At 45.4% G+C, this 56,626-nt stretch carries 61 protein-coding genes, 2 tRNA genes and 1 pseudogene (2 of these 64 only partly in view); 57 read left to right on the plus strand and 7 right to left on the minus strand.

Annotation, left to right across the window (positions count from 1 at the left end):
• The 3 genes from BLV90_RS05610 to BLV90_RS05620 all read left to right on the plus strand — a co-directional run.
• Window positions 1–561, plus strand: the 3' portion of a protein-coding gene (locus tag BLV90_RS05610; protein ID WP_091737556.1) for a genetic competence negative regulator. It extends 33 nt beyond the left edge of the window; the window shows 561 of its 594 coding nt (coding positions 34–594); the start codon falls outside the window, past its left edge; it ends in the stop codon at window positions 559–561.
• A 241-nt stretch (window positions 562–802) separates the two neighbouring features.
• On the plus strand, window positions 803–2,083 hold the full coding sequence (locus BLV90_RS05615; protein ID WP_091737559.1) for a Glu/Leu/Phe/Val family dehydrogenase: 1,281 nt from the start codon (window positions 803–805) through the stop codon (window positions 2,081–2,083).
• A 169-nt stretch (window positions 2,084–2,252) separates the two neighbouring features.
• Window positions 2,253–3,245, plus strand: a complete 993-nt coding sequence (locus BLV90_RS05620; protein ID WP_245726258.1) for a YpdA family putative bacillithiol disulfide reductase — start codon at window positions 2,253–2,255, stop codon at window positions 3,243–3,245.
• On the opposite strand, the gene BLV90_RS05625 is transcribed toward BLV90_RS05620, so the two are convergent.
• Entirely contained in the window at window positions 3,242–4,225 is a 984-nt protein-coding gene (locus tag BLV90_RS05625) for an asparaginase (RefSeq protein WP_091737562.1), read from the minus strand. The two genes, BLV90_RS05620 and BLV90_RS05625, sit on opposite strands and share 4 nt — an antisense overlap.
• A 143-nt stretch (window positions 4,226–4,368) precedes the next feature.
• Between BLV90_RS05625 and BLV90_RS16155 the strand changes: the two genes are divergently transcribed.
• The 11 genes from BLV90_RS16155 (at window position 4,369) to BLV90_RS05675 (ending at window position 14,166) form a co-directional block, all read left to right on the plus strand.
• On the plus strand, window positions 4,369–4,536 hold the full coding sequence (locus BLV90_RS16155) for a hypothetical protein (RefSeq protein ID WP_177167916.1): 168 nt from the start codon (window positions 4,369–4,371) through the stop codon (window positions 4,534–4,536).
• Between the two features lie 143 nt (window positions 4,537–4,679).
• Window positions 4,680–6,035, plus strand: coding sequence for a germination protein YpeB (ypeB, locus tag BLV90_RS05630; RefSeq protein WP_091737564.1), 1,356 nt, complete (start codon window positions 4,680–4,682; stop codon window positions 6,033–6,035).
• Between the two features lie 295 nt (window positions 6,036–6,330).
• Window positions 6,331–7,011 (plus strand): (d)CMP kinase, encoded by a 681-nt coding sequence (gene cmk, locus BLV90_RS05635; protein ID WP_091737567.1) that lies wholly within the window; start codon window positions 6,331–6,333, stop codon window positions 7,009–7,011.
• A gap of 3 nt (window positions 7,012–7,014) precedes the next feature.
• Window positions 7,015–7,605 (plus strand): lysophospholipid acyltransferase family protein, encoded by a 591-nt coding sequence (locus tag BLV90_RS05640; protein ID WP_091737570.1) that lies wholly within the window; start codon window positions 7,015–7,017, stop codon window positions 7,603–7,605.
• A 182-nt stretch (window positions 7,606–7,787) separates the two neighbouring features.
• The gene (gene rpsA, locus BLV90_RS05645; protein ID WP_091737573.1) at window positions 7,788–8,933 is read left to right on the plus strand and encodes a 30S ribosomal protein S1; all 1,146 of its coding nucleotides are present in this window, start codon (window positions 7,788–7,790) and stop codon (window positions 8,931–8,933) included.
• A 264-nt stretch (window positions 8,934–9,197) separates the two neighbouring features.
• The gene (locus tag BLV90_RS05650; protein WP_091737576.1) at window positions 9,198–9,809 is read left to right on the plus strand and encodes a YphA family membrane protein; all 612 of its coding nucleotides are present in this window, start codon (window positions 9,198–9,200) and stop codon (window positions 9,807–9,809) included.
• 6 nt (window positions 9,810–9,815) lie between these two features.
• Entirely contained in the window at window positions 9,816–10,736 is a 921-nt protein-coding gene (locus BLV90_RS05655; protein WP_091737580.1) for a YIEGIA family protein, read from the plus strand.
• Complete coding sequence (locus BLV90_RS05660) at window positions 10,729–10,926, plus strand: capping complex subunit for YIEGIA (RefSeq protein WP_091737583.1); 198 nt, start codon at window positions 10,729–10,731, stop codon at window positions 10,924–10,926. Before BLV90_RS05655 ends, BLV90_RS05660 begins: the two co-directional genes overlap by 8 nt.
• A gap of 218 nt (window positions 10,927–11,144) precedes the next feature.
• The gene (der, locus tag BLV90_RS05665; protein WP_091737586.1) at window positions 11,145–12,461 is read left to right on the plus strand and encodes a ribosome biogenesis GTPase Der; all 1,317 of its coding nucleotides are present in this window, start codon (window positions 11,145–11,147) and stop codon (window positions 12,459–12,461) included.
• Between the two features lie 27 nt (window positions 12,462–12,488).
• Window positions 12,489–13,094 (plus strand): glycerol-3-phosphate 1-O-acyltransferase PlsY, encoded by a 606-nt coding sequence (plsY, locus tag BLV90_RS05670; RefSeq protein WP_091737588.1) that lies wholly within the window; start codon window positions 12,489–12,491, stop codon window positions 13,092–13,094.
• 40 nt (window positions 13,095–13,134) lie between these two features.
• The gene (locus BLV90_RS05675) at window positions 13,135–14,166 is read left to right on the plus strand and encodes an NAD(P)H-dependent glycerol-3-phosphate dehydrogenase (protein ID WP_091737591.1); all 1,032 of its coding nucleotides are present in this window, start codon (window positions 13,135–13,137) and stop codon (window positions 14,164–14,166) included.
• 153 nt (window positions 14,167–14,319) lie between these two features.
• Here BLV90_RS05675 and BLV90_RS05680 read toward each other — a convergent pair whose 3' ends face one another.
• Window positions 14,320–14,877 carry a hypothetical protein gene (locus tag BLV90_RS05680; RefSeq protein ID WP_091737594.1) on the minus strand — a complete coding sequence of 186 codons (558 nt, stop codon included), beginning with the start codon at window positions 14,875–14,877 and terminating at the stop codon, window positions 14,320–14,322.
• A gap of 145 nt (window positions 14,878–15,022) precedes the next feature.
• On the opposite strand from BLV90_RS05680, the gene BLV90_RS15950 reads away from it, so the two are divergent.
• The 36 genes from BLV90_RS15950 to BLV90_RS05855 all read left to right on the plus strand — a co-directional run bounded on the left by BLV90_RS15950 (window position 15,023) and on the right by BLV90_RS05855 (window position 46,363).
• Entirely contained in the window at window positions 15,023–15,184 is a 162-nt protein-coding gene (locus BLV90_RS15950; RefSeq protein ID WP_143035002.1) for a DUF2768 family protein, read from the plus strand.
• 36 nt (window positions 15,185–15,220) lie between these two features.
• Complete coding sequence (locus BLV90_RS05685) at window positions 15,221–15,928, plus strand: hypothetical protein (RefSeq protein ID WP_091737597.1); 708 nt, start codon at window positions 15,221–15,223, stop codon at window positions 15,926–15,928.
• A 470-nt stretch (window positions 15,929–16,398) separates the two neighbouring features.
• Window positions 16,399–17,877, plus strand: a complete 1,479-nt coding sequence (spoIVA, locus tag BLV90_RS05690; protein ID WP_091737601.1) for a stage IV sporulation protein A — start codon at window positions 16,399–16,401, stop codon at window positions 17,875–17,877.
• Between the two features lie 195 nt (window positions 17,878–18,072).
• Window positions 18,073–18,348: an HU family DNA-binding protein gene (locus BLV90_RS05695; protein WP_091737604.1), complete on the plus strand. Its 276-nt coding sequence runs from the start codon at window positions 18,073–18,075 to the stop codon at window positions 18,346–18,348.
• 143 nt (window positions 18,349–18,491) lie between these two features.
• A complete protein-coding gene (folE, locus tag BLV90_RS05700; RefSeq protein WP_091737608.1) occupies window positions 18,492–19,070 on the plus strand; it encodes a GTP cyclohydrolase I FolE in 579 nt (192 codons plus the stop codon).
• Window positions 19,071–19,156: 86 nt separating this feature from the next.
• A tRNA-Pro gene (locus BLV90_RS05705) sits at window positions 19,157–19,233 on the plus strand.
• Window positions 19,234–19,513: 280 nt separating this feature from the next.
• A tRNA-Pro gene (locus tag BLV90_RS05710) sits at window positions 19,514–19,590 on the plus strand.
• A 127-nt stretch (window positions 19,591–19,717) separates the two neighbouring features.
• Entirely contained in the window at window positions 19,718–19,945 is a 228-nt protein-coding gene (gene mtrB, locus BLV90_RS05715; protein WP_091737611.1) for a trp RNA-binding attenuation protein MtrB, read from the plus strand.
• A gap of 123 nt (window positions 19,946–20,068) precedes the next feature.
• Window positions 20,069–20,554 (plus strand): hypothetical protein, encoded by a 486-nt coding sequence (locus tag BLV90_RS05720; protein ID WP_091737614.1) that lies wholly within the window; start codon window positions 20,069–20,071, stop codon window positions 20,552–20,554.
• A gap of 83 nt (window positions 20,555–20,637) precedes the next feature.
• The gene (locus BLV90_RS05725; protein WP_091737617.1) at window positions 20,638–21,393 is read left to right on the plus strand and encodes a heptaprenyl diphosphate synthase component 1; all 756 of its coding nucleotides are present in this window, start codon (window positions 20,638–20,640) and stop codon (window positions 21,391–21,393) included.
• Window positions 21,394–21,401: 8 nt separating this feature from the next.
• Window positions 21,402–22,130 (plus strand): demethylmenaquinone methyltransferase, encoded by a 729-nt coding sequence (locus tag BLV90_RS05730; RefSeq protein ID WP_281242002.1) that lies wholly within the window; start codon window positions 21,402–21,404, stop codon window positions 22,128–22,130.
• Window positions 22,131–22,165: 35 nt separating this feature from the next.
• Window positions 22,166–23,137, plus strand: coding sequence for a polyprenyl synthetase family protein (locus tag BLV90_RS05735; protein ID WP_091737620.1), 972 nt, complete (start codon window positions 22,166–22,168; stop codon window positions 23,135–23,137).
• A 113-nt stretch (window positions 23,138–23,250) separates the two neighbouring features.
• Window positions 23,251–23,697, plus strand: coding sequence for a nucleoside-diphosphate kinase (gene ndk / locus BLV90_RS05740; RefSeq protein WP_091737623.1), 447 nt, complete (start codon window positions 23,251–23,253; stop codon window positions 23,695–23,697).
• A gap of 70 nt (window positions 23,698–23,767) precedes the next feature.
• Window positions 23,768–24,673: a phosphotransferase gene (locus BLV90_RS05745; protein WP_091737626.1), complete on the plus strand. Its 906-nt coding sequence runs from the start codon at window positions 23,768–23,770 to the stop codon at window positions 24,671–24,673.
• A 364-nt stretch (window positions 24,674–25,037) separates the two neighbouring features.
• The gene (aroC, locus tag BLV90_RS05750; protein WP_091737629.1) at window positions 25,038–26,207 is read left to right on the plus strand and encodes a chorismate synthase; all 1,170 of its coding nucleotides are present in this window, start codon (window positions 25,038–25,040) and stop codon (window positions 26,205–26,207) included.
• Between the two features lies 1 nt (window position 26,208).
• Window positions 26,209–27,303: a 3-dehydroquinate synthase gene (gene aroB / locus BLV90_RS05755; RefSeq protein ID WP_091737632.1), complete on the plus strand. Its 1,095-nt coding sequence runs from the start codon at window positions 26,209–26,211 to the stop codon at window positions 27,301–27,303.
• Window positions 27,300–27,689, plus strand: a complete 390-nt coding sequence (gene aroH, locus BLV90_RS05760) for a chorismate mutase (protein WP_091737635.1) — start codon at window positions 27,300–27,302, stop codon at window positions 27,687–27,689. The genes aroB and aroH overlap by 4 nt, the downstream gene beginning before the upstream one ends.
• 134 nt (window positions 27,690–27,823) lie before the next feature.
• Window positions 27,824–29,224 carry an isochorismate synthase gene (locus BLV90_RS05765; RefSeq protein WP_177167917.1) on the plus strand — a complete coding sequence of 467 codons (1,401 nt, stop codon included), beginning with the start codon at window positions 27,824–27,826 and terminating at the stop codon, window positions 29,222–29,224.
• Window positions 29,225–29,581: 357 nt separating this feature from the next.
• Window positions 29,582–31,111 (plus strand): anthranilate synthase component I, encoded by a 1,530-nt coding sequence (trpE, locus tag BLV90_RS05770; RefSeq protein WP_091737641.1) that lies wholly within the window; start codon window positions 29,582–29,584, stop codon window positions 31,109–31,111.
• 3 nt (window positions 31,112–31,114) lie between these two features.
• Window positions 31,115–32,152 carry an anthranilate phosphoribosyltransferase gene (gene trpD, locus BLV90_RS05775; protein WP_091737643.1) on the plus strand — a complete coding sequence of 346 codons (1,038 nt, stop codon included), beginning with the start codon at window positions 31,115–31,117 and terminating at the stop codon, window positions 32,150–32,152.
• Complete coding sequence (gene trpC / locus BLV90_RS05780) at window positions 32,142–32,927, plus strand: indole-3-glycerol phosphate synthase TrpC (RefSeq protein ID WP_091737646.1); 786 nt, start codon at window positions 32,142–32,144, stop codon at window positions 32,925–32,927. Before trpD ends, trpC begins: the two co-directional genes overlap by 11 nt.
• Window positions 32,924–33,586, plus strand: coding sequence for a phosphoribosylanthranilate isomerase (locus tag BLV90_RS05785; protein ID WP_091737649.1), 663 nt, complete (start codon window positions 32,924–32,926; stop codon window positions 33,584–33,586). Before trpC ends, BLV90_RS05785 begins: the two co-directional genes overlap by 4 nt.
• A complete protein-coding gene (gene trpB, locus BLV90_RS05790) occupies window positions 33,579–34,802 on the plus strand; it encodes a tryptophan synthase subunit beta (RefSeq protein ID WP_091737790.1) in 1,224 nt (407 codons plus the stop codon). Before BLV90_RS05785 ends, trpB begins: the two co-directional genes overlap by 8 nt.
• A complete protein-coding gene (trpA, locus tag BLV90_RS05795; protein WP_091737652.1) occupies window positions 34,789–35,616 on the plus strand; it encodes a tryptophan synthase subunit alpha in 828 nt (275 codons plus the stop codon). Before trpB ends, trpA begins: the two co-directional genes overlap by 14 nt.
• Window positions 35,617–35,761: 145 nt before the next feature.
• The gene (gene hisC, locus BLV90_RS05800; RefSeq protein WP_091737655.1) at window positions 35,762–36,847 is read left to right on the plus strand and encodes a histidinol-phosphate transaminase; all 1,086 of its coding nucleotides are present in this window, start codon (window positions 35,762–35,764) and stop codon (window positions 36,845–36,847) included.
• Window positions 36,844–37,962 carry a prephenate dehydrogenase gene (locus BLV90_RS05805; RefSeq protein ID WP_091737658.1) on the plus strand — a complete coding sequence of 373 codons (1,119 nt, stop codon included), beginning with the start codon at window positions 36,844–36,846 and terminating at the stop codon, window positions 37,960–37,962. Before hisC ends, BLV90_RS05805 begins: the two co-directional genes overlap by 4 nt.
• Before the next feature lie 10 nt (window positions 37,963–37,972).
• Complete coding sequence (aroA, locus tag BLV90_RS05810) at window positions 37,973–39,265, plus strand: 3-phosphoshikimate 1-carboxyvinyltransferase (protein WP_091737661.1); 1,293 nt, start codon at window positions 37,973–37,975, stop codon at window positions 39,263–39,265.
• 251 nt (window positions 39,266–39,516) lie between these two features.
• The gene (locus BLV90_RS05815) at window positions 39,517–40,038 is read left to right on the plus strand and encodes a hypothetical protein (RefSeq protein ID WP_091737664.1); all 522 of its coding nucleotides are present in this window, start codon (window positions 39,517–39,519) and stop codon (window positions 40,036–40,038) included.
• 114 nt (window positions 40,039–40,152) lie between these two features.
• A complete protein-coding gene (locus BLV90_RS05820; RefSeq protein WP_091737667.1) occupies window positions 40,153–41,313 on the plus strand; it encodes a hypothetical protein in 1,161 nt (386 codons plus the stop codon).
• Between the two features lie 108 nt (window positions 41,314–41,421).
• Complete coding sequence (locus BLV90_RS05825) at window positions 41,422–41,973, plus strand: ReoY family proteolytic degradation factor (protein WP_245726259.1); 552 nt, start codon at window positions 41,422–41,424, stop codon at window positions 41,971–41,973.
• Between the two features lie 76 nt (window positions 41,974–42,049).
• Window positions 42,050–42,475, plus strand: a complete 426-nt coding sequence (locus BLV90_RS05830; RefSeq protein ID WP_091737670.1) for a DUF2487 family protein — start codon at window positions 42,050–42,052, stop codon at window positions 42,473–42,475.
• 205 nt (window positions 42,476–42,680) lie between these two features.
• Complete coding sequence (locus tag BLV90_RS05835) at window positions 42,681–43,163, plus strand: Rieske (2Fe-2S) protein (RefSeq protein ID WP_143035004.1); 483 nt, start codon at window positions 42,681–42,683, stop codon at window positions 43,161–43,163.
• Window positions 43,164–43,176: 13 nt separating this feature from the next.
• Complete coding sequence (qcrB, locus tag BLV90_RS05840) at window positions 43,177–43,848, plus strand: menaquinol-cytochrome c reductase cytochrome b subunit (protein ID WP_091737676.1); 672 nt, start codon at window positions 43,177–43,179, stop codon at window positions 43,846–43,848.
• 26 nt (window positions 43,849–43,874) lie between these two features.
• A complete protein-coding gene (locus tag BLV90_RS05845) occupies window positions 43,875–44,678 on the plus strand; it encodes a menaquinol-cytochrome c reductase cytochrome b/c subunit (protein ID WP_091737679.1) in 804 nt (267 codons plus the stop codon).
• Between the two features lie 69 nt (window positions 44,679–44,747).
• On the plus strand, window positions 44,748–45,416 hold the full coding sequence (locus BLV90_RS05850; protein WP_091737682.1) for a DUF1405 domain-containing protein: 669 nt from the start codon (window positions 44,748–44,750) through the stop codon (window positions 45,414–45,416).
• Between the two features lie 119 nt (window positions 45,417–45,535).
• Window positions 45,536–46,363 (plus strand): sporulation protein YpjB, encoded by an 828-nt coding sequence (locus BLV90_RS05855; RefSeq protein ID WP_091737685.1) that lies wholly within the window; start codon window positions 45,536–45,538, stop codon window positions 46,361–46,363.
• A 2-nt stretch (window positions 46,364–46,365) separates the two neighbouring features.
• Here BLV90_RS05855 and BLV90_RS05860 read toward each other — a convergent pair whose 3' ends face one another.
• Both BLV90_RS05860 and BLV90_RS16160 read right to left on the minus strand, forming a co-directional pair.
• Complete coding sequence (locus tag BLV90_RS05860) at window positions 46,366–47,229, minus strand: YitT family protein (RefSeq protein WP_091737688.1); 864 nt, start codon at window positions 47,227–47,229, stop codon at window positions 46,366–46,368.
• A gap of 90 nt (window positions 47,230–47,319) precedes the next feature.
• On the minus strand, window positions 47,320–47,466 hold the full coding sequence (locus BLV90_RS16160; protein ID WP_177167918.1) for a hypothetical protein: 147 nt from the start codon (window positions 47,464–47,466) through the stop codon (window positions 47,320–47,322).
• A 122-nt stretch (window positions 47,467–47,588) separates the two neighbouring features.
• Here BLV90_RS16160 and BLV90_RS05865 point away from each other — a divergent pair, with 122 nt between their 5' ends.
• Together BLV90_RS05865 and dapB are read left to right on the plus strand one after the other, a co-directional pair.
• Complete coding sequence (locus BLV90_RS05865; RefSeq protein WP_091737691.1) at window positions 47,589–47,945, plus strand: nucleotide pyrophosphohydrolase; 357 nt, start codon at window positions 47,589–47,591, stop codon at window positions 47,943–47,945.
• Window positions 47,946–48,007: 62 nt separating this feature from the next.
• Window positions 48,008–48,808, plus strand: a complete 801-nt coding sequence (gene dapB, locus BLV90_RS05870) for a 4-hydroxy-tetrahydrodipicolinate reductase (protein ID WP_091737795.1) — start codon at window positions 48,008–48,010, stop codon at window positions 48,806–48,808.
• A 258-nt stretch (window positions 48,809–49,066) separates the two neighbouring features.
• Here the strand turns inward: dapB and BLV90_RS05875 are convergent, their stop codons facing one another.
• The gene (locus BLV90_RS05875; RefSeq protein ID WP_091737694.1) at window positions 49,067–49,942 is read right to left on the minus strand and encodes a CPBP family intramembrane glutamic endopeptidase; all 876 of its coding nucleotides are present in this window, start codon (window positions 49,940–49,942) and stop codon (window positions 49,067–49,069) included.
• A 123-nt stretch (window positions 49,943–50,065) separates the two neighbouring features.
• Complete coding sequence (locus tag BLV90_RS05880; protein WP_091737697.1) at window positions 50,066–50,461, minus strand: hypothetical protein; 396 nt, start codon at window positions 50,459–50,461, stop codon at window positions 50,066–50,068.
• A gap of 499 nt (window positions 50,462–50,960) precedes the next feature.
• Here BLV90_RS05880 and BLV90_RS05885 point away from each other — a divergent pair, with 499 nt between their 5' ends.
• From BLV90_RS05885 to BLV90_RS05895, 3 genes are all read left to right on the plus strand, one after another.
• Complete coding sequence (locus BLV90_RS05885) at window positions 50,961–51,452, plus strand: PCYCGC motif-containing (lipo)protein (protein ID WP_425433863.1); 492 nt, start codon at window positions 50,961–50,963, stop codon at window positions 51,450–51,452.
• Between the two features lie 146 nt (window positions 51,453–51,598).
• The gene (locus BLV90_RS05890) at window positions 51,599–52,810 is read left to right on the plus strand and encodes an MFS transporter (protein ID WP_091737703.1); all 1,212 of its coding nucleotides are present in this window, start codon (window positions 51,599–51,601) and stop codon (window positions 52,808–52,810) included.
• A gap of 332 nt (window positions 52,811–53,142) precedes the next feature.
• A complete protein-coding gene (locus BLV90_RS05895; RefSeq protein ID WP_091737707.1) occupies window positions 53,143–54,060 on the plus strand; it encodes an ETX/MTX2 family pore-forming toxin in 918 nt (305 codons plus the stop codon).
• A gap of 201 nt (window positions 54,061–54,261) precedes the next feature.
• Here BLV90_RS05895 and BLV90_RS05900 read toward each other — a convergent pair.
• A pseudogene (locus BLV90_RS05900) lies at window positions 54,262–54,864 on the minus strand (hypothetical protein); the annotation flags it as partial.
• Between BLV90_RS05900 and BLV90_RS05905 the strand changes: the two are divergent.
• Entirely contained in the window at window positions 54,856–56,406 is a 1,551-nt protein-coding gene (locus BLV90_RS05905; RefSeq protein ID WP_091737710.1) for an MDR family MFS transporter, read from the plus strand. The pseudogene BLV90_RS05900 and the gene BLV90_RS05905 overlap by 9 nt on opposite strands.
• Window positions 56,407–56,413: 7 nt before the next feature.
• Window positions 56,414–56,626, plus strand: partial view of a PadR family transcriptional regulator gene (locus BLV90_RS05910; RefSeq protein WP_091737713.1) — the start only. The gene runs 360 nt beyond the window's last position; only the first 213 of its 573 coding nucleotides appear in the window; its start codon is at window positions 56,414–56,416; its stop codon lies beyond the right edge, outside the window.

Genomic DNA, 56,626 nt, shown 5'->3' on the forward strand with positions numbered 1-56,626 from the left:
CGCTTCTTTCTGTCCCTGGATGATCTGATGGAACGGGGCATCGAGAAAGAAGATATGTGGCGGGACATTCCAAAGGTTCATGAACTTTTTAACGATATGATGGATCAAGCTTATGAAGAACTACGGTTTGAAATATCTGGTCCCGTCGCGGTGGAAGTTTTTGCCCTTCCTGCTCAGGGAATGGTGGTCGTTGTCACCCGAGGACGCACCCCAAGTGCCTCGGATCTAGAAGAACTGGATGGGGATGAAATGTATGAACTGGAAGTGACGTTAGAAGAGAGCGACCAGGTAACTTTCCAGTTCAACGACTTTGAAGATCTCGTCCAGGCAGCCAAAAGTATTTCAACCCTGATTCCGGAGGGCGGACGGGTTTATGCCTATCGCGACCGCTATTTCCTGGTTCTCGACACGGAGATGGAACTGAAGACGCTTCAACAGGGGATTGCTATATTAAGCGAATATGGTGAAGCGTCTACCGTGACTGAACATGTATTAGAGGAATACGGAAAAATAATTTGGGAGAAGGATGGGATCCAAGGAATTCTCCATTGGTTCTCCTAATGGTATAAGAGGGATCGCGTCAGACAGGCGCGATCTTTTTAATTATTATAATGAAAGCATCGAGGGTATGCTTTTTATACATGAACGTCCGATAAAATTTTTCTTTGGCTTCTGTGTCATCATAGGCAAGGATTATGTAATTGTTTGCAACAAGAGTCGAAAATGGGTGTTCTCTTATTGCCGGGTGGTGTATACTGATTGATGGATTTATTGGGAACTAACTTTTTTGAGGTGGTCAGGAATGGCACAACAGTCCGATGATTCCAGCCGAGAAAAGACTGGGGAAAACTTGGACGTTCTGGTTTCTACCCAAACAGTGATTAAAAAAGCGCTTGATAAATTGGGATACCCAGAACAGGTATTTGAGCTTTTGAAGGAACCTCTTCGTGTGATGCATGTGAGGATTCCCATTCGCATGGATGACGGAACGGTGAAGGTATTCACCGGATATCGGGCACAACATAATGACGCGGTAGGTCCGACGAAGGGTGGAGTTCGCTTTCATCCCGATGTGACGGAGAGTGAAGTAAAGGCGCTTTCAATTTGGATGAGCTTGAAAGCGGGTATCGTCGATCTCCCTTATGGAGGCGGAAAGGGTGGAATTATTTGTGATCCACGTCAGATGTCTTTCCGTGAATTGGAGAGGCTTTCAAGGGGCTATGTACGGGCGATTAGTCAAATTGTAGGGCCGACTAAGGATATCCCAGCTCCTGATGTATTTACGAACTCACAAATCATGGCTTGGATGATGGATGAATACAGCCGGATTCGTGAATTTGATTCTCCTGGATTCATTACCGGTAAACCACTGGTTCTCGGTGGCTCTCGTGGACGCGAGACAGCTACCGCCAAAGGGGTTACCCTGATGGTGCGTGAAGCTGCAAAAAAATGCGGAATCGCCTTAAAAGGGGCACGAGTGATTGTTCAGGGCTTTGGTAATGCGGGTAGCTTTTTAGCGAAGTTTATGAACGACTCTGGCGCCAAGGTGATTGGTATATCAGATGCCTACGGAGCACTCCATAATGATGAAGGGCTGGATATCGATTATTTGTTGGATCGTCGTGATTCCTTTGGAACAGTGACCAACCTCTTTAAAGAGACGATTTCCAATCAGGAATTACTGGAATTAGATTGCGATATTCTAGTTCCTGCTGCAGTAGAGAACCAGATCACAGCGGCTAATGCCCATAAGATTAAGGCAAAGATCGTGGTGGAGGCAGCTAATGGGCCCACGACACTCGATGCTACTCGGATTTTATCGGAGCGGGAGGTACTATTGGTACCCGATGTACTAGCTAGTGCGGGTGGTGTGACGGTTTCCTACTTTGAGTGGGTTCAGAATAACCAAGGATATTACTGGTCTGAAGAAGAAGTGGAAGCCAAACTTGAAGAGATTATGGTAAAATCTTTCGAAAATGTGTACCGTACATCCCAGACCCGTAGAGTGGATATGCGATTAGCAGCCTATATGGTTGGTGTACGTAAAATGGCGGAAGCTTCTCGTTTCCGTGGTTGGGTATAATATTAATAATAAACCAGCGAATCATTTGTATTTGGCCGGATGAAGTTTGTGTCTCTGCCCATGCTAAAGGGGACAGCGGGGATCAAGCTGGATAAATGGACACCCTGCAATTGTTAGGGTGTCTTTCTGTTCTTTTCCCATAAAAGATTAATCTGAGGAGGAGTAAAACGTGACTATTACGCATGACCTGATCATTATCGGAGCAGGCCCCTGTGGATTATCCACAGCGATTGAAGCGAAACAACAGGGGCTGAATCCCCTTGTTATCGACAAAGGCTGTGTCGTCAACTCAATTTACGGCTATCCGTCATTTATGCAGTTTTTTAGCACACCAGAACTATTGGAAGTGGGGGGGCTACCTTTTATTACCGCTGGGGAGAAGCCGATGCGTGGAGAAGCATTAAAATATTATCGAGCGGTTATAAAAGCGGCGGATTTGGATGTTCATACCTACGAAGAAGTAAAGCATGTGACTCGTGAAGGAGATTTGTTTACTGTTCATACGGTGCGAAATGGACAGGAACATTCCTATCAAACACCTAATCTTGTGATGGCAACAGGTTATTATGATAATCCCAATTACCTAGGCATCCCAGGTGAAGACCTGCCCAAGGTAAGTCATTACTATAAGGAATGTCATCCTTATGCAGGATTAGACGTCATCGTCGTGGGTGGGAAAAACTCTGCAGTAGATGCAGCGATGGACTTACACCAGGCAGGTGCCCGCGTATCGATGGTATATCGCCAAGGAGCTTTTACTGATAGTGTAAAGCCTTGGGTACGACCAGTGATTGAAAGCGCGCTTAAAAAGGGTTGGATATCCATGTACTGGAATACCAACCTGATTGAGATTCGTGAGGGTGAAGTGGTTCTGGATCAAGAAGGTAAGCTCTTTACTGTTAAAAATGATACAGTTTTTGCGATGACAGGCTACCATCCCAATACCGATATGCTGACAACGTTGGGTGTACAGGTAGATGATGAAACAGGGGCACCCATCCATGATCCTGAAACAATGCAGACAGAGGTACCAGGCCTTTTCATTGCAGGAGTGATCGCAGCAGGGTCCAATGCCAACTCGATTTTTATTGAAAATGGTCGCTTTCATGGACAAAAAATCGCCGCCCACCTAGGTCAGGGGGCGGCGACACATAGTAGTTAATCGTGAAGAGAACGTTGGAATAGAAGGTGTAACTCTTCAGGATCTCGGCTTTTTTGGAGGGCAGCCAAGAGATGAATTCGAGCTTTTTGTCCGTTTAATCCATTGGAGAAGATGAGACCCATCTTTTTTAACTGACTACCTCCTCCTTCATACCCATAGGTGTCCTCAACAAATCCGTTATAACACCGGGAGACGAGAACAACGGGAATTTTTCGCGCTAACGCTTCCTTCAAACCAGGTAACATTGCCGGTGGCAAATTACCTGCTCCAAAAGCTTCGATAATGAATCCATCTACTCCTGATGCAAGAGAAGCACGGATTAAGAGGTCATCAGAACCTGCAGTCGCTTTGATTAACTCAACGCGGCATGCGGGTTTTTTTTGTGGGAAAAGAGGATACCTGTCAGTGGATCGGTGGTATAGGATATCTCGTTTGGTCACGGTGCCGATGGGTCCTTGGGAAGGGGAACGAAAGGTGGCTAAATTACTAGTGTGAGTCTTGGTCACCTGGCTTGCTGCATGGATCTCATCATTGAATACAACCAGTACTCCGCGATTACGAGAGCGATTATGGGCGGCGGTTCGAACAGCATGGACGAGATTCGGAGGGCCATCTGCTCCCAGTTCATCTTGACTACGCATGGCTCCTGTTAGGACAATAGGCTTTTCGCTAGGAACGATAAGGTCCAGATAATAAGCGGTTTCTTCCAGGGTATCTGTACCATGCGTAATGACGATCCCATCAACCTCCGGGGAAGAGAGGAGTTCAGTTACTCGTAAACTGATTGTATGCATATCCAGAGGAGTCATATGAGGGCTCGGTAGATCAAGGAGATGCTCCATTGTAACCTGGGCATACCGTTCCATTAAAGGGAGCACCTCTTTTAGGGTGTCTGATCCCTTAGGGAGGACAGAGCCGCTTGATTCATCTGCGGCCATGGCGATAGTCCCCCCAGTGGTGATAATTACGATTTGCTTCATAGCGTGCCGTCTCGAGGACGTTTCTTCCTTTCGAAGAGGGTTATCTTTTTATATTACCCCAAAGTAAAGGTTAGGTGCACGGAAGCTAGACTAAATCAGGTCGAGTCAGACAATAATGAGGAGTGAGAGTTTATGAGGGAAGGATGAACAGTTTGGAGGAGAGTAGTTATCTGGTGCGAATTCGGTGCAATCAATGCGGAGAACGGTTTACCTTAAAGGGACGAGAGAAGAAAGGGCGAGTAGAGACAGGCTTTAATCAATGTCTCTGCGACAACCTGATGGATTTTGAGATTGTTAGTGAAAAGTTATGAAAAGAAGGTGGCCAACCCGGCACTTTCTTTTTTTGCATAAAGGACGTGAAGCAGGTCAGACTATCGGTAAGAATTCTAAAGGGAAGATGAGAGGATCATTCTCGATCAGCCGTCTTCTTGCAACTTAAAGGAGTGGTTCTGTCGTGACGTACAGACGAATAGCTGCCGTCCTCCTTCCCATCGCGTTAGTAGTGGCGATTGGGCTCGGTGTGTGGGGTTATCAGGTGAACCAAGATAAAAGGAAACTACTTGTTCAGTCAGAGAACCAGTATCAACGGGCTTTTCATGATCTAAACTTCCATGTTGATAAGCTACAAGACGAATTGGGAAAAACGCGTGCACTTAATTCTCAAAAGCAGCTTTCCACTTCGTTGAGCAATGTTTGGAGGCTCTGCTATGCGGCACAGCGAGATTTAAGTCAACTTCCCCTATCCCAGATGCCTACGGATAAAACAGAGAAGTTTCTCGGAAGACTAGGTACCTTTGCTTATAGAACAGGGGTGCGTGATCTTAATAAAAAACCCTTAACGCAAAAAGAATACGCAACGTTAAATAGTTTGTATCAAAACACGAATACCGTTCAAGGAGATCTCAAAACTGTACAAAATAAAGCGCTCAACAATAACCTTCAATGGATGGATGTAGAACGTGCTTTTTCTGAAAAAAACCAGGATGGCAAAGGAAACGATTTAATTTCTGGATTCAAGAAGGTGGATAAATTATCCGAGGGCTTCTCCGAAGTGGATCTAGGCCCAGCAGTAAAAAATCCAGAGCAAGACCAGCGTAAATTGTATGCGCGCATTAAAGGAGAAACAGTGACTCCTACCGAGGTAAAAGAAAAGATCGCAGATATCCTGGAGCGGCCAAATATTCAAGGAATCAAAGTAAGTAAATCAAACAATGGTAATTACCCTGTCTATAGTATTCGCCTACAAGAAAAGAATGGGAAGCAGGTCACTGGAGACCTTACGCAAAAGGGGGGATATGTACTTTGGATGGACTATGATCGCCAGGTGAACCAACGAAAACTTTCCCCCCAGAATGCACAAGGTGAAGCGGTTTCATTTCTAGATCGTTTAGGTTATCCCCAAATGGAGCTTATCTCCTACGGTCAATCAGGGAACTTCGCCGTTTTCACCTTTGTACGCAATGCAAATGGAACGTTGTTTTATCCTGAATCGGTATCGGTAAAGGTTGCCATGGATAATGGAGAAATCACCGGATTCCGTGCAGATCAATATGTGTTTAATCACCTAGCTACCTTTAAAACAAAACCAACTCTAACCCAAGCGCAGGCACGCAAAAGCGTTAATACCCACTTAAAGGTGCAAAAGGTCCGTACAGCGGTGATTTACGGGGATCAAGGTGGCGAAGTGCTCTGCTATGAATTTATGGGGCAGCTGGACAAAATTAGATACCGTGTCTTCATTAATGCAAAGAGCGGCGATGAAGAGTATGTCGAGAAAATAAAAGAGAATGGTACAATGAAAGAGCTTTGATGGAAAAAGTTTGGGCCTAAAAAAGGCCCAAACTTTTTTTTGAGTGAAGGTCGATTGAAGCCAGTTAATTGAGTTGTAATGATTGCAAGAAGGGGTTCGTTATGGTATTCTAAGGACGAATTGATACAATGGAATACATAGCGAATCCAGTCATATTCGCGGTTGTTGCTGGCCGGAGTTTTCCATCAGGGAGCTCAACCTTGATACGCGCGATGAAACCAATATTCTTCATCCACCATCGAGCAGGCAACGCCTGCTCGATGTATTTTATCCGGCTGTAGGAGGACCTTTGTAGATGAAGCAATTATCTGTAGCAATCGATGGTCCGGCGGGCGCCGGCAAAAGTACAGTAGCTCGTCAGGTGGCGAAGCAATTGGGTCTTACTTATGTAGACACAGGTGCCATGTACCGTGCAATCACCTGGAAAGCTCTTACCAATGGAGTGGATCTCACTCATGAGGATGCCATCACCCAAATGGCGAAAAATACAGACCTTCGTCTCTCTATGGATGTGAAGGGAAGCGATGTCTGGGTGGATGGTACAACCGTATCTGAGGAGATTCGTTCTCCAGAGGTGACATCAAATGTTTCAACAATTGCAGGTCAGAGTAAAGTTCGTGAGGTTCTCGTAGATAAACAACGGGAGATGGGGCGTAGAGGTGGAGTGGTCATGGATGGCCGAGACATCGGTACCCATGTGTTACCAGACGCCGAGGTGAAAATATTTCTTACCGCTTCCATTGAGGAGAGAGCTCGTAGACGGTATCAAGAGATGGTCCGCCGTGGCTTTAAAGTGGATTTGGAGCAATTGAAAAAAGAGATTGGTTTACGGGATGAGAAAGATAAAAACCGTGAACACTCTCCCTTGAGACCGGCTGAGGACGCGATCCACCTAGATACCACTGGCCTTTCGATTAATGACGTAATTGGGCGGATTTTACAGTATTGCCGAACCAATGTGGGCAGTGGGGAGTAGACTATGTATCATATAGGCCGATCGATTTGTCGAACATTTTTTCGTCTTTTTTTTCGGTGGGAAATTGAAGGAGCTGGGAACATTCCAGTTGAAGGGCCCGTTGTTATTTGTTGCAATCATATTAACAACTTGGACCCCCCTTTATTGGGGAGCTCGGTATCCCGGAAGGTTCATTTTATGGCAAAGAAGGAATTATTTTCGATTCCTTTGTTAGGGCGACTACTTCCAAGTCTCGGTGCTTATCCTATCAGTCGTGGATCAGGTGATAGAGGGGCGCTAAAAAAATCCCTGGAGCTACTTAAGGAAGGGCGAGTACTGGGTATCTTTCCTGAAGGGACCCGTTCTAAAACGGGACAATTAGGGAAAGGGCATACTGGAGCAGCGTTTATCACTTTACGTTCTGACGCAGTCATTGTTCCCGGTGCGATTACGGGTCCTTACCGAATATTTCGACGAGTGAAGATAGTCTTCGGCGAACCAATTGATCTAACCCCTTATCGAGAGAAAGGAATAAACACAGAGTCAGTAGAGGCAGCGATGGAGCATACCATGAATGAAATCGCTACTTTGCTATCGAAGAGTCATTCTAAGTAACTCATCAAACAGGGGTATTTCAACAAGTTTACCATGGTTTTTCACCATCCTGAGGGTCTTGACGCCTAGCAGGAGGATACTTAGATAGGATTAATGAAATTAAGACTTGATTTTCTTAATTTCATTTGTTCTAGTTATAGATAGTGTTGATTAGTACGCAGGTAAACGAGGAGGTTGTCGTCATGGTGGAAGAAATGAAATCGGAAATGGCAGAAGTAACTTCGCTGAACCGCGGTGATATCGTCAAAGGTAAAGTGACGAAAGTAGAAGACAATCAGGTCTTGGTTGATGTCAACTACAAATTCGACGGTGTCATCCCGATCTCGGAACTGTCCAGCCTGCACGTGGACAAAGCGTCCGACGCCCTTTCTGAAGGGGATGAAGTGGAAGTGAAAGTCCTACGCCTCAACGATGAAGAAGATAAGCTCGTTCTTTCCAAAAAAGCAGTAGATGCTGACCGCGCATGGGATCAACTTCAAGAGAAATTTGAAAACGGCAACACGCTAGAAGCAGAAGTAGCGGATGTCGTTAAAGGTGGTCTAGTTGTTGATTTAGGTGTGCGTGGCTTTATTCCTGCCTCTTTGGTAGAGCGTCATTTTGTAGAAGATTTCTCAGATTATAAAGGGCGTACTCTTACCTTGAAGGTGGTTGAGATTGATCCTGCTAAAAACAAACTGATCCTCTCCCGTAAAGCAGTACTCGATGAAGAGTTGGATCGCAAAAAGGATGAAACCCTTGACAGCCTTGAAACAGGTCAAGTGATAGAGGGTACTGTACAACGCATCACTGATTTTGGTGCTTTTGTAGATATCGGTGGCGTGGACGGTTTAGTTCATGTTTCTGAACTAGCTTGGACCCGTGTGGAACATCCTTCCGAAGCATTGACTGAGGGAGATAAAGTAAAAGTTAAAGTATTGAAAGTGGATAAAGAGAAAGAGCGTATTAGCCTTTCTATTAAAGAAACTTTGGCAGGTCCATGGGATCAAGTATCTGAAGTTCTTAAAACAGGTGCTATTGTCAAAGGAAAGGTTAAACGTCTTGTCTCCTTCGGTGCATTTGTTGAAGTGCACAGTGGAGTAGAGGGTCTGGTTCATATCTCCCAGATTTCTCGTCGCCATATTGCTTCTCCTAATGAGGTGCTTGAAGAAGGTCAAGAAGTACAAGTGAAAATTCTGGATATGCAACCTGAACAAAAGCGGATCAGCCTCTCAATCAAGGAAGCTGAACAAGAAGCAGATCGACAGGAGCTCGAAAATCTAGATAATAACAACGGCATGAACGTTACTTTGGGAGACGTATTCGGCGATAAATTGCGCCGTTTGAAATAATCCCTGATTGGTCTGGGAAGATCCATGAATAAAAGAAGCCACATATGATGGTTAAACGATTGAAGCCCGGTGATCACCGGGCTTCAATCGTTTAAATAGGTTTGGAACGTATGTGGTATTGGCGGGATGTGTACTGGAATCCTCGATTACTGTGGGAGGATTCCAGTACACATCCCTTTTTTTATGGTGGCCATCGTTAGGTCTTTTTTTGTAAAGCGGGTGTGTAAAAGACATACTACAGAATGAATGGAAGGAGGGGGAGAAATGACACACGGAAGCTTGGCATTAATCTGTATGAGTTCTTTAGCTGTATTGTTTAGAACGGGATGGTTTGCTGGCTTGGAACAAGAGCTTCAGTTGAGTAGACGGGGGGTCTTTTATGGCTTGTTATTGCAAATCGCCTTTACAGGTACGATATGGGCCATCACCCCTTCATTGGAGGTACATGTAGGTGTGTTATTATTAGTCCCCTTCGTAATTCATTTGTTGATGAAAAAAAAGGGGATGCAGCGATTAGCTACAAGTTCGGTACTAATCTTTATAGGGTCGCTCTTTTTTTTGATAGAGGAGTGTCTCTGGTCCTTTCCTGCAAACGAACAACTTGTATGGTCAGTTGTTGCGGGGATTTTGTTGGCAAGTGTCATGATGACAGGGGCTTCAAGCTTAAATGAACGAGTCGCGGGCTGGACTGGTGGTATCTTGCTCGGAGATGCGATGGGCCTACTATATCACTGGGGGAAGATGAGCCCACTCCAGTTTGGGAGTGGTGTGATAAGAGACTTTCTTTGGTGTGGCTTAACGGGATGGGTTATTTTTCACTGCGTGAAGCAATGGGTGGCAAATCGTCTACACAGAAGCACCGAGGAAGGAGAGTGATTAGAGATGGAGCATTGGTTTTCTTTGCTTAATTCGTATACAGGAGCTATCATCGTCGGGGTAGTGGTTGGTGTTATTGTCCGCTTACGTATGCTCCGTACGGATTATAGACAGTATCCTACGTATCTCCACGGGCAACTCATTCATATCTCTTTGGGGTTTATCGCGGCGGGGATGGGGGCAGTCGCGGTGCCTGCATTGATTGAGAAACAGTATACTGCGGTTACTTTCCTCGCGTTGGCAGCGCAACAATTTCGTGAAGTACGCAATATGGAACGAGAGACACTGGCCCATTTGGAGGAAGATGAATTGGTTCCCCGTGGCTCTTCTTATATTGAAGGGATTGCATTAGCCTTTGAAGGCAGAAATTATGCAGTGATTATGGCCGCATTTCTTTGCTCGTTAGCGGTGATCGAGATCCATCTATGGGCAGGGGTATTATTGGGTTTGGCATTGATTGGGGTGGCAGGGATCCTGCGTTCTGGGAAATACTTAGGCCAGATTACTTCTGTGGAATTGGGGAAGCTTCGGATGGAAGGTCCTAGTCTCTATGTGGATGATATTTACCTGATGAACATTGGTTTAGAGGATAATCGGAAACGCATCATGAATAGAGGGATCGGGGTTGTGGTTAGTCCTGCAAGTAAAGATAGCCGAATTACCCTGGCTAACTTAGGGCAGCGGCAGGCAATTTTGCATGATTTAAGCGTGGTATTAGGGGTTTTTCGAGATACAGGAGAGCCGTCTCTTATTCCTCTTTCCAAACGGGATATGGAGGATGGTCGACTCGGGATATTGTGTCTCCCCGAAGAGAAGGAACCAGAGCAGGTTTTACAAGTGATTCGTAATGTTCCTGTATTGGAGAGTGCTGTTCGAACCCCGACTGAAGGTCTAAAGATGTTTCGTGGAGGGAAAAAGAGTGGCTGAGTCCAATGGTAATAATAAGATATTAGCTGTGATTACAGAGAAGGAAGGGCAAGTAGCAGGTGGAGTCCCTGTTTTTATCGTTCCAGGAGCAAAGGAACGTCAAGATACAGCATTTACCTTGGAAAAAATTCTAGATGGGATGGTTCATCAATTGAATGAGCACACATTGCTCATTGTTTATCACGTGTAAACCTGATAGGAAACGGGGTGATGAATCCAGTGATAGGAACAAAGCGTGTGATGTGGTAGAATCATATTTGCGATTGAATCTTTGTGATTACCAACCTAATCTTTAATAATGAAAGCAGTGGAATGTCCAATAGGCTATAAATTGGTAGGACCAATGGAAAATCTCGTTATTATCTAGACGAGAAGCCTTTTTATGAGTGATGAGGAGTGGACGAAGGAATGAGTTTGCCTGTCGTAGCGATTGTTGGTCGACCAAACGTTGGTAAGTCAACGTTGTTCAACCGGATCGCAGGAGAACGAATTGCGATTGTTGAGGATAAGCCGGGGATTACCCGGGACCGTATTTACAGTAAAGGGGATTGGTCAGGTCAATCTTTTCATCTAATTGATACGGGTGGCTTGGAATTTGATGATCAAGATGAAGTAATTGAACATATTCGCCATCAGGCGGAGCTTGCTATCGAAGAAGCCGATGTGATTATTTTTGTGGTGGATGGTCGTAACGGTCTGACTGCTACGGATCGTGAAGTGGGATTGATGTTGCATCGTGCGGATAAAAAGGTAGTCCTTGCGGTTAACAAGATGGATCATGTTAAGCACCATGAAGACATCTATGAATTTTATGAGCTTGGCTTTGAAGCGGTTATTGCTGTTTCTTCCCTTCATGGAACTGGAAGTGGGGATCTTCTGGATGAAGTTGTGGCCCATTTACCAGAGAGTGAAGAGGTTGAGTATGATGAGGACACCATTCGTGTATCCGTTATTGGACGGCCCAATGTGGGTAAATCTTCCCTCGTTAATCGATTACTCGGAGCTGAGCGAGTAATCGTCAGTCCTGTCGCAGGAACAACACGGGACGCAGTAGATACCCCCTTACGTGCCCATGGGCAGGATTATGTTATTGTCGATACTGCTGGAATGCGGAAGCGTGGGAAAGTGTACGAATCGACGGAAAAATACAGTGTGCTACGGGCTTTACGAGCGATTGAGCGCTCGGATGTCGTCATTATAGTCCTTGATGGAGCAGGTGGCATCGCAGAACAGGACAAAAAGGTGGCAGGGATTGCCCATGAAGCAGGACGGGCCGTTGTATTTGTGGTCAATAAGTGGGATGCCGTAGATAAAGATGAGAAGACAATGAAGCGTTTCCGTATGGAAGTAGAGGATCACTTCGCGTTTATGTCTTATGCTCCGGTATTGTTTATTTCTGCGAAAACCGGTCAGCGCATCCACCAAGTACTTCCTAAAGTAAAGGAAGTAGCTGAAACTCATGCCCACCGAGTATCCACATCGGTCTTGAATCAGGTGATTCAGGATGCAACGGTGTCAACGCCACCCCCATCAGTGAAGGGGAAGCGCGTAAAAATTCTTTATGCAACACAAGTGGCTGTGAAACCGCCTGCTATTGTCATCTTTGCAAATGATCCAGAATTGGTCCACTTCAGTTATGTGCGCTATTTAGAAAACCAACTTCGAGAGGCCCTGGGCTTTGAAGGAACACCTATTCGTCTCATGTTACGTAGTCGAAAAGACTAAAGTCATAGAGAGAAGAGAGGAGACTCCATGACTGGAATGTCGATTATTGCAATTGTAGTTGCTTATCTGTTGGGTTCCATCAGTTTTAGCTATTGTATTACTCGTTTAACTAAAGGTTATGATATACGGGAGCGGGGGAGCGGGAACGCAGGTAGCACAAACATGCTACGTGTAGTGGGCAAAGGTCCTGCAATCCTTGTTTTTATTCTTGATGTATCAAAAGGGATGGTCGCTGTAGGGATAGCGTACTGGTTGGGTACCGGCTCTACGATCATGATGGTATGTGGTTTAGCTGCTATCTTTGGCCATAATTGGCCGATTTTTCATGGCTTCCGTGGTGGAAAAGGAATTGCGACAACGATTGGGGTTACTGCTCTGCTAACATTTACTGCTACCTTAATTTCAGGAGTCATTGGGATCATTGCTGTTATCTTGACTCGTTATGTATCCCTGGGCTCCTTGATTTTTGCTGCGAGTTTACCTGTGATGATTGCCGTATTGGATTATCCTACATCCTATATTTACTTAAGTCTGCTGATCACAGTGATGGCCTTTGTCCGCCATTGGACCAACATCCAACGTCTAGCCAAGGGTACGGAGAGTAAAGTTAGCTCTTCTAAACCCCAGAACTAAGAGGGGAAGAATCATCTTGTAGGGAGATGGAGGAAGGGGAATGACCTTGCAGAAAACGGCTGTGTTGGGAGCGGGGAGTTGGGGAACTGTCTTAGCATCGGTACTTGCAGAGAATGGACATGACGTGATGCTTTGGGCTCGGCGAGAAGATGCTGCTGTGGAGATTAACCTACACCGTACCAACTCGAAGTATCTACCTGGTGCCAAATTGCCAAGCGCGCTTTGTGCGACCCATTCTCTTGTAGAGGCTGTAACCGGGAGGGAGTTTATCCTTATGGTGGTTCCTTCCCAATCTGTGCGAGAGGTTGCTCGAGAAGTAGCTCCCCACCTTTCATCAGAGGCACTAGTGACCCATGCGGCCAAAGGATTTGAACTCTCATCATTAAAAAGAATCACCGAAGTACTCCAGGAAGAGCTTCCATCGGGTGTGGCTAATCGAGTTGCGGTGTTGTCTGGGCCAAGTCACGCCGAGGAGGTAATCTGTCATTCACCTACGACTGTCGTCGTGGCTTCAGAAAATTCTGAGGCAGCAGAACGGACGCAAGCCTTGTTGAACAACTCTACGCTACGCGTCTATACTCACCCTGATGTGATTGGGGTAGAGATCGGTGGTTCATTAAAAAATATTATCGCTCTTGGAGCTGGTCTCTCGGATGGACTTGGATTTGGAGATAATGCAAAAGCGGCATTGATCACCCGAGGGTTAGCGGAGATGGCCCGTTTAGGGATGGCGATGGATGCTAAGCCGATAACATTTGCTGGTCTATCTGGGGTAGGAGATCTCGTTGCGACTTGCACAAGCAAACATAGCCGTAATTGGCGCGCTGGAAACCTGCTCAGTCAGGGTTATAGCCTTGATGAGATGCTACAGCAGATGGGGATGGTTGTGGAAGGGGTAAAAACTACACAGGCAGCCTACCGCCTTGCACAGAAGCATGGGGTTGAAATGCCGATTACTGAGGAACTGAGCAAGGTTCTTTTTGAGGGTAAAGATCCTCGCCGTGCAGTGGAGGATTTGATGGCGCGAGACATGACGGATGAGATGGAAGAGATGATTAAGCTCAGCTATTGAAAGAACGGAATTGTCGCAAGGAAAAGAGCGTTATCATACGCTGTAAGAGGCTCTGATTCATCAGTCGGAAATAAGTTTGACCGGGGGAAGTAGGGACCAGTTACCTCTCGGGACGGCTGGGGATCAGAGAGCAGGGGTAACGCGGATTTCGCGTTACCCCTGCTTTTGTTTGGATTCTTGTTCCGATGTTTTTGCCATACCAGAAAGAAGTTGTTGCACAATGGGAGATTGGATCAATTTGAATATTTGACTGATGCCAAAGGAACCGCCGCCGCCTCTAGGAAGTTCATCTGGCAAATTGAGTCGTGGGATCTCTCCATCCTCTTCGGGTGGTTTGATCAGGCGCAGACGAGGGCGACGTCTTGGGCCTCCAAATAGTCCGGGTGCATTACGGCGGCCCATAAAGGTGTTTGCAATCTCAAACATTTGATAAGCGTTGCTCATGATTTTTTCCATCCGCTGTAGAGAATCACTTAATTGTTGAACAGTAGAGCGAATGGTGTAGAAACTGCTTATCACATTGGCTAAGTTGGGTGTAGTAAACGTTGGAGTTTCTTTCTTTCCAGCTGGTGAGCTTCGCTCAGGTTCTAACTTCTTTGGTGGACGATTAGATGACTGAGAAGATCTTACGGACTTAGGGACTTTCTTTGGCCGGTTTGCCCGGGTGCGTTTTGTAGGCGACTGGCGGTTTTGCCTAACGGGGCTACTCATTACTTATCCTCCCCTTCGGGCTGTTGTCTCCCTATCCTATGCTAATATCCCATCATCGATCTAGGACAATCGCCCTTATGATTGGTAGGCAGATGTGGATTTGCTATACTGAGGATACATGGAAAGGAAAAGAAGGTGAATCTTTATGATGGAGTCGTTTATTGCTATTGTCTTGTTGTTATTGGCCAATTTCACTATTGTGTGGACGCGTCAGTTGAGCAAAGGTTGGATTCGGGTTGTTTTATCGATTACGGCTTTTCTTTTACTCATCCCAGCTTTTTTGTTTGGGATTAGAGCATTGTTGTAGCCAGAGATGAGTGCATCAAGACTGGGGGACAGAGAGATGAAGCAACGAATATGGGTGGCAGGATTGCTATTGATTCTCCTATTGGTGACAGGCTGTGTACGTACCGATGAATTTAATGAACGAACAGCAAAAAATTTGCCACAGGAAGTACAACAGGTCCAAACTGCGATTGATGAATATGTGAAGGGTACCCCTGTTTTGCCCCTTAAATCTGCTCAGGGTCCTTCATTGTATCAAAAATACCTCATCGATTTTGATAAGTTAAAGGGTTATCTAGCGGATTCTCCTAGCAACTCCTTTGAGAAGGGTGGTCGCTACGTCTTTGTGATAGCGGATCCAGGTAAGCGTCCAAAGGTTCGAGTGATGGATCTGAGGGTCACGGATAAGATACGGGATTTGCAGGTGAAAGTAAACGCTTACAAGGATCGAGAAAAAAAGCTTCCTTTTGGTAAAAAAGAAGGAGGAGGTTTTTATTCATTGGATTTCAAATCCCTTGATGCGGATCCATTGCTGATTCCAAGTCCTTACCATAGCCAGATCAAACTTCCTATTATCCTTGATAAAAAAGGTCAGCTCTTTATTGACTACCGTTCAGAAGTGATGCAAGCCTTGGAAAATGAAAAAAAGAAACCTTCTATTCATAAGGATTTGCGTGAGCTCCTTTGGAAGGACTCTCTCTTTGTACCTGCCTATTCTCCAAAAATGATTAACAAGGGCAAAGATCCTGTATTCCAGCCTGAATAAGTAGGAATTACATATCTTTACATTCCGCAACTAAAGCAAATGTAATGCGAAAATATAGGTTTAAATCTCATATAAGAAAAAGAAGCAGAATCCATTTTGGAATCTGCTTCTTTTTATACCTAATCACGAATATACTCCTGACAACGGTGTCCTGTACGGGCTTCCGCTAGAATCAGAAATCTGCAGTAAGTCTATCCGAAACTTGAGACCTTCACAGGAGGATGACGTCAAGTCCTATTTCTTCAATTGCTGTCTGGGTTAGGTTTTACGGAGTGTTGATGCGACATTTCCACTGGGAGGGATTCCGTAGAGTCGGAGCTTGGGAGACGAAAGTTTCAAGTGGAATCATAATAAGCCTCCGCCCTCATATATTTATAGTGTCTAGTATATACGGAAGCGTATGATGAAGGCGGTTCGCTTTCGCACCGACGAGAAAAGGCGGAGTCGGACTATTTGAAGGAGGGGTTTTCGTGAAGAAGGTTGATATCTTCAAAGATATTGCAGAGCGAACGGGAGGAGACATCTACCTGGGCGTCGTCGGTGCCGTACGCACAGGAAAATCCACATTTATTAAACGATTTATGGAGCAAGTGGTGATCCCCAATATTAGTGAGGAAGCCGACCGCATGAGGGCGACTGATGAGCTTCCCCAAAGCGGTGCTGGTAAAACAATTACAACGATAGAGCCAAAGTTTGTTCCCAATCAAGCCGTTCAGCTCCATGTGAATGAAGGGATTGATATTAATGTCCGACTCGTTGATTGTGTCGGATATGCTATTAATGGCGCACGTGGGTACGAGGATGAAGCAGGTCCACGGATGATCAATACTCCCTGGTATGATGAGCCCATTCCTTTCCAAGAGGCTGCCGAAATAGGTACACGGAAAGTGATCCAGGAGCATTCTACATTAGGTGTCGTTGTAACAACCGATGGATCCATTACCGACATTCCTCGTAAAGAATACGAGGAAGTGGAGGAGCGGATTATCGAGGAGATGAAGGAAGTAGGTAAGCCCTTCATCCTCGTATTAAATTCCACTCGTCCCTACAGTGAAGATACACAATACCTAAGGGATTCTCTTATTGAGAAGTACGATATCCCTGTTCTTGCGATGAGTGTAGCCACTATCGGGGAAGAGGATGTCTATGCAGTATTGAAAGAGGTACTCTATGAATTTCCCGTTCATGAAGTGAATGTGAACCTGCCTAGTTGGGTAATGATTCTGGACGAGGAGCATTGGCTCAGAAGAGAGTTTGAAAATTCCGTCCGAGAAACAGTCAAGGATATCCGGCGTTTGCGTGATGTGGACGCAGTGGTTGGCTTATTTACCGAATATGATTTTATCGATCGAGCAGGTCTTTCTGGTATGGACATGGGGCAGGGCGTTGCAGAGATTGATCTCTATGCTCCGGATGAGCTTTATGATCAGATTCTAACCGACGTCGTTGGGGTATCTATTCGAGGGAAGGATCACCTCTTAGAATTGATGCAGGAGTTCTCCAATGCCAAACGAGAGTACGATAAGGTAGCTGAGGCGCTCCAGATGGTGCGTACGACAGGTTATGGTATCGCAGCCCCAACCATAGAGGAGATGGCACTGGATGAGCCCGAGCTGATTAAACAGGGACCTCGCTTTGGTGTTCGCCTTAAGGCAACGGCACCTTCGATTCATATGATCCGGGTAGGTGTTAATTCTGAATTTGCGCCGATCATTGGTTCAGAGCGGCAATCCGAGGAACTAGTCAACTATCTCATGCGGGAATTTGAACAAGATCCGCTCTCCATTTGGGAGTCTGATATCTTTGGCCGTTCCCTTCATTCCATCGTACGGGAGGGGATTCAAGCCAAACTATCCATGATGCCAGAAAACGCTCGATATAAATTGCAAGAGACCTTAGAGAGAATCATCAATGAGGGATCCGGAGGGCTTATTGCGATCATTTTATAAGCCACCTTTTGCCCTGAAAAAGCGCTCATTGGAGTGCTTTTTTGTTTTTTTGGCTGATAAACCGCGTAAACACTTGAATTTCCCCGCTTTTGTGTATTACTATAGGTTTGTCCCTTAACACGGACAAAGCATGTATAGAATGCGGACGAACCGTGCATCATTGTTGTAGGAATGAACGTGAGAGGAGGGTCACTTGTGAACAAAACAGAACTAATTGCACAGGTCGCTGAAAAGACCAACTTGACCAAGAAAGATGCCACCCAGGCGGTGGATGCTGTATTTAACACAATTACAGACGCACTGCGTAGCGGTGACAAAGTTCAACTCATTGGTTTTGGTAACTTTGAAGTTCGGGAGCGTGCTGCTCGTAAGGGCCGCAACCCGCAGACCGGTGAAGAAATTCAAATCGCCGCCAGCAAAGTTCCTGCTTTCAAACCAGGAAAAGCGCTGAAGGACGATGTGAACACTTAACCTCTACATGAGGGTTGGGTACATAGTTCTCACCCTAGAACACTTACGTTTCAAATGCTGGTCGGCTGAGCATCAAGGTTCGATCACAGGCCCTACGGGGCCTTTGTTTATTATATAGGGCATGAATGGGAGGCTTCTTCGATATGAATGTCGATCACGAAAAAATTCAGCAAGCTGTACGAATGATCCTTGAAGCTGTAGGTGAAGATCCAGATCGTGAAGGGTTATTGGACACGCCCGCACGCGTAGCCCGTATGTATGCCGAAGTGTTTTCTGGTTTAGGGGAGGATCCAAAGAAGCATTTTGGAACGATTTTTAGTGAAGATCATGAAGAATTAGTTCTTGTGAAGGATATCTCTTTTTTCTCCATGTGTGAACATCACTTAGTTCCCTTCTATGGTCGTGCACATGTAGGCTATATTCCGAAGAGTGGTCGTGTAACGGGATTATCTAAACTTGCGCGAGCAGTGGATGATATCGCCCGTCGCCCACAATTGCAAGAGAGAATCAGCTACACATTGGCCAACTCCATTATGGAAACCCTAGAGCCCCATGGAGTGATTGTCGTTGTGGAGGCGGAGCATATGTGTATGACGATGCGTGGCGTGAAAAAACCAGGAGCGATGACCGTTACCTCTGCAGTGCGGGGTGTTTTTGAAAAAGATCCAGCTGTTCGAGCAGAAGCCTTTAGCTTAATCGGAATCGGTGGAAAAAGAGGGTAACAACCCGGCTAATCTCTTGACACTTTGTACAATCCGAGATAAAGTAATATTTGTCGCTTCGATAAGTGAAGTGTTCGGGGGATCGCCGGGCTATGGCGCAGCTTGGTAGCGCGCTTGCATGGGGCGCAAGAGGTCGTCGGTTCAAATCCGGCTAGCCCGACCAACTGAATGAATACCCTTGTCTTATGAGGGCTTTTATTGTTAACGGTGAACGAAATTGACCCCTAAAAGTAGACACACTTTGTTAGTGAATCTACTTTTAGGGGTCATTGCATTTTTAATTTCGTCATAGGATGGATTGCTTGATTTGTTTAAATATAAAAGAGTTAGTTATCATCTGCTCACTTTAAAAATAGCAATGGAAACTAACGATATTATTCTTGACAGGGGAGAGGTTCAGGGATATAATAAAAAGGGTTGCACTAATACATAAGTTTGTTTTTCGGGCTATGGCGCAGCTTGGTAGCGTGCTTGCATGGGGCGCAAGAGGTCGTCGGTTCAAATCCGGCTAGCCCGACCAACCGGTAAAAGGTCCTCATTCAATGAGGGCTTTTTTCGTTTGCTTCTTCGGTGGTTTGTTTGACAAGCCCTTATATTTGGGACATCATGAGGTGAAAATTAGATTGTATATATAAGGAGGGTTCTTCGTGGCAAATTCAACAAATGAAGATTATTTTATCGTTAAGGCCCAGGAGAATGGTGTGAATGTGATCGGTTTAACGCGAGGAAAAGATACGCGATTTCACCATTCTGAAAAGCTAGACAAAGGAGAAGTGATGGTTGTCCAGTTTACTGAACATACCTCGGCAGTAAAGGTGCGGGGCAATGCAGAGATCATCACTCCCTTCGGTACTGTAGAAACGAATAAGGATTAAGTGAGCTTTCAGTCGGCGGTAGATCTGTAATAGGCTGAGGCTTATTGAAAATCTTCTGCTAGAGCGGAATGAATGAACGAGATCACCGATACAATGAAATGAGGAGAGACAAGGAGGGTGCCTATGTTGAATCTGGGCCGTCGTCTATTTGCCTCTATCTTTCTATCGGTGATGGTGATTTCTCTACTCTCACTGATTCCAGCGATACAGGAACAGGGAGAAAATCGAGGGGATGTCCCTGCTTTTCGATCAGGTAACACGCTTAGATTGACGGAGACCAACTTAGTGGATCTGCTATCCGAGCGGTCTACTACATTGAGGCTACAACGTGTGGAATGGGAGAATGGAAACCTTTCACTGTCTTTATCATCTTCTGAAGCAAGAAAGAAGCTGGATCGCGATCTGTTAACGCTTATCCGCTTCTTATTAGTGGATACGTCCAATGTGGACAGGCTTACCATGGAGGTAGAAGGACGATCAGAAAACTTTTCACTAAAGGCGAGTCGTGGAGATCTTGCACGTGATCCTGGGATGAAGAGAGCATCCTCCGCGATGGCTTCGCAATATCTGACAGAGATGTTTCGGGTGACTAACCATGGTGGGAGCTGACTCCCGCTGTGCTGGAAGTTAGAAGATGTGTTATACTGAGAAAGATTGCACATATTTTGATTGCTTTTTATGGGAGGCGCAACATGACGTCGACACAGGACGATCTGAACCGCATAGTGGAAGAGATTCAGGGTCAATCTCGATATTCATATTTAGAGAAACACCTAGGAAAACAAGATGTTCCCCTCTTCTTCGTGCAGGTGCTTCATCTTATGCTGCGTACCCGCACACTCCCAACAGAGCGTATCCATCGGTATTGTGTAACAGCAACGCTCCTTCAGATGGGCTTGGACGTCCATGAATCAGTAACTGAAGGAGCGTTGTCTGCTGACGGTATGCGAGCTCGTCAATTGGCAGTTTTGACAGGTGATTACTTTAGTAGCCTCTATTATCGTGAGTTGGCTGAACATGGTGAGGTCCAAGGCATTGTTGCGTTGTCAAAGGCGATCTGCGACGTTAACGAAGCCAAAATGGAACGGTATGCGATGAACGAGAACTCTGAATTTTCCTGGCCCTGTTGGTTAGAACTATCTAAACAGATCCACGGTGGTTTAATTACCGCACTAGCTTCTTTTTTTTATGGGAACGATCAGGGCTCAGACCCATGGGTTCGATTGGGTAGTCATTTAGTATTACTTTCTCTCCTTGAAGAAACGTCTCCGATGCTGGGACGGGTCCGATCCTTACCTGAGGGCCTTGTGGAAGTATTGGCAGCGGAGACCTTCTCCTTGATTAAAGAGGTACGTCCACTGGAAGTGCGGCATGATCTGTACCAAGTGCTACAGTATAGTAATATCTTCCCCAATCGCCTAGAGGAATATATGGTGAGGGAGGGGTGAAGAATTTCGTGATAGAGCAAAAAAGAAAGAAAGAATCGAAGGAACAGTTTGTGCACGGCGTTTTTGAAAGTATCGCCAAGGATTATGATCGCATGAATACCTTGTTGAGCTTTCGTCGCCATAAAGCATGGCGTAATGTAGCGATGAGGGAGATGAAAGTACAACCTGGGGAAACGGCATTGGATGTCTGTTGTGGAACCTGTGACTGGACGATCTCTCTTGCAAAAGCTTCGCAGACAGGTCAGATAGTAGGGCTTGATTTCTCCCAAAACATGTTGAGTGTGGGGGAGAAAAAAGTAACAGAGGTGGAACTTGAGAGTCAAGTCAGTCTGATTCATGGGAATGCCATGGAGCTTCCCTTTCCGGATAACCACTTTGACCATGCGACCATTGGATTTGCCTTGCGTAATGTCCCAGATTATCGTCATGTGCTCAAAGAAATGGCCCGAGTGGTGAAGCCTGGGGGACAAGTTGTTTCGTTAGAGTTATCGAAGCCTATATGGCCTCCTTTTCGATTTGTCTATTACTTGTATTTTCAACGCATTCTACCATGGTTGGGTAAGTTTTTTGCGGATCGTTATGAGCAATATCGATGGCTTCCCGAATCCTTACTCCAATTCCCAGATTATCGAGAGTTGGCTAAGATCATGGAACAGGATCATTGTTTCAAAGAAGTAAAAGTACGTCCGTTTACAGGTGGAATTGCCGCTCTTCATATCGGCATTGTTAAAGAATAAGCGGTAGCTCAATTGTATAAACCAGGGTGAAGTGTATGAAGCTTTCTGATATCTATAAAAATCTGCGCAAAGATCTTCGACTGGTTGAACGGGAATTAGGGGAGTCCGTTCAATCGGAGTATGATCCTCTAAAGCACTCATCCGTTCATCTCTTAGAAGCTGGGGGCAAACGGATGCGGCCTGTTTTTGTCTTGCTTGCAGGAAAGTTTGGCGAGTATGATATACAGCGCCTAAAATATGCTGCAGTGCCCCTAGAACTTATTCATATGGCAACGCTTGTTCACGATGATGTGATCGATGATGCTGCCACCAGACGAGGACAAGAAACGGTTAAGGCCAAGTGGGATAACCGTGTGGCGATGTATACGGGAGATTATATTTTTGCGCGGGCGCTTACCATTGCCGCAACGATAGAAAATCCAAAGGTCCATCAGGTTCTATCAAAGGGAATCATGCAAATGTGCCTAGGTGAGATTGAACAGATTAAAGATTTTAATAATCATCAACAAACCGTGTTGACATATCTTCATCGCATCAAGCGGAAGACAGCTCTTCTTATGGCAATAAGTTGTCAACTAGGGGGCCTAGTTAGTGGTGCGGATACTGAAACGGTACGCCGTTTGCGTCTTTATGGTTATTTTGTGGGGATGGCTTTTCAAATTACAGATGATGTTCTTGATCTCGTAGGAGATGAAAAGGAACTGGGTAAGCCTGCTGGAAGCGATCTTCGCCAAGGGAATGTGACCTTGCCCGTTATTTATATGCTCAAAAACGGTTCGAATGAGGATCGAGAAGAGATCATCCGTTATTTAAAAGATGGGGATGAAAGGGGTCCTTTGGATGAGATCCTTACCCGTGTCCGTCAATCCGAGGGTATTGCCTGGTCGCAGACTTTGGCAGAACGCTATTTAAACAAAGCCCTTGCTATTTTAGAAGGACTTCCTAAAGGAGAGGCGCGATCTTCCCTACGTCTGATTGCTGAATTTGTAGGAGGTCGCTCTTTTTAAGGAGCTGGAAGCGGAATATTTTGCACTTATGCGTGGAATTTGTTAATATCTTAAATGGGTTTTCCGTAAACGATTTCAATATGATCATACATAGGAATTTGGAGGCTTGATTCGTGGAAAAGACATTTGTCATGGTAAAACCAGACGGCGTACAGCGCGGATTGATTGGTGAGATTGTGGCTCGTTTTGAGAAAAAAGGATATAAAATGGTGGGCGGTAAGTTGCTTACTGTTCCTCGTAGCCTAGCAGAGGAGCACTATGCAGAGCACAAAGAGCGTCCTTTTTTCGGTGAGCTGGTCGATTTCATCACCTCATCCCCTGTGTTTGCAATGGTTTGGGAAGGTGAAAACATCATTAAGACTGCGCGTCAAATGATGGGTACTACCAAACCTGCTGAAGCAGCTTCTGGTACCATTCGGGGTGACTTTGGTGTGACTGTGGGTAAAAATATTATCCATGGTTCAGATTCTGCTACTAGTGCAGAACGTGAAATTTCCCTCTGGTTCAAAGAAGAAGAGCAGAGCTCCTATACTAAAAAAGTGGATGAGTGGATCTATTAATTCGATCAGCGTTCTAAATCCCTGCTTATGTGGGGGTTTTTTTGTGTTAAGGGAACTAGGAGGTTGAAGGATGACGCAACCTTGGAAAGCAGAAAGAGAAGTGCATGAAAAAGAGGCGAGGGAGCTAATAATCGATCAGTTTCCGCACCTATCTCCACTTACGTTATCGAGACTTGGAGAGGGGTATGATAACACGGTTTACTTAGTAAATCATCAGTATGTTTTTCGTTTTCCACGACGAAAGATAGCGGTGCCACTGTTAGAAGCAGAGGGAAGGATTTTGCCTGAGCTGGTGGATCTACTTCCTATTGCAATGCCGTGCCCATTATTTTACGGTCAACCAACAAGGGATTACCCGTGGCCCTTCATTGGTTATTCTCTAGTGTCTGGTCAAACACCAGGGCCCGTTTTAAAAAAGGGGAGGAGGGAATCTACCCTCCGACTTGCTGAGTTTTTACGCAAGTTGCATTCCTTCCCAATTGAAAGGGCGCGTGAAAAAGGGGTTCCCAATGACATGATGGCTCGGATGGATATCAACAAGTACGCACCAACTCTACAGCAGTATCTTGAAAAATTTAAGAACAATGACCTCTTACGCGACCCCGCTCCATTGACCAAATATGTTTTCTCCTTACAACCGATCCAAGTGAATCATCATCTAGCGTTAGTTCATGGAGATCTACATATCCGTAATATCCTTGTAGACGAAGATGAGTATCTCTCAGGTGTGATCGATTGGGGAGATATACATATCGGACATCCTGCTCTTGATCTATCTATCGTCTATAGCTTTTTACCGATAGAGGAGCGAGAATGTTTCTTTGCTCATTATGGGGAGGTGGAGGAGGAGTCAAAGAAGATCGCTCAATTTAAAGCGATATTTGCCTCAGCGGCACTCTTGCGGTATGGATATGAGCAAGGTGATGAGCAGTTAGTGAAGACAACGCAAACATGCTTGGAGTTAGCTTTGGGTTAAGCCTAAAGATATCAGATCTATTAGATTGAAGTGATACTGGAAAATGTTATTTAGCATAAAGAAAGGTTAAAACCCCTCGCTACGGGGTTTTTATATTGGATATATTTGAACCTTTTCGTGCTAGTTAAGCATGCAATAATAAAACTAAACTAAAGAAGCGTAAAAAATAAAAAAGAAGTGTTCATATTATATTATAAACTAGTTTGTTATACAAACTGAAATCCACCCATCAATAAAAATCCCATCTTTTCAAATCAGAAAGGAGAGAAAAACAAAAGGATTTCTTCCTCCAGCATGGGTCATATGGTATGATATGCGGAAAAGATCAGCCCGAGTAAGGGAAAAGACGGAGGACGATACGAGGATGCGTTACTTAACAGCAGGGGAATCCCATGGACCCCAACTAACCATGATTATCGAAGGCTTACCCAGCCGGGTGCCTTTTTCAAAGGAAAAAGTAGATGAAGAACTGTTACGTCGACAAAAGGGGCATGGCCGTGGTCGTCGGATGCAAATCGAATCCGATGAAGTACAGATCCTCTCGGGGATTCGTTTTGGTATGACGACAGGGGCTCCTGTTGCTCTAGCTATTGAAAATAAGGATTGGGCAAAATGGACAGAAATTATGAGTCCAAAGCCGGAACAAGATGAGGCAGATAAGCGTCGGGTTTCCCGACCTCGTCCAGGTCATGCCGATTTGAATGGAGCGATTAAGTACGGCCACCGGGATATGAGGGACGTTCTTGAACGCTCCAGTGCAAGGGAAACCGCAGCGCGTGTGGCGGTAGGGGCAGTAGCTAAGCAACTGCTGGAGTATTGTGGAATTAAGGTAGCTGGTCATGTAGTGCGGATCGGTTCAGTAGGGACGGAGCGATTGGATCTTTCTCGCTTGACACTGGATGAGATTCGTGAGAAATCCGAAGCTTCTTTGGTACGTTGCCTTGATCCCGAAGCAGAACAAGCGATGATTCGCGAAATTGATGCAGCGAAGGCAGAGGGAGATAGCTTAGGCGGTGTTGTGGAAGTCATTGTAGAAAATGTCCCGGTTGGTTTAGGGAGCTATGTGCATTATGATCGGAAGCTGGATGCACGGATCACCCAAGCCATAGTAAGTATCAATGCCTTTAAGGGAGCAGAGGTAGGGATTGGCTTTGAAGCAGGGGAGCGAAAGGGATCTGCGGTTCATGATGAGATCCTTTGGTCAGAGGAGCAAGGCTATTACCGGAAAACAAATCGTTTAGGTGGCTTTGAAGGGGGCATGACTAATGGAGAACCTATCGTGGTTCGAGGGGTGATGAAACCGATCCCTACTCTATACAAACCTCTCCAAAGTGTAGATATCGACTCCAAAGAACCCTTTGCAGCAAGTATTGAGCGTTCTGATAACTGTGCGGTGCCAGCTGCCAGTGTTGTAGCGGAAAGCGTAGTTGCTTGGGAGGTAGCTAAGGCGCTTCTTGAGACATTTACGTCGGATAAGGCAGAGGATTTGTTGCGTGAGGTGGAACGTCGGCACCAGGAAGTGAAGGGATTCTAAGATGAGAACGATCTACGTAGAATTGCCCCAAGGTGGTTATCCGATTCATATTGGGAGTGGGTTGTTTAACCAGCTTCCTAGCTTCATTGATGACCTTGGCTGGAAGGGGAGGGGGCGACTGATGGTCGTCTCCGATTCCATTGTATCCCCCCTCTACCAGGAAAGGGTGGTTCGCTTCCTAGAAGAGGCGGGATACACGGTTAGTAGTGTGACGTTTTCCGCAGGTGAGCATTCTAAGTCAGCGGCTACCTTAGAAAAGTTGACAGGGGAGTGTATTCAGGCAGGGTTGGATCGCAAGGGAGCGATCCTTGCATTGGGTGGTGGCGTTACAGGAGACCTTGCTGGTTTTCTGGCTGCTTCCTATATGCGCGGGCTTCCTTATATCCAACTACCAACAACGCTTCTTGCCCATGATAGTAGTGTAGGTGGGAAGGTAGGGATCAATCATCCCCTAGGAAAAAATATGATAGGTGCTTTTCACCAACCCTCGCTGGTGGTCTTTGACACAGATACACTTACCTCTTTGCCACGTAGAGAAGTGATATCTGGATTTGCTGAAGTCATAAAACATGCTCTCATCTACGATGAATCCTTTGCAAGGTGGTTGCTTGATCATCACGCTCCTTTAAACGATCTTCACCCAGAGTATATTGCTGAAGCGATTGCAAAGGGATGCCAAGTCAAAGCCGATGTGGTAGCAAAGGATGAGCGTGAGCAGGGGCTTCGTGCTATCTTAAACTATGGTCATACGATCGGTCATGCCCTAGAGGCGCTTTCTAATTACACCTACACCCATGGGGAAGCAATAGCGATTGGGATGGTCGGGGAATCCTTATTGGGTGAAAAACTAGGAACAGCAAGGAACGTCCTTGGATATACAAAAGAGCTTCTACAAGCCTTTTCATTGCCAACGACGTTTACTGGACCATGGACCGATGAATCGTTGCTAGAGACCATGCGTCGTGATAAGAAAGCGAGAGGCGGCTCCCTTACTTTTGTCTTACCTAAGGGGATTGGTAAGGTGTTAATCCAGCACGATGTTGAGGAAGAAGCAGTGCTTGATGTGTTACAAGAGTTGAGAGGGGGAGTCGTATGATTGTGCGTGGAATTCGAGGAGCGACAACGGTAGAGGCCAATGAAGAGGATGTCATTTTGGAGGCCACCCGCCAACTTTTAGAAGAGATTGTAGAAAAAAACGAAGTTTATCCAGGGGATATCGCCAGTGTTTTTATCACGGCGACATCGGATCTCACAGCGACGTTTCCTGCCCGGGCGATACGGATGATGAAAGGTTGGGAAGCTGTACCGTTAATGTGCGCGACGGAAATTGATGTGCCAGGTGGGTTACCACGATGTATTCGCTTGTTGTTACATGCGAATACCGATCAGGGTCAACACGAAATTTACCATGTCTATTTACGAGAGGCTCGTAGTCTGCGACCGGATATAGAGGATAGGGATGGGGTGGATTCTTCCTCCTGAAGGATCAAAAGTGCCCTTCCTTGAGTAGAAATTAAGAGAGTTTTCCTGTATACTAGAGGAAATCTGGTTAATTATGTACATTTGCGGGGCGAAGGGATTCGGCCCGCTTTAGTATGGAAGCGGGGTATCTAAGTATGACTATTCTAAAACAACAGGCAAATTGGGAACAGTTAACTAAAGGAGCTCATCAAGCGAAAGAAATGGGACAACCTATCTTAGTTAGCTATACCCAGCGGATCGATGCATGGGACCCGCTTTCTTTTTTTGCAAAGGCAGGTAACCTCCTTCACGGCGAGCGTTCCTTTTGGTCAGACTCTACCAGGGAGATCGTTCTTGTAGGTGTGGGGCATACCCTTATCTTTGATGAAAGGGATACCGTTGGTGAGAATCGTTTCTCCGCAGTGGAGCGAAAGTGGAAAGAATGGGTTGCCAATGCTCTTATTTCAGAAAATGGTGGCCCTGGAACCGGCCCGGTGATTATTGGTGGATTTTCCTTTGATCCGGAAAAGAAAAAGACGGATCTGTGGAAAGGCTATCACGATGCTTCTCTCATCTTGCCCCGGTGGATGTTAACTCTCAATGAACATGGCCGTTGGTTGACTACCAATGTGGTTTTGACACCTGAAGAAAATATTGCCCAGCTAAAAGAACAATTAAATAAAGAGAAAAGCATATTAGACGAAGCGGCTCAAACAGTCTCTTTTGCAAAGGGAACGCCCTTTGTTACGAAAGAGGTTGCTCCCGATTCATGGAAACAAAGCATCGGTTTAGCGACTCGAGAAATTCAAAAGGAGAAATTAAAGAAAGTCGTTTTAGCCAGAGAGCTTCGTTTAACAGGGGAAAGCTCCTTCTCACCTGAAGGAACCTTAGCAAGCCTACATGCGAATCAACCGGATAGCTACATATTTGCTATCGAAAGAGGGGATGGTTGCTTTATTGGGGCATCCCCAGAGAGATTGGTCAAACGTGAGGGGCGACGCCTTCTTTCCAATTGTGTTGCTGGCTCTACGGTACGGGGAGCCGATATAAAAGAGGATCTTGCTTTGGGGGAAGAGTTACTCCACGACCAAAAAAACAAAGATGAGCATGATTTTGTCGTGCAGATGATTTGCGAAGCCTTTTGTCAGGAGAGTGAGAATGTAGAGGTTCCCGACGAGCCGACCCTTCATAAATTGCGCTATATCCAGCACTTGTTTACACCCGTAACAGGGTGGGCGCGAGAAGGAACGAGTCTTCTTTCCATGGTACATCGATTGCATCCTACACCTGCACTAGGAGGCTGGCCGTGGTCAGAGTCCCTTTCCTGGATTCGCGAGCAGGAAATCTTAGATCGTGGATGGTATGCAGCTCCCATCGGCTGGCTAGATGCTAGAGGGGATGGGGAGTTTTGTGTGGCGATTCGCTCGGGTCTCTTGAGAGGCGCTCAAGCGTCCTTGTTTGCAGGGAATGGCATTGTAGAAGAATCAGACCCAGAAAAGGAATATGAAGAGACACGGTGGAAATTCCGGCCGATGCTTTCTGCGCTTGAGCATTGACATTTCACTCTATTTTCGTTAGAGTAGAAATAATAATTATTGAGATTTTAAAAGCTTAGATGAGTGAATGAGTACTTGGTTACGATAAACCAAGTGTTTCTGGGGAGAGAGCTCCCTTTTATGAAACCCTTAGGTAGCTAGGGGTACAATTACAGCTGAGAGCATCATAAAAAATGAGTTGAGACGAGTTAGGTAGAGCAGAGGAGAGCCCAGGAAGCTGTTATTGTTGGACGGACTTCCAAACCAAGGCACCTGTGTCTTGGTTTTTTATATTCCCCATTTACAACCTTCCTTTTTCTTCTGTGAACCGATTCTTCGTCTCCTACGGGTGAACTCAACCCAGAGGAGGTTAGTGTCGTGTTCGTTCCCCAATTAGAGGATGTGCGGGTGCTTGCCCGTGACTATTCCACCATACCCATTTGTAAAAAGATATTTGCAGATACCGAAACACCGATCCGCCTTTATCAACGTTTGAGCGATCGAAAGTACTCTTTTTTGCTAGAGAGTGCCGAAGGTGGTGAACGTCGAGGACGTTGGTCGTTTATCGGAACAGATCCATTCCTTACTGTTCGTGCCCGTGATGGTGTGGCGACTGTGACCGAAGGCGATAACAAACGCCAGGTAGAAACGGAGCATCCCATGGATCTACTCCAGGAGTTGTTGTCTCGGTACCACTCCCCCCGGATAGAGGGTCTGCCTCCCTTTCTAGGTGGAGCTGTCGGCTATATCGGCTTTGAGGCAGTTACTACCTTTGAAGCCGTTCCGCGACCGATAGGCCATGATTCGACGGAGGCGGACGATATTCATGTGATGTTTTGTGATCGCATGCTTATCGTCGATCATTTAAAACAAGACCTGACTTTGGTCGTGAATCTTCATGTGCCCAGGGATGCGAGTGATGAAATGATCACCAAAGCTTATGTGGATACCCAAGTGGCAATCGATGAATGGGTAGAAGAATTACGTAGAGTGGAGCCTGCCTCTTCGACACTTCCACCAATCGCTGTCGAGCAGACGGATGTGGACTTCTCACGAGTACAATCCAATATGACCAAGGAAGAGTACTGTGCAGTAGTAGAGAGAGCCCAGGAACATATTCGGCGTGGGGACACCTTTCAACTCGTGCCCTCCCAACGCTGGACCTGGAAGGATGCGCCACCATCTATCGATGTATATCGCGTATTGCGCACGCTTAATCCATCCCCTTATATGTATCACCTTTCTTTTGATGGGGAGGAGATCGTTGGCACATCGCCAGAGATGCTTGTGAGGGTGACGGATGGCATGATCGAAACGCGACCCATTGCAGGTACACGTCCTCGAGGAGCGGATGAGCGTATCGACCAGGCACTCGCAGAAGAACTTCTCGCAGACGAGAAGGAGCGAGCGGAACATGTGATGTTAGTTGATCTCGGACGGAATGACCTGGGGCGTGTTTCCCGCTATGGTTCTGTACAGGTAACAGAAGAGATGAACATCGAACGATACTCTCATGTAATGCACATGGTTTCCCATGTAACAGGGCAATTAGCAGAAAAAGTCTCTCCACTCGATGCTTTTAAGGCTTGTTTCCCAGCAGGGACTGTCTCAGGTGCACCAAAGGTGAAGGCGATGGAGTTGATTAGTCAGCTCGAACCAGGGCCGCGAGGAATTTACGCGGGGGCCATCGGATATTTTGGCTTCTCAGGCAACCTCGATAGTTGTATTACGATCCGGACGCTTCACTTTAAGAATAGAGCCGCTTATATTCAGGCGGGAGGCGGCGTTGTTGCGGATTCGATCCCGGAGAAGGAGTATGAGGAGTCGCAAAATAAAGCGCGTGGGATGATCCGGGCTCTACAAGTTGCAGAAAGCCTGTTTCAGACGATGGGCGGAGAGGGGAGATAAGAAATGATCCAACAATATTTAGCCACCTTGGTGGATGGAAATAACTTAACTCAGGATGAATCCAGCCAGTTGATGCGGGCAATGATGGATGGAGAAATTTCCCCTGCTCAAGCTGGAGCCGTGCTAACAACGCTGCGAATGAAGGGGGAGACGGTGAATGAATTGGCTGGCCTCGCCAAGGTGATGAGAGAAAAGGCTCTACGTCTCCCTTCGATGGATCCCGCTGCCGTAGACATTTGTGGGACGGGTGGAGATGGGGGGCGTACCTTTAATATCTCCACCGCTGCCGCTATCGTTGCTGCCGCCACTGGGGTAAAGGTTGCAAAGCATGGAAACCGGGCGGTTTCGAGTAAGAGCGGGAGTGCAGATGTTCTAGAGGCGCTTGGCGTCGATATTCAGCAGGATGAAAACACGGCTACCCGTGCTCTTAAGGAACAGGGAATATGCTTTTTGTTTGCGCCTCTTTTCCACCAGGCGATGAAAAATGTCATGCCTATTCGGAGAGAGCTTGGCTTTCGCACGTGTTTTAATCTTTTGGGTCCCTTGGCGAACCCAGCAAGGGTGACAAGGCAGTTAGTAGGTGTGTACGATTCTTCCCTGACAGAACCTGTTGCGAAGGTACTCCAATTGCTAGGTATCGAAAGAGCGATGGTAGTTGCTGGTTTGGATGGGATTGATGAAATTTCCGTAACGGGTGAAACCCAAATAAGTGAATTGAAAGATGGGCAGGTGAAAACCTATTCCATCACTCCTGAGGAAATGGAATTAAATACAACGACACTGGCTCAGCTTTCCGGTGGCGACGCACAGCAAAATGCCCAGATTATCCACCAGGTTTTCCTAGGAGAACAGGGACCGAAGCGCGATGTGATCCTGGCTAATGCAGGTGCTGTGATTACCATCGCAGGGCACACAGCTACTATCCAGGAAGGGATACGGCTCGCGGCAGAGGCGATTGACTCAGGGATGGCTCTAGCTAAACTAGAGCAGATGAAAATGCCCACTTTACAACAACGGGAGGAGATCCACCATGTTTCTTGATAAAATCGTCGATGTCAAAAGAGAGGAACTAGCAGAATTGCGTCAACGGCTCTCTCTTTCTGAGAAGAAGCGGGTAAAGGATCTCCCTGCCTGTCTCTCCTTAGCTAATGCAATGAGGAGACACACTTATGGGCCTGCATTGATTGCTGAGGTGAAGCCAGCCTCCCCTTCCAAAGGGGTGATCCGCGGAGATGTAAACCCCATTGCTACTGCAAAGGCCTATGAAAAGGGGGGAGCTGACGCAATATCCGTTCTCACTGATCGTTCCTTTTTCAAGGCGGATGGAAAGAACCTACAAAAAGTGAAACCTGAGGTGTCCATCCCTGTGCTTCGCAAGGACTTTATCATTGATCCACTTCAGGTATTAGAGAGTAGGCTTCTTGGCGCCGATGCTATCTTGCTCATCGCTGCGATTCTGACCGAGGAGGAGCTGGGCGCATTAACAGAGGAAGCTCACTCTCTGGGGATGGAGGTGCTGCTGGAAGTGCATGGGGAAGAAGAGCTTCCTCGCGCACTGTCGGCAAAACCGGATGTTCTCGGTATCAATAACCGGAATCTATCAACATTTGCTACGGATTTGGCTGTAACTGAACGGATTCGACCCTTAGTCCCTGGCACGACCCCTGTAATTGGCGAAAGTGGGATCCATTCACAAGCGGATTATCAGCGCTTAGCTAGTGCGGGAGTTGATGGGGTCTTGGTCGGAGAATATCTGATGAGGCAGTCCTCCCCTGAAGCGGCTGTTAAGGGATTGCTAACGGGGGAAGTCCGTTGAAGAAGCGAACGGCGATTAAATTGTGCGGCATGCGTCGTCCGGAGGATGTAGAGGCGTGTGGGGAGTTAGATATTGATGCCATTGGCTTGATCCTCGTGCCTAATCGGAAACGAACAGTAACGCCAAAAGTCGCCTTGGATTTAGTGCAACGGCTACCTAGAAGGATTGCTTCCGTCGGAGTGATGGCGAATCCCACTATCGATGAGGTTAAAGGATGGTTAGATAAAGTCCCTTTCAACCGGATACAGCTGCATGGCAATGAATCCCCAGAGTTATGTCGGCAAATTCAAACGGAGATAGGCGTTCCGATTATCAAGGTGATCCATGTAGGAGAAGATAAGAGCGAAGCAAGTCTGGATGCGAAGGCATATGCTCCCGTTGTTGATGCGGTGCTATTGGATTCAGGGGCAGGTAAGGTAAAGGGAGGGACAGGACAATCTTTTGCTTGGGAAAGAATCCCCCCCTTTGCCGAACCATGGCAAAAAGCAGGGGTGCCCATTTGGGTGGCAGGTGGTCTTCACCCTGAAAATGTAGCAGAGTTAGTTAGCCGATATTCGATTGCAGGGGTAGATACTTCCAGTGGGGTTGAGACTGAAGGAAATAAGGATCCTGTGAAGATGGCTCAGTTTGTGGAGAGGGTGAGAAACCATGATGAATAAAAATGAGGAGACGACGTACAAGTCGAGTGCCGCCAAGCAGTTTGGTGACTTTGGGGGACGCTTTGTTCCAGAAACCTTGATGAATGCTTTGGATGAGCTGGAACAGGGGTTTAGGGAAGCGATGGTCGATGATGATTTTCAAGAGGAGCTACGTGATCTTCTAGTGGAGTATTCAGGTCGACCAACGCCTCTTACCTTTGCCGCCAACCTCACTCGACAGGTAGGTGGTGCCAAGATCTATTTAAAGCGAGAAGATCTCAACCATACGGGTGCCCACAAGATCAACAATACCTTGGGTCAAGGGCTATTGGCAAAACGTATGGGAAAACAAAAATTGATTGCAGAGACAGGTGCGGGTCAGCACGGGGTTGCTTCGGCAACGGTAGCGGCTTTGCTCGGGATGGAATGTATTGTTTTCATGGGCGAAGAGGATGTGCGCAGGCAAAAACTGAATGTGTTTCGGATGGAGCTACTTGGAGCGAAGGTGATCCCAGTCACCTCTGGAACGCGAACATTAAAAGATGCGACCAATGAAGCGATCCGTCACTGGGTGACTCATGTGGAGGATACCTTTTATTTGATCGGTTCTGTCGTTGGGCCTCACCCCTACCCGGAAATTGTGCGTGACTTCCAGCGGGTGATCGGGGATGAGACACGGGCGCAACTGCTGAAAAAAGAGGGGCGTCTTCCTGATGATGTAGTCGCTTGTATTGGTGGTGGAAGTAACTCCATCGGGATGTTTACTGCTTTTCTTAAGGATGACGCTGTAAAGCTCCATGGGGTGGAGGCGGCTGGAGAAGGACTGGAGACATTTCGCCATGCTGCTACGCTAACGAAGGGAACACCCGGTGTGATCCATGGATCCTTTACCTATCTTCTTCAGGATGAACATGGGCAGATCCTACCCGCTCATTCCATCTCTGCTGGGTTGGACTACCCAGGAATAGGACCTGAGCACTCCTTTCTTCATGATACGAACCAAGTACGATATACGACAGCCACCGATGCCGAGGCGTTAGAAGCGGTCAAATTGTTGGCGCAAACAGAAGGCATACTCCCAGCACTAGAATCGGCACATGCGATTGCAGAAGCAGTGAAATTGGCTGGAACAAGGAGCTCAGAAGGGATCATCGTTATCTGTTTATCAGGTAGAGGAGATAAAGACGTGGAGACGATTCGCGCAGGATTGGAGGGGAATGGGAATGAATCGCATTGAAGCAGCTTTCCAGCAACCGGGACGCAAGCTGATTCCTTATCTTACTGCAGGCGATCCAGATCGAAAGGCAAGCCTAGAGATTATTCGTATGTTAGATGAAGAAGGAGCTTGCGCGATAGAATTGGGCGTTCCCTATTCAGACCCGTTGGCAGATGGCCCAGTTATTCAAGAAGCCTCTGGCCGTGCTTTGCAAAATGGGATGACGCTGACGGGAGTACTCGAGCTAGCGCGAGAGTCACGGAAAGTAGGAGTGAAGGCACCGCTGATTCTTTTCTCCTATGTCAATCCCTTGCTTCGTTTCGGTTTCAGGAGATTAGTATTGGAGGCGAAGGCCTGTGGAATCGACGGAATGATCGTCCCTGATCTTCCTTATGAGGAAAGTGGGGAACTAAGTGATTTAGCAAAGAAGGAAGGTCTTTGTCTGATCCCTCTGGTTGCACCTACATCGAAGGAGCGTGTGCATCGGATTGTTAAGGAAGCGCAAGGATTTGTTTACTGTGTCTCCTCCTTAGGAACGACAGGTACGCGCGCTTCTTTCTCGAATAAGGTGGAAGAGTTTCTTGATACAGTAAAAGAAGCATCCCAAGTCCCAACGGCCGTCGGATTTGGTATTTCTGAACGTGAACACGTGGATCGTTTTTTAAACCATGTGGACGCCGCCGTAGTGGGGAGTGCTCTGGTACGCCGGATTGGCGAGCATGCTACCCAGCTAACAGACGATCGTTCTCGTGGGCTAGCTTTAGAGGAAATTCGTCACTTTTTTCGCGAGCTTGCTGAGGAAGAGGGAGCTGCTTTGCGAGGAAACATTAAGTAATATAAGAGTGAGTCATAACGGATTATTCAGGTTGATTGATCAGTCGTCCGTAGCCGCCTCTGGTTACGGCTTTTTTTTCAGAGTGGTTTTTATGGATGAATCTGTTGTAAACTAAAGGGAAAATGTGTGGAGAGGGGCCCTAGAGATGAAAGTTAAAGCTGCATTGCAGGATATTCCGGTATATCAACCGGGCAAGCCCTTAGAGGAAGTAAAACGAGAATTCGGACTCGATGAAGTGATCAAACTGGCCTCTAACGAAAATCCCTTCGGTTGTTCACCGACTGTATGGGAGTCGTTAAGTACCGAGCGCGATTTCTTTTCGTTGTACCCAGAGGGTGGAGCTCCCTTATTACGTCAGCAACTAGCGACCCATTTAAAAGTAGAGCCTGAACGATTAATTTTTGGGAATGGTTCCGATGAAATTATTCAGATGATTGGGCGTGCCTTTTTAGAGCCTGGTACTGAAACGGTGATGGCGGATATTACCTTCCCGCGCTATAAAACACAAGCTTTGATTGAGGGAGCGAAAGCGGTAGAGATTCCTTTGAAAGATGGTGTGCACGATCTCGATGGGATGGCTGAGGCGATCAATGAACGGACACGGATCGTCTGGATCTGCAACCCCAATAACCCCACTGGTACGATCATCACTGCTGAGCAATTGGCTACCTTTATGAAAAAGGTACCCCCTCATGTCCTGGTGGTTTTGGATGAAGCTTATGAAGAATATGTCACCGATCCAGAATATCCAGATGGCATCAAAGAGGTGTTAGCAAATCCAAGGGTCATCGTGCTACGAACCTTTTCAAAGATTTATGGCCTTGCAGCTTTTCGAATTGGTTACGGTGTGATGGATGCATCATTGATTCAAGATATTAATCGTGTGCGCGAACCCTTTAATGTGAATCGTTTGGCACAACGGGCGGCTCTAGCTGGACTCGCGGATCAAGATTTTGTCAACCAATGCCGGAAAGCGAACAGAGAGGGAATTGAGCTATTTGAAAGCCATCTAACGAAATTGGGTCTTCATTACTTCCCTTCCCAGGGTAACTTTGTTCTTATGGATACAGGTCGGAATGCAGATGAAATGTTCCATCATCTACTTACGAAGGGGATTATTGTCCGCTCAGGTGTATCTCTGGGCTATCCAACCTACATCCGGGTGACGGTGGGGAGCCAGGAACAAAATATACAATTTCTTAATGAATTGGACGTGGCAAAGTCCGAATGAAAAAAGCGGCGATTTTGGGAATTGGTTTAATCGGTGGCTCTCTGGCTCGGTGTCTTAAAGAGAGAACCAATCTAATCGTAGAAGGTTTTGATTCCTCCAAGGAGAGCCTTGCTTTAGCTACCTCTGCGGGAATTATCGACCGAGGTCATACGGATCTAACTCAAGCGGTTGCTGAGGCAGATTTCGTCTTCTTAGCAGTGCCTGTCCAAGCTGCTAAGGGGCTATTGGATCAATTGTCACACATCCCCCTGAAAAAAGGATGCATTCTCTCGGATGTAGGCAGTACAAAAGAGGAGATTGTGGCCCACGCCAACCAGCTCAAGGAATTATCCGCTATCTTTATCGGTGGTCATCCGATGGCAGGTTCCCATCGATCGGGTGTACAAGCAACTAATCCGCTCTTGTTTGAAAATGCATATTATGTGCTAACGCCACTGCCGGATACTCCTACATCCGATGTAGAACGGCTCTCAGATTTGCTATCGGTTGCGACAAGAGGGAAACTGGTCACGATGGCCCCAGAATATCATGATCAAGTGGTAGGGGCTATTAGCCATCTGCCCCATATCATTGCATCAGGCCTAGTCAATCAAGTGAGTCGCTATAACGACAAGAATGAATGGTTTCATCGCTTGGCTGCAGGAGGTTTTCGCGATTTAACTCGTATCGCAGCGGCTCACCCCATCATGTGGCGGGATATCCTTCTCTCCAATCGTAAAGCGATCCTTCATTTGATGGATGACTGGATTGCTGAAATGGAAGGGGTTCGAGAAGCAATTGCAGAGGCAAATGCGGAAGAAATCCAGTCCTTCTTTACCCGTGCGAAGATTAGTCGAGAAGGGTTACCTGAGAGGCGTTTTAAAGGAATGCTACATCCTTTATATGAGTGTTATGTAGATGTACCAGACTATCCCGGAGCTATCGCGGCGGTCTCAAAACTTTTGGCGGATAATGAGGTTAATATCCAAAACATCGGTGTGATGGAGAATCGAGAGGACTGTGCAGGTGTCCTCCGACTGGTGTTTGTAGATGAAGAAAAGCTGATACGGGCACGAGAGCTTTTGCGAGCAAAACAATATTACGTGTTTGATCTGGATGAACAAGAAGAAGGGTGAGCTGACAACCATGAAGCAACTAACAATGAAGCCCAGTAATCCCCTACGAGGAACCATAAAGGTACCTGGAGATAAATCCATTTCTCATCGATCTGTGATGTTTGGATCAATTGCTAATGGAACCACTCGTGTGGAGGGTTTTCTGCCTGGTGCAGACTGCCAAGCTACCATTGCCTGTTTTAAAAGCATGGGTGTTTCTATTGAACAGCACTCTCCCACATCGTTAACTATTGAAGGCGTCGGTTGGGAAGGTCTAAAGGAACCTGAGGAGCTGCTTGATGTGGGCAATTCAGGGACAACCATTCGACTGATGCTTGGTATTTTAGCAGGTCGTCCCTTTTATTCGGCGGTAGCTGGAGATGAGTCCATTGCAAGGCGGCCAATGGATCGCGTACTGGATCCGCTTCGAGAAATGGGTGCGAAGGTGGATGGACGCCAGGGTGGACGATTTACGCCACTAGGTGTCCGTGGTGGAGGATTGAAAGGCATTCATTATCAGAGTCCTGTTGCTAGCGCACAGATCAAGTCGTGCATCTTATTAGCCGGCCTTCAAGCTACTGGAGAGACGATTGTAGAAGAGCCTCACCTTTCACGGGATCATACGGAGAGGATGCTACGCGCCTTTGGTGTCGAGGTAAATTCATTCTCCGGAGGTGTCTCTCTACATGGAGGGCAACAATTGATCGGTAAGGATGTTCGGGTACCAGGGGATATCTCCTCGGCAGCATTTCCCCTTGTTGCGGCACTGCTTGTTCCCGGAAGTCATATCACTATCCAAGATGTAGGGCTCAATCCAGCACGTACTGGTATTCTCGATGTGCTTCATGCAATGGGAGCTATGGTGGAGGTTAAGGAGACGGGTGAGTGGAGTGGTGAACCGGTAGGAGATATTACCGTGTCAGCATCGGACCTACAGGGGACAGAAATCAGTGGAGAACTGATCCCCAGACTGATCGATGAGATTCCAATTATCGCTGTGGCGGCAACCCAGGCAAAAGGGAAGACGATCATTCGTGATGCTGCGGAACTGAAGGTGAAAGAAACCAATCGTATCGCGGTAACTGCGACAGAGTTGTCTAAACTAGGGGCAAACATTGAAGAGACCCCTGATGGACTGATCATTGAAGGGGGCACACCCCTGCATAGTGGTATTTGTGATAGCCGTGGCGATCACCGGATAGGAATGGCTACCGCGATTGCGGGTATGGTTGCTAAAGGCGGTGCAACTGTAGAGAATGCTACGGCGATCAATGTCTCTTTCCCAGGGTTTGCAGAGTTGATGGCTGAGTTAAGTGAAAAATGAGTAGTTTGATTAACCGAAGAGGGAACTTAGGTTCTCCTTTTTGTATTAAACTGAATATTCATGTTTATATAAAATGTTTAGAATAGATAGTTGACTAATGAGAACCAATTAGCTTATACTATGGGCATAGTATGGTTTCTCTCCACTCCTATCCATGGATGCACATTTGAGTGCTAGCCGCCTTAGAACTAACAGGCGGTTCTTTTTTTGGCCAACCTCTCATACTCGTACTAAAGGGGGAGGGAGAGAGAATGAAAGGAAGCCGGCGTGGCCTAGCTATTGAAATCGGATTTGTATTAACGACAGTGATCGTATTGAAGGAGTGGGTATTCCCATACTTCATTTGGCGCTTCTTCCCGACAGGGGATATGGCTGCTCGGATGGGCGAGTGGATGATGATTATCGTAGGGGTAATTACCTGTATCATCTATCTCGGATTGGGATCGACTTCACGGCAACTATATCGGCTGAGCGTTATTGAGGCCATACAGGTATTTGCTCTTATCCACCTACCTCTATTGATTGTAGGATGGTTAAATCTCCCGACCACCCAATTATTTACGCTGATACAGGGAGGAGGGGAGGCCTGGAGCCGATTGATCGGTGATGGTATTCGACTGTTTGAACCCTCCTTATCCTTGAATTTGATGCTCTTATCAGAATGGATCGCCCTCATCTTGTTCCTTTGCGGTCGTAACTTACGAGTGTTAGAGGATACTTTAGGTGAGGTAGACTTAGAGGGGAGATATAAAACATTGAAGAAAAAGCGATAGAGAGAAGCTCTACTCCCAAAATAGGGCTTTTTTTGTGCAATTCGTTTCATAACTAGGTATGATTTAATTCCCTTGGATACAAGATAGAAATAGGAATCCAGGGGAGGGACTAGGATGAATTTTGCAGATCGCCTAACCTATGCAGATATTGAGCTGTTACAGCGTATGGCGAGTCATTACGGTTGTGGACAAGATGTGCATTCAAAAAAAGATCTGATCACCTCTCTCCTTCATCATCTAGCAGGAAAAAGTAGACTCTCAGAAGAGCTGGGAGCCTTAACTGCTGTAGAGAATCGGTTCCTGCAACAAGTCTGCCTGGATAACCGTGCCTGGTTTAATCGGGAAGAATTACTCAGCAAAGGGCGAATCGCTTTAGGCGATGAAAAGGGAGAACCAAGGCGACTAGTCATTTCTGCTATACATAAGGGGTGGCTCTTTCCCGGAATCTCACAGCCAGAAAAGGATCTGCTACAGATGCCAAGCGATTTGCGGAAGCGATTTTTATCTCTCTTCGCAGAAAAATATGAAAGGAAAGAAGCCCCCGCTGCTTATCGAAATGAGGAGGATCTCATCAGCGAAGACCTTCAGCGATTTTGCACCTTTTTGTGTCGTCATGAGGTGCGATTAAGTGCAGATGGAGGAATTTATCGTCAACAGCAACGCCAACTTTTTCAATCCCTACATATTCAAGAAGAGCCAGTAAATCGAAAGGAATGGCGCTTTGGTTTTGGTCGTAGCTTTCATCTATACCCGGATAGATTTGCCCTGTTGTACGATTATGCGTTTTTTCGCGGGTATATCGCCGAGGACGAGATTAGAGGGTGCTTATATTTAACCGAATTAGGGGCTAAGAAAATGACAGACTCCTTCAAAGAAGAAGGGAAGGAGCTCTATCGATTTTGGCTACGTCTATATAAGACGCCTCTGCCCCATCTGGCGCTGGTGGTGAAGTGGATTGAACTTCTTTGCCGGGGTACATGGCAGGGTGCAGAGGAACTCTACCAGGGAATAAAAGAGTGGATAAGCCCGTATTACTATGAGTCGGAAGAAAATCTTTTTAATCGTGTACTTAAAATGATGCTTCACCTAGGGATGATTCGTATAGGTGAATCGGTGAATAAAAATCGATTGATCACCATGAATGTCATGGGTGCCGAATGGGTTTCAGGTGTTGCTGGATTCGCAGAGAAGTCCCTGGCGAAGAAGTGGTCAGAGCCTGCTGGTGGGCGGAATTTGCGTGTTCAGGGAGGAAATAAAGTGCCGGGCATGGAATAAAAAATATAAGCCTCTATCGAAATTTATCCGAAAATCTGAGAGGCTTCCTGCGTATATTAAGAACAAAGTTCACAATATTCCCATGGAACCAGATGGGGGGGATAAGTTATGATGGGTGATTGCGTGACAGTCTCTGAAAAAAAGGAATTTATTCAGTGGTTTTTAAACCGTTTCGAGCTGCAGAAACGCGAGGCGGCTTGGCTACTCAACTACCTCTGCTCCGATGTCGAACTCCTCGAGCGCACCCATTTTGTCGAGAGTCTTCGGCAACTTCCCAAGACCCTGCTAATTTCTACGCGGTGTATTCAAATGACCCCTTTTAAATTTACGAAGAACAAGCGAGTCAGCTCCGATGTCGAGACAGCGTTCTACGATATCCGTTCTTGTCCCAAGGAAGATCTCTACATCAGCCTTTATTTTAATGAACGATCCAGTTGCCCTGAATATGCAGCAGTGTTAGAAGGAAACCCCATGGAAAAACAAGATCTCGTTCAGGACACCTTGTACAGCTTGTTTGCGGAGATGGTGCTTGACCAATCGGTTCGTGATTTTAAAGAAAAAGATTTATACCGCAGGATTGATGAAGCACTTGCCTGCGGGAATGAGAAGAAATTTTTACAATTAACCGAACAATGGATCAGAATCGTGGAAAATGAGTGAGAGTTCCGATATAATGCCCGGTAGAGGCCGGGTTTTTTATATGCATTCGCACATTTGATGAAACGAGGAATACTTGATGCGATTAACCAGACTGGAGCGGGATGAATGGAAACGTACGGCCCCCTTTGTAGATACTCTCCTCATCCCTGTTTACCGTATTGGCATAACCAATAAAAACCCCGATCTCACTGAAGCGAAAGGTACCGAAAAGTTAGCACGCTTGGTAGAAGAAGAGTTGACGGGCCGATTATTGTTGATGCCCGCTATTTGTTATGGATCGGCTAAGGAAGAAAATTTTTTGCGTTATGTAAAAGACGTGGGAAAACAATTAAGAAACTCAGGTTTTCATCATTGCTTCCTCATGGGTAATGATGAAATTAGTTTGGATTTAGAAGGTACCGGATGTGGTTGGATCCCTTTACACACACCGGATTCACCGGAGGTAGAAGATACGGTAGCAAGTGTTATAGGACAAATCACAGGGGTGTGGGAATCGATATAGGGGAATGATGGAAGGGAATTTGGGAAAAAGTAACTCTTGCATCCTTAGTCAATTCCTGTTGTGCCTGTTCTTGACAGGGATTGAGGCGGTTGGCTATCATGGTTATGTCCTAGTATTATCTACGAATTCCGGTCCGGTTTAAAGGGTAACCGCATAGAGGGAGGTCGGACGAGTCTTGAGCGAGAATAAACAGGCGAAGCCGGGGATGTCGCGTCGTAAGTTTCTGACTTATACCATCGCGAGTACTGCCGGTTTCCTCGGATCTGGTATGTTGTTTCCAATGGTGCGTTTTGCAATTGATCCGCTTCTGCAAAAGGGGTCGGATACAAAATTTGTCGACATTGGTACTGTAAGTGAATTTGGAAGCAAACCAAAGGCTGTCGAATTTCGCATTCAGCGAAAAGATGGTTGGTACCAAGAGAAGGGCGGGGAGAAGGCAACCGCTTGGGTTTTAAAAGAAGGTAGTGAAATCCTAGCCCTCTCTCCTATCTGTAAGCACTTGGGATGTACTGTAAAATGGGAAGGTGGCGGGCGCACCAATGTGTTCTATTGTCCTTGCCATGGTGGGGAATATACTAAGGATGGTGTTAACGTCCCAGGAACACCACCTCCTAAGCCGCTAGATGTATACGCTACCAAAATCGAAGGTGGAAGACTCCTTCTGGGCGCAGTGAAAGAACGAGGGTAAGGGGGTATAAACCATGTTGAAAAACGCCTATGAATGGTTAGACAAGCGCTTAGATATCACACCGATGTGGCGTGATATCGCGGATCATGAAGTACCAGAGCATGTTAACCCTGCCCATCATTTTTCAGCGTTCATTTATTGTTTCGGTGGGCTCACTTTCTTTATTGTCGTCATTCAAATTCTATCCGGTATGTTTCTTGCTTTGTACTATGTTCCTGATATCCAAAATGCTTGGAAAAGTGTTGATTACTTACAAAATGAAATCGCTTTCGGCCAGATCGTACGGGGGATGCATCACTGGGGAGCTAGTGTCTCCATCGTCATGTTGTTCCTACATACACTGCGTGTATTTTTTACAGGATCATACAAACATCCCCGGGAGTTTAACTGGGTAATTGGGATGTCGATCTTCTTCGTCATGCTGGGTCTAGGCTTTACCGGTTATCTATTGCCTTGGGATAACAAAGCCTACTTCGCTACCAAGGTAGGGATTCAAATTGCGGCGAGTGTCCCCTACGTGGGAGGTGCGATTGCTACTTTCCTACAAGGGGGAGAAATCGTTGGGGCGCAAACATTGGCTCGATTCTTTGCACTCCATGTATTTTTCCTTCCCGCGGTGCTTCTGGGTTTACTGGGGGCCCACTTCGTATTGATCCGCAGACAAGGTATTTCGGGTCCGCTTTAAGCCTGATATGTGAGGGGTGAAAAACCATGGCACATCATCATGATAATGACAAAGAAATCAATTATGTTGGAGATTCACGGGTAATCGAAAAGAAGGAGAAGATGGTTCCCAAGGACTATTCCGAGTTTCCTGGTAAGACAGAGGCTTTCTTTCCAAACTTCCTGTTAAAGGAATGGATGGTTGCCGTTGTTGTGCTTGTCGGTTTTATGGCCCTTGTGATGACCGAAGAGCCGCCAATTGGGGAACAAGCAGATCCAACGAATACGGGCTTCTTACCTGTCCCTGACTGGTATTTCCTGTTTCTCTATGAGCTACTGAAATTTAAGTGGGCGTCAGGTCCTTTTGTGGTGATAGGTACTGCAATTGTTCCGATGTTGGCTTTTGGAGCCCTCTTTCTGGTTCCGTGGTTGGATACTGGAAAAGAACGGCGTCCGATGAAGCGGCCAATAACCACAGGGATTATGTTTCTTGCTCTGATTGGGACAGTCGCTCTAACATGGGTTGCATGGGACGAACATGAAAAGCAGCTTGCATCACTCCCTAAGGGTGAAGCAGAGGCGAAAATCGTTGATCAACGAGATCCTGCGTACGATATCTATAAAAATAATGCTTGCGTAAACTGTCATGGACAGAACCTTGAAGGTCTCCAAGGGCCACCTTTGCGTGGGGTAGGGGATTACTACAAACCAAAAGAGATTATGAAGATTATGGACGAAGGGAAAGGGAATATGCCTGCAGGGATGTTCCAAGGAACTGCTTTGGAGAAAAAGCAGTTGGCGGATTGGTTATCCAAGCAGAAAACTGGCAGAAAGATTACAGAAGAACAATAAGTTTCCATCCCGGCTACCCGCCGGGCTTTTTCTAATTGGGAAGTTCTATGGTGAGAAGAGGGTCCTTATATGATTCGGAACGCTTGGCAATTCTTTATTAGTAAATTAGATGATCGTAATTTTTTGCTCCTCTTGTTTTTAGTGAATCTATTGGGGACATTGTATGGCTATTACTGGTACAAAAATCAATTGGCTATGACCAAACCGAGTCTCCTTATCTTTGTCCCGGATAGTCCAACAGCGAGTGCCGGGATTACCATCGTGCTGTTTCTTTATCTGATCCATCGCCGGAGTCCTCTCATGGAGGCTTTTGCTGGAGTGACGTTGTTTAAGTATGGGATCTGGGCTGTAATCATGATCATCGTTGGAGCCGCTCGTGCAGATATCCCGTTTCTCTCCGCTCTGCAATGGACGGATTGGATGTTGATGACTTCCCATTTGGCAATGGCGGTTGAAGGGATTTTGTATAGTCGATTTTTCACTTTTAAATGGCATCATTTAGCGATTGTTGGGGCATGGACGCTGTTAAACGATGAAATGGATTATGGAGGATGGAATCTACACCCGTGGTTACCCGTTACTCTCTATGGAGTAGAGTCGTCCATTGCACTATTTACGGTAATCTTATCCTTGGTGAGTTTGGCGCTATTTGCCTATATAGGCCTATCTGAGCGTAAAGAGCGTAAGTGGGATACTCCCCTCCTATGGGAGAACCAACGTCCTCCGACAATGGGTTAATGGTGGATGATGAAAGAATCCCTGCGGCTGAAAGCCACAGGGATTCTTTTTTCATGGAGAGGACAGGCTTCGCATAGGATGATAGAAAGGATGGGTTTAGTGGATGGAGGTGTGGAATCATGTATCGATGGTTTAAAAGAAGCTGGCTCATTGTTCTGTGTTGTTGTATAGGGTGGGGGTGGGGTTTAAGGGATGTAGAGGCGTCAGATGACCCATCTTCTCACTGGGCAAAACAAGCTTCCTTCATCCACAATTGGGTGCAAGAAGGGAATCCTTCTAGTTATTTAAAGGCTAGGAGTGAGATGAAGAAGTTAGCAAAGAGCTTTTCACAAGCGGATTTTTCGGAAATGAAAGTCTCCGTTCAGGGAATTCGGGCACTTTCGGATAGTCTGGTAAGTATGGAAGGGCAATTAAATCGAGTGATGCCCCAACAAGGGGATACGAGTGAGGCGTCGACTCGTCTTTCCCTTGCCTTTGATGCGTTAGCTCATCCCAACCAACCGGTGTGGTTGCAGTATGAATCCACCTTTCGTTCAGATATCGCTAGGGTGAAAAAATCCCTCAAAAACGGCGAAAGGGAGGCCATAAAAGCCTCCTTAAAAGGGTTGATCGAACATATGAAGCTAGTGATGCCTGCTATTGAAGTCTCCCGCCAACCTATTACAGTACAGAAGGTACGCTCTGTTGAGCAATTTTTCCGTAGTCAATTAACAAAGAAGGGAACAATTTCTCCCAGTCACTTATCTGAACCCCTTCGTAATTGGGAGAAGATGATTACGCCACTGATCTATGGACCGGAGAAGGATGTAGTGGCTTTTGGTATGACGAATATGCCGCCCATTATACCCGCTGCTACGGTGCTGGGTACAGTGATTGCCCTAGTGCTTGGTTATGTGGGTTGGCGTAACTATCGTTTAGGTTATCGTCGAGTCCGTGGGCGTCTATAAAATTAGGGTCTTTCAAAGGTAAATCCTTCACCCAATACATCACGAACATCATGAACAACAACGAAGGCATCCGGGTCGATTGCATGGACGAGCTGCTTCATTCGTGAAAGCTCTGGTAGGCTGAGGATGATGTACAAGACCTCTTTATCTGTTCCAGTATAACCACCACGTCCTTTTAAAAGGGTGACGCCTCGTTCCATTTCTGTAGTGATTTTGTCAGAGATGGAAACAGCAGAGTTAGAAATGATGGTGACAGCTTTCCGGCTATCCAATCCCTCGACGACAAAGTCGACGACACGCGAACCAATAAAGACAGCAACGACGGTATACATGGCCTTTTCACGACCAATGAAAAAATAGGAAACACCAATCACTAACAGATCAAAGAGGAACATGGTGCGGCCGATACTCCAGCCCAAGTACTTATTGCCTAGCCGAGCAATAATATCCACCCCTCCGGTAGTACCTCCTACACGGAAAATAATACCGAGTCCCCCTCCGACAAGTACCCCTGTATATAGAGCGGCAAGAAGTGGATCACCTGGTATCGGTTCTCCCCAATTTTGGGTAAGGGAGAGACAGAATGAGACAGCAATCGTCCCAAAGATGGTTAAGATAAATGTCCGTTTACCAAAAACCTTATATCCCACTATGAAAAGAGGAATATTAAGCGCTAGGATGACAGGGCCCGGAGGCAATTTGAATAAATAATAAAGAATGAGGGCGATTCCTGTGAATCCGCCTTCTGCAAGTTTATTAGCAATCGCAAAATAGTTAATGCCTAGCGAGAAAATAAATGAACCGAGCAGGATTGCAGCAAGATCCCAGATCCATTTTTGCAAAGACTGTTTTGTATTGAGGTTCATGATCCTTTGCCTCCTTATGGTTAGTTTGGTCGATTCGATTCCTTTCAATGAGTAAAAGTTCGTTTATTGAGGGGCTTGAGCTGACTTATATTATACAGAGGAGCTATGGGTCGAGCAATCCAGATTAAAAGTAGTAAAATAGGGCGGAAGCGGATCCAATTGGATTCGCTTCTTCATATAGGATGCTAAGTAAATACCTGCTCTACCTACTCTTGAGTTATTTGTCTGAGCACTCATAAGAGTTTCCCCTATTCCCAAAATGCTAATTTGGATATCCTATGAACCTCTCGTTTGAAGAGAACCGGGTGCTGGCCTGGACAAAAGTAGATTATTTGTTTTCTGTAGGGGGATCGGGTAGGATGGAATGGACAAAGGGAGGGCGGAAAGTGGAAAAACGGACAATGAATTCGATGCAAAAAGAGGTAGATGACTACATCTCACAGTTTAAAGAGGGTTATTTCCATCCACTATCAATGCTCGCACGGATGACAGAAGAAGTGGGGGAACTTGCCCGAGAGGTAAACCATCAATTTGGTGAAAAACCAAAAAAAGCAGAGGAAAAAGAGAACAGCATCGAAATGGAGTTGGGGGATATTCTCTTTATCACGATGTGTTTTGCTAATTCCCTTGATATCCAACTGGATGATGCTTTCCAAAAAGTGATGGAAAAGTACAATACACGGGATAAAGATCGCTGGACGAGACAGGAATCGTAACTCGATTTACCGTAAAAAAGGAGGCAAGGCGGTTGGACGCATCACGTTCACACCGCAGCGATATGGCACCGATCAAAGTAGCCGTAGCTGGCGCTACGGGGCGTATGGGGCAAGAAGTGGTGAAGTTAATTCAGCGGGAAGAAAATCTCACGCTAGTGGGTGCAACCGCAAGAAGTAAGGTTGGCCAAGATGTAGGGGAAGTAATCAGGATCGGCCGTGTAGAGGTGCCGTTGACAGATTCACTCGATGATGTCTTAGCACAAGGGCCTGATGTCCTCGTGGACTTTACCACCCCTGACTTGGTGTATGAGAATACTGAAAAAGCAATCAGCTACGGTGTTCGCCCTGTAGTGGGTACAACAGGATTAACAGAAAAAGAGATCCAAGAGTTGGACAGTCGTTGTCAAGAGGCAGGGATCGGTGGAATTATCGCTCCCAATTTTGCGATTGGCGCCGTATTGATGATGGTTTTTACTGCGAAAGCGGCTCGCTATATGCCACATTTGGAAATCATCGAAATGCATCATGACCGTAAGCTAGATGCTCCCTCCGGCACGGCTCTTAAGACGGCGGAGTTAATCTCCCAGGAGCGCCAAGAATTAAAGCAGGGTCATCCAGAGGAAAAAGAAACCCTTGAAGGAGCCCGCGGAGGCTATAAAGATGGCTATCGGGTACATAGTGTGCGACTTCCAGGGCTGGTCGCTCATCAGGAAGTTCTTTTCTCAGATGCTGGGCAGCTCCTGACCATCCGCCATGACTCCCTTCACCGTGAATCCTTTATGCCAGGTGTTAAGCTTGCCATAGAGGATGTGATGAGTCGAAGGGGTCTTGTCTATGGGCTTGAGAAGATCCTTGATCTTTAAATAAAAAAGAACCAAGGAAAGTGGTATTGACCCCGTCAAGTAGACAATAGAAAAGAACCTTTTTATGCGGCGATCTTTTCTCGGTATTCACAAGGAAAAGATCGCCAAACTGTTTCATAAGAAAATCCCCTCCGATAAACAATGACTTTGTCCATCTTTAAGATGGACTTTTTTCACTGTCTACCTTCTGGGGATACTGTGGACATTCGTATACAGTAGCTGCTATCGGCGATAGAGTTACGCGACCCTACGAATCGTTTACCGCGTGTGATTTTGCCATAAAGGCTTGGGGAGCTTAATGGTTCTGTACAAAAGAATAACAGTAATAGCTAAAATGGGAAATTGAATCAGAGGCATCAAATTGACAGTTTCACTCGTTCTTAATGGAATCGCAAGTGCAAAGGAATTGGAGGCATGGGCTATAGCCGCAGGCCAGATGCTACCTGAACTCAATCGAAAATGGCCTACAAGGAAAGCTGTTAAAAGGCCACTTAAGATAACTCCAACAGCCATTTTAGCCGCTCCTCCTATATTTAATATAAGGATCGGAGCGTGCCATAACAACCAGATCAATCCGCTCATGAGGACGGGGTATTTCACTTTGGCATCGATTAACCGTGTGAGCATAAAACCCCGCCAACCGAGTTCTTCCCCCATAACGGGGATCAAAGTCACCAAACTAGATAGAATAGAAGCTACAACGAGTATTATTGGGAAATTCAGTGGTGTCAGTTGATATTGCCCCAATATACTGTAGACAATCGATTTTGCAATACCACCACCTTGAGGAATTTGGAACTCGGACAATCCGAAAAACGAGGCAATGGAGTGAATGACCAACCACATTACGGTCACGATTACAAAAGCTAAACCAATGAATTTCCATACTTTCCGGTCAAGTTTAAAGGAAACGTCTTTAAACCCTTCTTTGAGGATGATACGGGTTAAAATGGCAGACACGGCGGGCGTAAACATGTATCCAAACGTGATAAATAGGGGGTTTGGGTTGATGTATAATACGGTAGACATGATAGCGACTGTAACAAGCAAGATACTGAAATAGACTCGAAGTCCTTTTTTAGCTCGTTGCACTATTTCACCCTCGGTACGGGATGCTTCTACTTGTGATGTCATGGTAATCTTCCTTTTTTAATTTTTAGTCCTCTAGTGAGGCATGATCGTTAAACGACTCCTAGTTAGTTCTAGGAGCCGTTCTGGTTTTTACAGCCCTATAAGGGTGTGTATGTCCCGCTACCCTTAATCTTCTTCACATTTCACGCCATATACATGTTCCTTGTCATCGTCAGAGTGCATTACATATTTCTTGTCATGATTTAAGGATGTTATGCCTTCATGTTTGACATGATCAGAGGATGTTACGGCAATGCGGTTCTCTTGATGATCGAAGGATGTTGCGGCTAAGCGGTTCTCTTGATGATCGGAGGATGTTATGGCTAAGCGGTTCTCTTGATCATCAGAGTATTTAGCCCATTTCGCATGATCCTGAGAGTAGGTAGCTTTCTTGGAATCGATACCTAGCTGTTTGGATGCTCCATCATATCCACCTCCACTGGCAAAAGCAGCCGGGGTCGCGACGGTGGCAAAGAGCGCAAAGGCTGCTGCAAAAGGTAGAAAACGACGAAAATGTTTCATGAATAATCACTCCTATGAATAGTTATTGTGTTCCAATGACATAGTACATTAGTTCACTAATACATATCAAGGGGTTTCTCAAAGGGAATTTTTTCCGTACTCTTAGATGGAGTGTCCTGGTTGTCAATTCTAGATGCTGAAATAGACCCAAAGTCCTTTTCTGGTTCGTTGGACTATTTGACCCTCGTTATGGAGTGTTTCTGCATGCGATGTCAATGGTACCCTTCCTTGCCCATTTATTAATGAATAATGAACATTACATTGAATGGGTGATATAGTGTTGTAGTTGAATAATACACTGGTTTTCTTTTAGGGATCAAGGTTTTTGCAGAGGGAATAATTTCCTTGAGGGAAGAATACCAAAGTTGTGAACTTTCTTTGATTCTTTTTATTCGCTGTCTCATTTCTCTTTTTAAAACTGTATTGTAAACTAGAGATGAATAAGAGTGGCAAGATGGAAGGGGGATTTGATGTGGTGAAACGCTTCGGGGTTCGATCCATAGGATGGTTGCTTGTCCCCGCTTTAGTCGGGGCAACCATTATAGTAGGATGTCAAAATAATCAGCCAAAAAAAGAATCAATGAAAGAAAGTCATCAGCAACATGAGGTAAATGGGGATATTCGTGAGGCGACAGCTGGGAAGGAGCATCTTCCATCCTTTCTCAACGAAACCAATTCGGATGTGAAGAGAGTATATCGATTAGCTGCTAAACATGCGAAAACCCTTGAAAAAATGCCTTGCTATTGTGGTTGTGGTGAAAGCGTAGGCCACAAAAACAATCTCGATTGTTTTGTTCACGAACTGAAAAAAGACGGAAAAATCACCTGGGATTCCCACGGAACGAAATGTTCGACTTGTTTAGATGTAGCTGTAAAAACAGCGGAACTGAAAGAGAAAGGAAAGAGTGATTTAGAGATCCGAAAATATCTAGATAATCAATATAAGGACTCTAACGGAAAACCTACTCCGACACCAATGCCTGCTTCTTAAAACCTCGCAGAATGGATTTTTCAATGAGAATTGGGGTACTGAAGCCAAGGATTTTACGGCACTTTCTATAACTAGTATAATAAGTGAAATTTCAGAAGGAAGGGGACTATCCCTCCCTTCTGAAATTAATTTGGTCAGGGGGAAAAATGCTTACCCTATTAAAGATGAATAAACCATTCCGACATCTTATTTCTGGAGCTTTTTTTTCAAGTATCGGTGATGCCATAATGGCTGTAGGAATTCTTGTTGCTATATACCAGCAAACTCATTCCCCAGTTGCTATTAGCTGGCTTACACTCGCCCAAGTTCTCCCTTTTTTGATCATTTCTTTGTATGCTGGAGTTCAGGTAGATCAATTAAATCCGAAGAAAACATTGATGATTTCAGATTTATTAAGGTTCATTATATTAATTATTTTATTTTTTCTATGGGATCTAAATTATGTGGGTTTAATAGGTATATATGTAGTTGTTTTTTTAATTTATTCTGTTTCGACTTTTTTTGATCCTAGCAGTTTAGTTGTATTGAAAAGCGTTGTAGAAGAACCAGAGGAATTATTGGTAGCTAATAGTGTCAAACAAATGATTATAGACTTTTCAAAAATTGCTGGAGCCTTAATTGGTGGAGCTATTGCAAGTAGCTTTGATATAAAATGGATTTTTATAATAAATGCTTTTTCTTATCTTATTTCGCTTATTTTTATATCATTCATTGTTTATGAACGAAAAATGCAAAAATCAAGCAAAAAGTTAAATATACGAAAGGAACTAAAAAGTGGATGGAAATATATTGCGAAAAAAGCTTCGTTAGATTTAAAAAAATCTATTTATTATATTGTCATAATTAATATACCTATTTCTATACTTACTATTCAAATGACCCTTATATCTCAAAGGTCAACGATCTTTCAACCAGGTAACTACTTAGGGCTAATGAATAGCCTTTATATGGGAGGATCTGTCTTAGGATCTATTACAATAGGGGTTTTACTCAAAAAAACAAAAATCAATTTACACCATATACCTCTATTAATTTTTATTTATAGCTTGCTTACTCTGATTCCAACAATTTTATTCAACGAAATTATAACCCTATTATCATTTTTTTTAATCGGTTTGATGGCAGTTGTTATTCAAATTATTATCAACTCTATTTATCAACGGGAAGTGCCAAATGAATTCATGGGAAGGGTTAGTAGCTTTAGAAGTATGATTTTGCGTATTCCTCCTCCTCTTCTTTCAGCTATATACGGAGTAATGGTTCAGTATATAGGTTTAACATTAGCAACATTAATTATCACTTTATTTAGTATTTTGAGCTTATATATTTTATTAATTAATAAGGATGATAATTATTAAAATAAGAAAATGTTAGTTAGACAAATCCTAAATTTCCCTAGTAAGGGGAAAACCAGCAACCGTGACACGAAGCGCAATTTGTTCAAACCATGATGATTTTATATTCCATAAAATGTATCACCGTATAATGTCTGGTTTTGTCGGCAGGACCCCAAGTTAGAAGAATAGAGTAGGATCGACGAGAAAACTGTCACCCAAGTCGCGTAATATTGATTTCTGCTGTTACAGATGTTACACAAGTGAAATTTGACCAAAATAAAGCAAGCACATCTCTTTCATTTACTTTATAATTAAAAAAGTAAGACTAAATTAAGAAAAAGGGAGAGGATATCGTGAAAAATGTCAAAAGAAAAGTGGCTACTGGGTTAACGGCTTTTCTAATTGCGATTAGTGTAAGTGTGGTCATGGACACAAAAGCTTCTGCTGCTGACCCACAATTCATTGATTTTGATAAGGAAGCGATAGACACCTTTTCTAAAACAAATTGGCGAGCAGCAGATGTGAATACGACAGATATGCAAATTACAGATGTAACAGCTGAGCCAGTTGGGGAACCGTTACAATTCACTCAGAACGTCGTGTTGATGGGGGAGGCTGAACTCGAAAATTCTAGCAACGAATCCATAAATCAAAACATTCCAACGTTTAAAAAGGACTTGACAGATAGTGTAACAACAACCACAATAAAGGGTTGGAAAGCCGAAAAAGGACCGGTTCTGAGTGCAACGGTTAAAGATATTTTTGGACTATCTTCCGCATTTGGTGAGTATAACTACAGTGATTCTAGCCCCCATAGGATAACCTCTACATCAACTTATACCTATCCTGAACAAAATATTAGTATTCCAGCTCACACCAAAGCCATCGCAACCGTATATTTGCAACGAGTAAGAGGCATAGGAAAAGTAAACCTAAAGGCTACCCTAAGTGGTCGCTTAGCTTTCATAGCTCCGCAAAAGGCTGCTGTAAAAGATGTGTATGATCTCTTCAAAGAGGCCAAAGATAAAGGGTATCAAATGCCATCTGAGCTAACACTTGACGATGAAGCGAAAAAAGTACACTTCAGTGGAGCAGGAGAATGGAAGGCCGGTTACGGATTGAGTTATTTTGTTGATATCAACCTTGTGGATCAGGATACAGGAAAACCCAAATTTATAAATGTAGACGGATCAAAAAAATCTTCTTATAGATATACCGTTCCAGTAAAAAAAGAGGATGTGACAGTGAAGAATAAAAAGAACGCAAAGTAACTAGTTATTCCAAAAAGAGGTCTTATTTAAAGGCCTCTTTTTATTAATATTATAATTAGTAAAAAAGATTATTTCCCCATCATTTTAAATAAATTACGCTTTAGGTCACAGTTGTAGGCCTAACAGCGTGATGAGGTAAACAAGTTTGTAATACAAACAAACCACCATAAAGTACCTCCGAATACTACAGAAAATAGACATTGAATGAAGGTTCCTGCCTTGATCTTTCTTCTTTGACTTTGCAGTATTACGAATGTCCGTCAAATCTTCCATGCGAATTACTCCAACACCGTTGACGAGTGCATGATCAACGATTTGACGGCTCATTTTATGATTCTGATCTTCCATCCAACGCGATTCTTTGTTCTTTGATTTCTTAATCGCTTGTAGTTTTTTTGATTTTCCTAGTTTACCTCTTTTCGATTGGAACGCCGATACGTTTTTCAAGCGTGGGAAAAGAGACGGTATAGAGTTCCTTTTTTTCAATCGTTAAGTTTTGATTGCGAAGCAACACCATCTTTTGCGAAAAGTTTTCGCATGCTGATTCTTCTTTTGAGACTTTACTTCACGAATGGTTTGATTGACAACAGCCGATGGAAATGATTGATCTGAAAACTCCTTAAAGATCGTGCTGGTTGCCTTATTGACCTCTGGGTGCAAAAGAAGCCAGTTAGCAAACGCCGTGTTGAAACCGTGGGCTTTCAGTCGGCAAACATCTTGTAAAATAGTCAAATTTGAATATAATAATTTGTATAGGATTATTTTAGTGAATGGATAGGAGTTGGGGTAAGAGAGATGATGCATGCGAAGAGTCGTGTTAATGGGGTGGTGGCTGGCCTACTGTTGGGAATTCTGATGGCCGCGATGGATAATACGATCGTGGCCACTGCAATGGGAACCATCGTTGCAGACTTAGGCGGACTGGAGTATTTTATCTGGGTTACATCTGCCTATATGATTGCCAGTGTTGCAGGTATGCCGATCTTTGGGAAATTATCCGATATGTATGGACGAAAATCCTTCTACATCACAGGTCTATCGTTGTTCATTATTGGCTCCATACTGTGTGGACTATCACAATCAATGGTACAACTAAGTATCTCGCGTGCGATTCAAGGGCTGGGTGGCGGAGCGCTTATGCCCATCGCATTTACGATTATCTTTGATATTTTCCCACCAGAAAAACGAGGAAAAATGTCTGCTCTCTTTGGAGCGGTATTTGGTATCTCTAGTGTTTTTGGTCCCTTACTCGGTGCGTTAATTACGGATTATTTTGATTGGCGGTGGGTCTTTTTTATCAATATCCCTTTAGGGATTCTCTCCTTCATCTTTATCTGGCGGTCTTATCATGAATCCTTAGAGCGTAAGCGGCAAAAGATCGACTGGTTGGGTGCAGGACTGTTGGTTACTGCCATAGTCAGCCTGATGTTTGCCTTGGAGCTGGGAGGCAAGAAGATCGCCTGGGATTCTCCAATCACCATTGGATTATTTGCAGCCTTCGCTATCTTGTTAGGGATCTTTCTATATGTAGAGTCTCGTGCGTCACAACCGATTATCTCGCTAGACTTATTTAAAATTCGATTGTTTGCGACGAGTCAAGGGATCGGTTTTTTATATGGTTCGGTATTTGTAGTGGCTACCATTTTTATCCCGTTATACGTGCAAGCGGTATTTGGTGGATCAGCCACCAATAGTGGACTGATTTTAATGCCGATGATGCTGGGGGTAGTGGCTGGTAGCCAGACAGGTGGACGGCTTGTGACGGTTACTTCGTATCGAAGGATTATGGTGGGTTCTTGCGCCCTATTGTTTACCGGGATCCTTCTCCTAAGTACGCTAACGGTAGATACTTCTCGTTGGATGGTAACGTTTTTTATGATTATCACAGGGATTGGGATGGGAGTATCCTTTCCTTTGCTCAGTATGAGTTCAATCGACTCGGTAGATGTCCGGCAACGTGGGGTGGCCAACTCCGCTGTCGCCTTTTTTCGAATGATTGGGATGACACTAGGCATCACTGTGTTTGGAGCGATCCAAAACCATTTGTTGACTAGCGACCTCGGTAAGGTGATCGCTGGCTTGAAGAAAATGAATCCAACAGGGGAAATCAGTCCTCAGGCACTTTTGCAACCGGAAGTGAGAAAATATCTCCCACCTCAAATACTGGATCAGATGAGCCGAGCGTTTGCAGATTCTATCGCAACGGTTTTTCAATGGTCGCTCATACCAATCGGATTTGCCATGGTTTTGATTTTCCTGATGGGAAGCCAAAGGCTAATCATTAAAAAACCTGCTCAAAAGGAATCAGCTTCGAAGTTGTCTGATCCTGTAGGCGAGGAGGGTTAATTTCTCTATGTCCGTTCGGTTGGTCATTCTAGGGCTACTGATGGAAGGGGATAAACACCCTTATGAGATCAGTCAAGTTATGAAAGAACGAGTGATGGACCATTATATCAAGTTACCGAAGGGTTCGCTCTACTATGCAATTACTCAGTTGGAGAAAAAAGAGTACATTAAAGTGATAGAGACTGTTCGAGAGTGTAACCGTCCTGAAAAAACGATTTAT

It is taken from the genome of Marininema mesophilum (genome assembly GCF_900106775.1).
GTDB lineage: Bacteria > Bacillota > Bacilli > Thermoactinomycetales > DSM-45169 > Marininema > Marininema mesophilum.

Excerpts from the sequence above, each read along its gene's own strand:
- BLV90_RS05830 (WP_091737670.1), top strand. The coding sequence starts at position 42,050 with ATGCGATTAACCAGACTGGAGCGGGATGAATGGAAACGTACGGCCCCC.
- BLV90_RS05615 (WP_091737559.1), top strand. The coding sequence starts at position 803 with ATGGCACAACAGTCCGATGATTCCAGCCGAGAAAAGACTGGGGAAAAC.
- BLV90_RS05855 (WP_091737685.1), top strand. The coding sequence starts at position 45,536 with ATGTATCGATGGTTTAAAAGAAGCTGGCTCATTGTTCTGTGTTGTTGT.
- BLV90_RS05835 (WP_143035004.1), top strand. The coding sequence starts at position 42,681 with ATGTCGCGTCGTAAGTTTCTGACTTATACCATCGCGAGTACTGCCGGT.
- BLV90_RS05675 (WP_091737591.1), top strand. The coding sequence starts at position 13,135 with ATGACCTTGCAGAAAACGGCTGTGTTGGGAGCGGGGAGTTGGGGAACT.
- BLV90_RS05905 (WP_091737710.1), top strand. The coding sequence starts at position 54,856 with ATGATGCATGCGAAGAGTCGTGTTAATGGGGTGGTGGCTGGCCTACTG.
- BLV90_RS05685 (WP_091737597.1), top strand. The coding sequence starts at position 15,221 with ATGAAGCAACGAATATGGGTGGCAGGATTGCTATTGATTCTCCTATTG.
- aroC (WP_091737629.1), top strand. The coding sequence starts at position 25,038 with ATGCGTTACTTAACAGCAGGGGAATCCCATGGACCCCAACTAACCATG.
- BLV90_RS05805 (WP_091737658.1), top strand. The coding sequence starts at position 36,844 with ATGAAAAAAGCGGCGATTTTGGGAATTGGTTTAATCGGTGGCTCTCTG.
- aroA (WP_091737661.1), top strand. The coding sequence starts at position 37,973 with ATGAAGCAACTAACAATGAAGCCCAGTAATCCCCTACGAGGAACCATA.
- BLV90_RS05640 (WP_091737570.1), top strand. The coding sequence starts at position 7,015 with ATGTATCATATAGGCCGATCGATTTGTCGAACATTTTTTCGTCTTTTT.
- BLV90_RS05625 (WP_091737562.1), bottom strand. The coding sequence starts at position 4,225 with ATGAAGCAAATCGTAATTATCACCACTGGGGGGACTATCGCCATGGCC.
- cmk (WP_091737567.1), top strand. The coding sequence starts at position 6,331 with ATGAAGCAATTATCTGTAGCAATCGATGGTCCGGCGGGCGCCGGCAAA.
- BLV90_RS15950 (WP_143035002.1), top strand. The coding sequence starts at position 15,023 with ATGATGGAGTCGTTTATTGCTATTGTCTTGTTGTTATTGGCCAATTTC.
- BLV90_RS05720 (WP_091737614.1), top strand. The coding sequence starts at position 20,069 with ATGTTGAATCTGGGCCGTCGTCTATTTGCCTCTATCTTTCTATCGGTG.
- BLV90_RS16160 (WP_177167918.1), bottom strand. The coding sequence starts at position 47,466 with ATGAGTGCTCAGACAAATAACTCAAGAGTAGGTAGAGCAGGTATTTAC.
- BLV90_RS05860 (WP_091737688.1), bottom strand. The coding sequence starts at position 47,229 with ATGAACCTCAATACAAAACAGTCTTTGCAAAAATGGATCTGGGATCTT.
- BLV90_RS05655 (WP_091737580.1), top strand. The coding sequence starts at position 9,816 with ATGGAGCATTGGTTTTCTTTGCTTAATTCGTATACAGGAGCTATCATC.
- trpC (WP_091737646.1), top strand. The coding sequence starts at position 32,142 with ATGTTTCTTGATAAAATCGTCGATGTCAAAAGAGAGGAACTAGCAGAA.
- qcrB (WP_091737676.1), top strand. The coding sequence starts at position 43,177 with ATGTTGAAAAACGCCTATGAATGGTTAGACAAGCGCTTAGATATCACA.
- trpB (WP_091737790.1), top strand. The coding sequence starts at position 33,579 with ATGAATAAAAATGAGGAGACGACGTACAAGTCGAGTGCCGCCAAGCAG.
- BLV90_RS05825 (WP_245726259.1), top strand. The coding sequence starts at position 41,422 with ATGATGGGTGATTGCGTGACAGTCTCTGAAAAAAAGGAATTTATTCAG.
- hisC (WP_091737655.1), top strand. The coding sequence starts at position 35,762 with ATGAAAGTTAAAGCTGCATTGCAGGATATTCCGGTATATCAACCGGGC.
- BLV90_RS16155 (WP_177167916.1), top strand. The coding sequence starts at position 4,369 with ATGAACAGTTTGGAGGAGAGTAGTTATCTGGTGCGAATTCGGTGCAAT.
- BLV90_RS05820 (WP_091737667.1), top strand. The coding sequence starts at position 40,153 with ATGAATTTTGCAGATCGCCTAACCTATGCAGATATTGAGCTGTTACAG.
- trpD (WP_091737643.1), top strand. The coding sequence starts at position 31,115 with ATGATCCAACAATATTTAGCCACCTTGGTGGATGGAAATAACTTAACT.
- BLV90_RS05890 (WP_091737703.1), top strand. The coding sequence starts at position 51,599 with ATGCTTACCCTATTAAAGATGAATAAACCATTCCGACATCTTATTTCT.
- BLV90_RS05725 (WP_091737617.1), top strand. The coding sequence starts at position 20,638 with ATGACGTCGACACAGGACGATCTGAACCGCATAGTGGAAGAGATTCAG.
- BLV90_RS05850 (WP_091737682.1), top strand. The coding sequence starts at position 44,748 with ATGATTCGGAACGCTTGGCAATTCTTTATTAGTAAATTAGATGATCGT.
- der (WP_091737586.1), top strand. The coding sequence starts at position 11,145 with ATGAGTTTGCCTGTCGTAGCGATTGTTGGTCGACCAAACGTTGGTAAG.
- BLV90_RS05765 (WP_177167917.1), top strand. The coding sequence starts at position 27,824 with ATGACTATTCTAAAACAACAGGCAAATTGGGAACAGTTAACTAAAGGA.
- folE (WP_091737608.1), top strand. The coding sequence starts at position 18,492 with ATGAATGTCGATCACGAAAAAATTCAGCAAGCTGTACGAATGATCCTT.
- BLV90_RS05880 (WP_091737697.1), bottom strand. The coding sequence starts at position 50,461 with ATGAAACATTTTCGTCGTTTTCTACCTTTTGCAGCAGCCTTTGCGCTC.
- dapB (WP_091737795.1), top strand. The coding sequence starts at position 48,008 with ATGGCACCGATCAAAGTAGCCGTAGCTGGCGCTACGGGGCGTATGGGG.
- BLV90_RS05875 (WP_091737694.1), bottom strand. The coding sequence starts at position 49,942 with ATGACATCACAAGTAGAAGCATCCCGTACCGAGGGTGAAATAGTGCAA.
- BLV90_RS05745 (WP_091737626.1), top strand. The coding sequence starts at position 23,768 with ATGACGCAACCTTGGAAAGCAGAAAGAGAAGTGCATGAAAAAGAGGCG.
- BLV90_RS05845 (WP_091737679.1), top strand. The coding sequence starts at position 43,875 with ATGGCACATCATCATGATAATGACAAAGAAATCAATTATGTTGGAGAT.
- BLV90_RS05815 (WP_091737664.1), top strand. The coding sequence starts at position 39,517 with ATGAAAGGAAGCCGGCGTGGCCTAGCTATTGAAATCGGATTTGTATTA.
- BLV90_RS05865 (WP_091737691.1), top strand. The coding sequence starts at position 47,589 with ATGGAATGGACAAAGGGAGGGCGGAAAGTGGAAAAACGGACAATGAAT.
- BLV90_RS05735 (WP_091737620.1), top strand. The coding sequence starts at position 22,166 with ATGAAGCTTTCTGATATCTATAAAAATCTGCGCAAAGATCTTCGACTG.
- BLV90_RS05680 (WP_091737594.1), bottom strand. The coding sequence starts at position 14,877 with ATGAGTAGCCCCGTTAGGCAAAACCGCCAGTCGCCTACAAAACGCACC.
- rpsA (WP_091737573.1), top strand. The coding sequence starts at position 7,788 with ATGGTGGAAGAAATGAAATCGGAAATGGCAGAAGTAACTTCGCTGAAC.
- plsY (WP_091737588.1), top strand. The coding sequence starts at position 12,489 with ATGACTGGAATGTCGATTATTGCAATTGTAGTTGCTTATCTGTTGGGT.
- aroH (WP_091737635.1), top strand. The coding sequence starts at position 27,300 with ATGATTGTGCGTGGAATTCGAGGAGCGACAACGGTAGAGGCCAATGAA.
- BLV90_RS05650 (WP_091737576.1), top strand. The coding sequence starts at position 9,198 with ATGACACACGGAAGCTTGGCATTAATCTGTATGAGTTCTTTAGCTGTA.
- trpA (WP_091737652.1), top strand. The coding sequence starts at position 34,789 with ATGAATCGCATTGAAGCAGCTTTCCAGCAACCGGGACGCAAGCTGATT.
- aroB (WP_091737632.1), top strand. The coding sequence starts at position 26,209 with ATGAGAACGATCTACGTAGAATTGCCCCAAGGTGGTTATCCGATTCAT.